Below are 57671 nucleotides of genomic sequence, written 5' to 3'. Positions count from 1 at the left end.
CGCAGCAGGTGAGCATGCCGACAGACGCGTACGGCATCATCTGCCAGCCGTTCCGGATGATGCTCGACCCGGTCGAGGAATTCGGCATCAACGCGCTGAACAAGGCGGTCGAAGCCGCGACGGCGGTGGCGAACAACGTGCGGTCGGCGTCCAACGCCTACCACGCGCAGGACGAGAACTTCGCCGCGGAGCTGAAGAACGTGCAGGTGCCTGACTGATGCCCGAGGGAAATCCGCTCGTCGCGAAGGCGCCGACAGACGGTGACGGCCCTGGCCCGTTGACGGCGGGGAACAGCGAATACGGCTACGCGGCGGGTGTCGGCGTCGCCGAGTCGGCCATGGACGCCTTCAACGGCATCTCGAACGGCGACTGGGTGGGCGGCGGGCTCGGCGTGCTGAGCCTCGCCGGTGAGATCGCCAGCGCGGCGATCGACCCGTTCGGCTACCTGATGTCGTCGGTGGCGTCGTTCCTGATGGAACACATGCAGCCGCTGAAGGACATGCTGGACGCGGTGGCAGGCGATCCGCCGGTGATCCAGTCGTACTCCGAAACCTGGGGCAACGTCGCCAAGAAGCTGGAAGACACCCAGGTCGAGTTCACGAACACGGTCAAGAACGGCACCTCCGGCTGGACCGGCGAAGCGGGCGACCAGTACCGCAAACAGGCCGCGGAACAGGCGGAGGCGATCGGCGCGGCGGCGACCGTCGCGGGCGGGATCAGCACCGTCGTGATGATCTTCGGCGAGATCGTCGCGTTCGTCCGCGAATTCATCCGCCAGCTGATCGCGGACGCGGTCGGCAAGCTCATCGCGTGGGTCATGGAGACGGTGTTCTCCCTCGGCTTCGGCACGCCCGTCGTGGTGGCGCAGGCCGTCACCGCGATCGCGAAGTGGGCCGCGAAGATCGCCGACAAGCTCAAGGAATTGTGCGACGCGATGCGGCGCGTTTCGCCGCTGCTCGGCAAGCTGGCCGACGTCTTCGAGAAGATCATCAAGATCTTCGGCAAGATCGCCGGCAAGGTCACCGGCCTCGACGCGCTCAACCCCAAGAACATCAAGCCGGGTGGCTTCATCCAGCGCGGCGGCCGCGGCGGCGGATCCGGCGGACCCGACGGTGGTGGCACGGGATCCGGGAACGGTGCGGACGGCGACGGCTCCCACGGTTCGGGCGACGGTTCCGACGGCTCGAACGGTTCCGATGGCGACTCCGGCCGCTCGGGCGATTCGGGGTCGAACGGCTCGAACGGTTCCGAGGGATCTCGCCAAGGTGATTCCGGCGGCGACTCCCCGTCGAGCACCACCACCCGCGGTGGCGACGGCGGCGGCTCACCGTCCACAAGGGACAGTGGCGGTTCCCCGTCCCGCTCGGACGGCGGCTCTCCCGGTCGCACAGGCGATGGCGACACACCGTCCACTTCGGACGGTAACCTCGGCAGGGCGCCGGACGGCGGCGGTTCCTCGCCGCGGTCCGATGGCGGATCCCCCGCCCACACCGGCGATGGCGGCTCCCCCAGTGCCGCCCGCGCCGACACACCCGCCCCGCACACCCGCACCGACGGCGGCTCGCCGAGCCCGGCCCGTGCCGACAGCGGCCCGGCGCCGCAGACCCGGACCGACACCGGCGGCTCCCCCAGCCACACCCCCGACAGTGGTTCACCAACCCCGCACACACGCACCGACGGCTCCCCGAGTCACACCCCCGACGGTGGTTCCCCGGCGCCGCACACCCGCACCGACACCAGCGGTTCGCCCACCCACACCCCCGACAGCGGCTCACCAGCCCCGCACACACGCACCGACACCGGCGGCTCCCCGAGTCACACCCCGGACGGTGGCTCACCGAGCCCCACGCGCGCGGACACCGGCGGTACGCCCACCCACACCGGCGACAGCGGCGGCTCGCCCCGGACGCACGGCGGTGACGGCGGTGGTTCGCCCACCCCGCGTTCCGACCCGTCGCCCGGCCACCACGGCGGCAACGACGGCGGCAGCCCCACCCGGCCGACCGACAGCTCCACCACGACCAGTGGGACCGCGCCCACGGCGCCGCGGCTCGGCGACGCCGGCCCGTCACACGTTCCTTCGCAGCGCGGCGGCACCGGTGGCGACGGTTCGCCGGGTATCCCACCGCAGGGTCAGCCGGTGGCCGGCGGCATGCCGCCCCAGGGCGCGCCTGGCGGCGGTACTCCCGGCGGGACCCCGGGTTCACCCGGTGGCAGGCCGCCGGGTGGCGGCTGGACGGGCACGCCCGGTTCGCCGCGCACCCCGGACACGCACGCCCCGCGCACTCCCGACACCCACACCGGCCCCAGCCGCGGTCCCGGCCAGACCGGTCCCGGTGGGCGGCCGAACCAGCCGCATCAGCCGCAACCGGTGGCCCGTGGCAACGACTTCGGCCCCGGCGCACAGCCGCACACCGGCGCGCCGGGCACGCACGGCCCCGGCACCCGGCCCGGCGGCACCGGTCCCGGCAACACCGGACCGGGCGGCCGCGGCCCCGGTGGCCACTCCGGGCCGCCGCATTCGCCGGACGGCCACGGTCCCGACGGGCACGGCCCGCGCCAGGACCCGAACGGTCATCCCGACGGCTCACCGCACGACCGCGGCCCCGACGGCGAACCGGACCGGCCGCTGACGCCGGACGAGGTGAACCAGCGGCATTCCGAAAGCACTCCCGCGGGTAGCTCGTATCACCGCGGCGACGCGGACATGGGCGACCTGCCGCACCGCGTCCAGCCGGACCCGGACGGCCGCTACACGGTCGACGTGCACGTCACCCCGGACGGGCACGCCCGGATCGGCAACCGCACCTACACCCCCGAGGAATTCGCGGACATCCTGCGCCGCAACGGCGATTACGACGGCCGCCCGATCAGGCTGATCGGCTGCGACGCGGGCTCGAACGACTTCGCGCGCCGTCTGTCGCGGGAGCTCGACACCGAGGTCATGGCGCCGAGCAAACCGGCGTGGACCGACTCGAACGGGCGCGTCTTCTCGTCCGACTACGAGATCGGGCCCGACGGCCGCCCCCGGCCCAAGATCCCGCCGAACGGCGAATGGGACGTCCACAGCCCCGACGGCACCGCCCGCCGGGCGAGCGACGACGGCTTCACGCCGGACACCTCGCACGCGGACAAGCAGGACGTGGACGCCGACAGCGCCCGCAGCCGCGGCGACGGCGACGACGACGGCCAGCCGGGCTGGCAGGACAAGCCGGACGAGAACGGCCGGACACCGCGGCAAAAGATCGCCGACGACGACTACCGCAAGGCGAACTACTACGAGTACCCCGGCAAGGACGGCCCGGAGCTGCGCGTCAACCCGCGCCGCAGCGTGAACGACCCCAACTACGACGCGAACCCGCCGCAGGTCGACCTGGTCAACGGCCAGCCGAGGTTCAAGAGTGAGCGCCCGCCCGCCGAATTCCAGGGCTTCGACAAGGACCGCTCGGACAGCTTCCCGCCGAAGCGCGAGGACAAGCCGGAGTCGGGTTCGGATGGTCAAGACGGCGATTCGCGGAGTCCGTCCCAACAGGACACCTCTTCGGACACTCCCGACCAGCGCACACCGGGCGAAGACGTCGACACGCGGAACTGGCGGGAACGCGACTACGACCGGATCGACGAGAAGATCGAGGAACGGCGCCTCAAGCAGGACGAATTCGACAAGAAGACCGAAGGGACCGACGAATGGTCCAAAGCCTTCGGCGCCAAGAACCACGCTTCGGAGGTACTGGGCGAGGAGGCTTCGAACCACGCCATCCGAGACCGCCTGCACCGCGACTTCAGCGCGGCCTTCCCCGACGAACAGTTCGACGTGCGGCCCCATCCGGACGCCCCGGAAGGAAGCCAGCGCTACCAGATCGTCGATTCGAAGGGTGAGGTCCGCGCCGACATCACCCCGCGGCACCCGACCGACGGCAGCAAGCCGGGGCCGGGCAATTTCGACCACATCTGGGAGGTCAAGTACGCCGGCGTCAAGGACTCCCACTACGTCGTCCACGAGGCGAAAGGGCCGGGCGGCAAGCCCAGCACGCGTTACCTCAAGGCCGAAGACCGCGTTGTCCGACAAGGACATCCGGACTACTACGACGACCTCGTGGCCAAGACCAGGAAAACCGATCCGGGCCTGGCCGAAGACCTGGAGCGGGCGAAGCTGGAGAAGCGGCTCGACTACATCGAGATCAGGGCCCAGGTCGACGAGTCGGTCACCCCGCATGTGAACCTCGGATACGATTTCAAGCCGTACGGCGGGATCGGCTATAAGTCGCCGCTGCCCGAGCCACCGCCACCGCCGAACGAGGGATGAGACCCATGACAACCGTGCCGAGGCACTCGGTGGACCGAGACGCGGTCCAGAAGCTCCTCGACGTCCTCGCTCCGCAGATCAGCTTCTACATCGACTATGTCGAGCAGGACCCGGCCGCGTTGAAGAACGTCCTGGGCCGGGCACTGGCGCTCACCCAGTACGAGTCCGTTCTGGACCCGACGGCCGCGGAAGCGCAGACCTGGGAGGATCTCCGGACCGCGGCTCAGGCCGCGACGGCGATCTTCACCGCGGCCGCCGCCGGGGAAGGCGAGATCGAAGCCGTGGTCGCGAAACCCTCGCGGTTCAAGGCCACCGGCCCGGTGTCCTACGCGAACGCGGGTGCTTGGCTTTCCGCCGTCTGGCTCGCGATCGTCAGCAGGGAAGACGACCTCGTCCGACAGCTGTGCGCCATCCCGGAGGAAGTACTCCGGGCCTCGGGTGTCGAGCACGACGCCTATGTCTATCCCTGGGTGCGGACCATCCGGAACTTCCTGACGAACCAGGAGATCACTCCCGAGCTGTTCAACACCGTCATGGACGGTACCGACCCCGACGCCGGGGGAAGCACGCCGCCGCGCGTCATGGCACAGCTCGTCTATCCGCCGGTCGAAATGTTCTACTACCTGCTCCGCCGTGACTCGGACAAGTTCGTCGTCTCCCTGGTACGCGCACTGGAACAGCACCGGAAGTACTGGACGAGCGACGAGGACCTGGCCGACGAGCCCGACGGCTTCATCGCGTTCGCCCCGCTCGCCATCGCGGTGCTGGCCAAGTCCGTCGGAATGTCCGTGGAAGTGGAGTCGGAGTACCTGCCGTCGAACTTCCTGCAGGGCACCCGCCCGTCCGCGTGACGTCGGCGCGGATGAAGAAGGAGGGGACATGAGCCGACCACAGGTGCCGTTGAACCAGCAGCAGCAACAGCAGCTCGTCTGGCAGATCGGCCATGCCCTCGCGACCCCGCTGCCGCCGGGCTGGCAGCAGATGCGCGTCGAGTACCGGGCGGCGGGCAGGCATGTCGAGGTCGACCTGCTCGTCACCGGTCAGGACGGGCTGCCCCGCCCGGCGCAGCCGAGCCCGGAAGCCGTGCAGCTGCTCGGAAATCTTCGTACGGGGATGTACCAGCCCGGCCGAGGGACCTGGCTGAGCGCGATCCTGGTCTATGGCTCGGCGACGGTGCTCGGCACGGACTTCCTGCTGGACGTCGAGCCGCCGTGGCGGCAGGCGCCACCGCCGATCGGCTTCCAGGACGAACTCCGGTTCTTCCCGCGCGCCGAACAGAACATCCCGCCGTGGCTGCGGCAGCGGGCAGGCCTGGAACCCGCCCAGCCCTTGGTGGCGACCCCGCCCGCGGAGACGCCGGAGGCCTTGAAGTCTCCGCGTGTCTACGACGGACTCGACGAGTCGGGCCGTCCGGTGGTGGACCGCGAGCCGCTGTCTCCCGCCGAGCGGGACCGCGTGCTGGAGTACCTCGACGGCGCGCCGGTCGTGCTGGCGTCACGGACCTATGAGGCCGACGCGTTCGAACCCGACCGGGAACCGTTGGTGCCGTTGAACTTCCGCACGGACGGCCGGTGGTACTGGCCGGGCGCGGTCGCCTACTACCTGCGCGAGCACGACGTGGCACCCGATCCCGAACTGCTCACCCACATCCGGGCGCTGCGGTTCACCCTGCCGGAGGTCGGCGAGCCCGAACGCGAACTGGCGGTCGCCGCCATCACCGGCCAACCGTCCACTTAGGACCTGCCGCCTGTCCGTCAAGTGGCGACGCGCGCCGTCCTTGGGATAGGACTCGAGCGTGTTATGAACGGGACTTTCATTGCAAATTTTGCAATGAAAGTCCCGTTCATAACACGTCACCCGTCACACTCGCGTTCAAACGACCGTCCAGCCCGCCTTCTGCAGTGCCTCCGCCACCTCGGCGCAATGCGAAGGGCCGCGAGTCTCCAGCGCGAGGGAGATCTCGACCTCACCGAGCGCGAGACTCCCCGAAACCCGCGAGTGCTCGACGTCCAGGACGTTCGCGCCCAGTTCGCTGACGCGGGAAAGCACCGAAGCGAGCGAGCCCGGCCTGTCCGGCACCAGTAGCCGCAGCTTCAGGTAGCGGCCGCCCGCGGTCATCCCGTGCCGGACGATCTGGAGCAGCAGCACCGGATCGACGTTGCCGCCCGAAAGAATCGCCACGATGGGCGGCTCGAAGGCACCCGGATGCTGCATCAGCGCCGCCACCCCGGCCGCACCCGCCGGTTCGACGACGAGTTTCCGCCTTTCCAGGCAAAGCAGTACCGCCCGCGAAAGCGACTCCTCGGTCACCGTCACGACGTCGTCGACCAGTTCGGCGACATGCGCGTAGCTGATCGGCCCGGGCTGGCCGACGGCGATCCCGTCGGCCATCGTGTGCATCTCACGCAGCCGGACCGGCTCGCCCGCGGCCAGGGACGGCGGATACGCGGCGGCTTCCTCGGCCTGGACACCGACGATCCGCACTCCCGGCCGGAGCGCCTTCACCGCCGAAGCGACCCCGCCGACCAGACCGCCGCCTCCGGTCGAGACCAGCACCGTCCGGACCCCCGGGACCTGGTCGAGGATCTCCAGCCCGACGGTGCCCTGCCCGGCGATGATGTCCGCGTGGTCGAACGGATGGATGAACACCGCCCCGGTGCGCTCGCCGAACGCGATCGCCTCGGCAAGGGTCTCCTCCAGCACCTCGCCGTGCAGATGGACGTCGGCGCCGTAGCCGCGGGTGGCGGCGAGTTTCGGCAGCGGCGCGCGTTGCGGCATGAAGACCGTCGCCTTCGTCCCGAGCAGCGCCGACGCGAGCGCGACCCCTTGCGCGTGATTACCCGCGCTCGCCGCGACCACCCCGCGGGCGCGTTCCCCGGCGGACAGGCCGTGGATCCGGGTGTACGCCCCGCGGATCTTGAACGAACCCGTGCGCTGGAGGTTCTCGCATTTGAGGTGGACCGGGCCGCCATGGAGCTTCCGAAGATCTCTGGCGTGCTCCATGGGAGTCACGCGAGTCACGCCTTCCAGCAGCTTGCGGGCCGCCCGGACCCTCTCGACGCCGACCAGTTCCATGACCGGATGATGCCACCTGGCGGATACGTCACGTGACAAGTTCACTGTCCGGGTACTCTTGACGACGGCGGTGAAGGCGACCAGGGAGCGCGCATGGCACGGGGGAACATCGGCAGGGTCCGGGCGACCCGGTCCGCCGGGATACTGCCTGCCGTGCTGGCACTGACCTCGGCCGCGCTGCTGACCGGCGCCGCCGTCTACACGGTCGATCGCGCCGGTTGCGTGGACCCGGGCCAGTACATCCGGCACGACAACCACATCGAACTCGTCGGCGGCTGCGTCGACGGCTCCGAGCTGCCCGCCGCGCCGCAGGGGACCACGCACGAAGCCGACTCGGAGATCGGCGGCGTCCAGCCCGGCAACTTCCGCCCGTAACCGGGCGATGCCTCCCACCACACCGCGCTGACCAGCGCGAAAAGAGCAAGGGACCTTTGCTGTCACTTAGTTAGCATGGGTACGCTAACGATAGCAAAGGTCCCTTGCTCCCACCCTGGGCTCGGCGGCGGTCAGCCCAGGGCCTTGGCCAGGTCGTCGATCAGGTCACTGCCGTCCTCGATGCCGACGGACAGGCGCAGCAGGTTGTCCGGCACCTGCAGGGTCGACCCCACGGTGCTCGCGTGCGTCATCCGGCCCGGGTGCTCGATGAGCGATTCGATACCGCCCAGCGACTCCGCGAGAATGAACAGCTTCGTCTTCGATGCGACCTCGAGCGCGGCCCGCTCGCCGTCGACGTGGGTGAACGAGATCATCCCGCCGAAGCGCCGCATCTGCTTCGAAGCGACCTCGTGGCCCGGGTGCTCCGGAAGGCCCGGGTAGTAGACGCGCTCGACCTTCGGATGCTTCAGCAGCATCCTGGCGATCAGTTCGGCGTTGTCGCTGTGCCGCTCCATCCGCAGCGCCAGCGTCTTGATCCCGCGCAGGGTCAGCCACGCGTCGAACGGGCCGGGCACCGCACCGGCCGCGTTGCGCAGGTAGAACAGCTGCTCGCGCAGTTCGTCCTCGTTGGTCAGGATCGCGCCACCGACGACGTCGGAGTGCCCGCCGAGGTACTTCGTCGTCGAGTGGAGGACGACGTCCGCGCCCAGCGAAAGCGGGTTCTGCAGGTACGGGGTGGCGAAGGTGTTGTCGACGACCAGACGGGCGCCGGCGCCGTGCGCGACCTCGGCCAGCGCGGCGATGTCGGCGATCCCCAGCATCGGGTTCGTCGGCGACTCGCACCAGATCAGCTTCGTCTCCGGCCGGATCGCGGCGCGGACCTCGGCGATGTTCCCGAGATCGGCGACCGTGTGCTCGACGCCCCACAGGCTGAGCACCTTGTCGATCAGCCGGAACGTGCCGCCGTAGGCGTCGTTGCCGAGCACGAGGTGGTCACCGGGACGCAGCGTCGCCCGCAACAGGACGTCGCTGGCCGCCATCCCCGACGCGTAGGCCAGGCCGTGCCGGGCACCTTCCAGCGCGGCGAGCGCGACCTCCAGCGCGGTGCGGGTGGGGTTCGCGGTACGCGAGTATTCGTAGTCGCCCTCGCGCGTACCGCCGACGCCGTCCTGCGCGTAGGTCGACGTCTGGTAGATCGGCACGATGACCGCGCCGGTCCGGGGATCAGGGGTCTGCCCGGCGTGGATCGCGCGTGTCTCGAAGCCCAGCAGAGAGTAGTCGTCGGCCATACCGTCAAGGGTACGACCACCACCCCGGGATCCCATCGTCTGGGATCGAACTCACCACTGGCCGGGTGGCGGACCCTGCGGCGGCGGCGGATAACCGGCAGGCGGATATCCGGGCGGCGCCTGGGGATACCCGAAGTTCTGCGGCGGCATGAACACCGCGGGCCGCTTCCCGGCCGCGAGCCAGCGGCCGGTCGGCGGGAGCAACGCCAGCACGATGGTCGCGATCGCCGGGACCAGCAACTGGACGATCAGCCCGAAGAACCCGTAGACGATCGAGACTCCTCCGTAGGCATAGACGATGTCCGCCCCGGTCGCTCTCAGGATGATCGAGACGGCCCCGAAGAAGATTGCCGCGCCCGCGCCGATCACGACGAGCATGCGCCCGGCGCTCTTGCGCCGGAGCAGCAGGATTCCACCGATCAACAGGACCACCCCGACGGCGACGTCGAGGATCCCGCCGACGATCAAGTACGACCGCACCCGGTTGATCAACAGGATGATCAACCAGACGAGACCGGACAAGAACCACACGCCACCGAGGATCGCGAGGATCCCGGCGATGATGCCGGTGGCACCGTTCGGCTTCCGCGCCATTCCGGGCGGCGGATAGGCACCGGGTGGCGGATAGCCACCTTGCGGTGGGTACTGCTGATACGTCATCGCTCCCCCTGCCGAGTTCCTCGCCTCATCCTGTCAGCCCCGCTACCAGCCGGGAAGCCGATCCTGCTTCGACGGCTCTTCGTCCTCCCGCCGCTTTCCCTCCAGCCAATCCGAAGTCGGGCGGATCACCGACAGGACCAGAGCGGAGACGGCCATGGCGAAGAGCATGAACGCGACGAAGTCGTTCGTGACCGTCGGCTGCCCGTTCACCTCGGCGAAGAAGTAGGCCTGGGCGTCCCCGTTGGCGAGCAGGGTGGCCACCAGCCCGAGCGCCGCCCCGGCGACCACGAAGGTGCGGCCGAGCGGTTTCCGCAGGAGCAGCAGGACGCCGCCTACGAACAGGGCCACCGCCAGCAGCCCGTTCCAGGCCATCCCCACGAAGTACCGCGGCGCGGTATCGAGAAACGCGAGTTGGACGACGAAGACACCTGCTTCGGACAGATAACGCATGCCGCACAACAGGGCGAGGACGGCCGCGCCGATCGCGGTCGCCGAAGACTGGTTCTGGCTCATGGGACTCCCCCAAGTCGAGCCGGCGGACGACCGCCGGACGCCTCAGGATCTCACCAACCGCGTTGCTGCGGAAACTGGTTCTGTGGCCGGTAGGGCTGGACCGGGGAAGGCCGCCAACGCAGATACTTCACCGTCGGCGGGATGATCGCGAAGATCGCCGTGAACGGCACGACCGCGAAGATGACCACGCGGACGATGGCGGCGAACGACTCGAACTCGAACTGCGTACGGAAGTACACGCCGTAGGTCCCGTTGAACGCCAACGGTTCCATCACGACGGCGGCGATCACCATCAGCGAGCCGAGGAGCAGCAGGACGGTGCCGGCGACCGAGCGGAAGAACGCCGACAGCGCACCGACCAGGAGGAACAGCGCGGCCAGCAGGTACAGCCCCAGCGCGGTCAGCACGAGACCGGGCAGATCGCCGATGCTGAAGCCGGACGGCAGCTTGAGAAAGAAGTAGATCGGGAGGTACCCGGCGGCGACCGCGGCGACGAGCCCGAGCAGAGCGGCGATGATCGCCGTCGCGCCGGTCGGCCTCGCCTGCGGTGCGGGGTATCCGAAACCGGCCGGTCCGGGCTGCTGCGCGGGATCTCCGTACGGACCGGTCACGTCGCCCCCATCAGCCGGGTGTCGGTCAACGGCGCTCACCCTAGCCCGGCGGACCCGGCCGTGGAGGACGAATCGGAAGACATCGACGGAAACAGAACGCCCCCGGCCGACAGGCCGGGGGCGTTCTGCGCGAAACCGTTCAGTGGCCGCTGATCACCACTGCTGCGGCGGCTGACCGGGCTGCTGACCCGGCTGGCCGAAACCGCCACTGGGCGGCCCCTGCTGACCAGGCTGCTGCCCGAAACCACCCTGCTGCTGCGGTTGGCCGAAACCGCCCTGCTGCTGCGGCTGCTGACCGAAACCACCTTGCTGCTGGCCCTGCTGGCCGAAGCCACCGCCGGGCTGTTGCTGCTGCTGACCGAAACCGCCTTGCTGGCCCGGCTGCGGGAACCCGCCCGAATTCGGGCCGGGCTGACCGTAGGGGTTCTGCTGCGGCTGACCGTACTGTCCGGGCTGCCCCGGCTGGCCGAAGCCGCCCTGCGGCGGACCGCCGAAACCGCCCGGCTGGCCGCTCTGGGTGGCACCGAGCGCCGAGCCGCCGCCACCGAGACCGACGAACTGCGCGGTCGGCGGGATCAGGCCCAGCACACCGATGATCAGGATCAGGATGCCGAAGATCAGGTGCGGCAGGCCGATGCCGATGCCGACCTCGTCCGGGACACCGTCGCCCGACGGCGTCGTGGACCCCAGGAGCAGGATGCCGAAAAGCAGCAGAAGCGCACCGCCCGCGGTGACCGCGATCGGCACGATCTTCTTGATCGAGGCCGGAAGCTTGCCCGCCAGTGCGAGACCGGCACCGGCCGCCGTCGCGATGAGCGAGGCGACCAGCAGCAGGATCACGTAGAGCCAGACAGTGCCGGGCGACGCCAGGCCGAACTGGTCGAGAAGCTTGTCGACCGCTTCCTGTCCGAGCCGCGAGGACTGGCTGTCGAGGCCTTCGGAGTAGTCGCTCGCGTCACCGAAGTACACGAAGCTGAAGACCAGCGCGAGAAGACCGAGAAGGCCGACCAGTCCACCGGCGATGAACCCGAACATCGGGTTCCCGCCGCCACCGGCGGGAGCGGGGCTGTAGCCCTGCGGCGGTCCGCCGAAACCGGGCTGCTGGCCGAAACCGCCCTGCGGCTGCCCGCCGAAGCCCTGCTGAGGCTGGCCGAAACCGGGCTGCTGCTGCCCCTGCGACGGGTCGAACCCGCCCGACTGGGGCCCACCGAAGCCCTGCTGCTGACCGAAGCCGCCACCCTGGGCGCCGTAGGCACCGGCGGCCGGGTTGTCGGCCGCGCTCGGCGGCGGGGCGTACGGGATGGCCGGCGGCTGCGAACCCGGCGGCACGAGCTGGGTGGAGTCGGCGCCGGGGGCTTCCCCGCCACCGCTCACCGGCGGCACGACCTGGGTGGCGTTCGCGTCACCGGAACCCTGCTGCACCGGCTGGACGACCTGTGTCGCGTCACCACCGGGCCTGGCGGGCTGCACGACCTGCGTGGGCTCCGGCGTGTCGCCGAACCCGCCTCCCTGGGGCTGCTCATACGAAGGCTGCCCGTACTGCGGTTGCCCGTAGTCGGGCTGCGCGGGCTGGCCGGGCTGCACCACCTGGGTCGGTTCCGGGGAACCGAACGGGTTGTCTTGCTGCGGCTGGGGGCCACTCGGGGGTCCCTGCGGTGGCTGGGCGCCACCCCAAGGCTGATTCGGTGGCTGCGGAGCACTCATTTGGGTCTTGAACCCCCTTGACGAGGACATAAAAGTTCAACTCACCCAATACGCTATCGGATAGCCGGGTGGGCCGCTCGTAACGCCCCGGCCCGGCCATCCGATGAAATGCCTCTTTAGCGTCCCGCGAGAAACGCGAGCAGGTCGTGACGGGTGACGACGCCCGCCGGCTTGCCGTCGACCAGCACCAACGCGCCGTCGGCGCCCGACAGCGCGTTCATCGCCGAACCCACCTGCTCGCCGGCGCCGATGGTCGGCAGCGGCGGCGACATGTGCTGTTCGAGCCTGTCGGCCAGCTGCGCCTTGCCGGTGAAGAGTGCTTCGAGCAGGTCACGTTCGTTGACCGCGCCGACCACCTCGGCCGCCATGACCGGCGGTTCCGCGCTGACCACGGGCATCTGGCTGACGCCGAACTCCGAAAGGATCGCCACCGCTTCGGCGACCGTTTCGTTCGGGTGACTGTGCACCAGGCTCGGCAGCGAGCCGCTCTTCTTCATCAGGACGTCGCCGACGGTCGCGCCGCTGGAATCCGGCGGCAGGAAGCCGTAGGAGGACATCCAGTCGTCGTTGAACACCTTGGTGAGGTAGCCGCGGCCGCCGTCGGGCAGGAGCACGACGACGACGTCGTCCGGTCCGAGGCCTTCGGCGAGCTTGAGCGCGGCGGCGACGGCCATTCCGCACGAGCCGCCGACGAGCAGCCCCTCCTCGAGCGCGAGACGGCGGGTGATGTCGAAGGAATGCGCGTCCGACACCGGGATGATCTGGTCGGCGATGTTCCGGTCGTAGGTGTCCGGCCAGAAGTCCTCACCGACCCCCTCGACCAGGTACGGGCGTCCGGATCCGCCGGAGTACACCGAGCCTTCGGGGTCCGCGCCGATGACCCGGACCCGGCCGTCGCTGACCTCCTTGAGGTACTTGCCAGTACCCGAGATCGTGCCGCCCGTGCCGACTCCGGCGACGAAATGCGTGATCTTGCCCTCGGTCTGGCGCCAGAGTTCCGGGCCGGTCGAGTGATAGTGGCTGGCGGGGTTCTCCGGGTTGGCGTACTGGTTCGGCTTCCAGGCGCCCTCGATCTCGCGCACTAGGCGGTCTGAGACGTTGTAGTAGGAGTCCGGATGCTCCGGCGCGACCGCTGTCGGGCACACCACGACACGGGCGCCGTAGGCCTTGAGCACGTTGCGCTTGTCCTCGCTGACCTTGTCCGGGCAGACGAACACGCACTTGTACCCCTTGCGCTGCGCCACCATGGCCAGCCCGACGCCGGTGTTGCCGGACGTCGGCTCCACGATGGTGCCGCCGGGCTTCAGCTCGCCGGAACGCTCCGCGGCCTCGATCATCCGCAGCGCGATACGGTCCTTGACGCTGCCGCCGGGGTTGACGTACTCGACTTTGGCGAGGATGAGCGGTTGCAGCCCCTCGGCCAGTGCGTTCAGCTTGACCAGCGGGGTGTTGCCCACGAGGTCCACGATGTGCTCGACGTAATCCACAGTGACAGCCTAAACGCCGCTGGTCGGGATGTGCCCACTCAACTCCGGCGGGCTCTGGCCACCGGAGTAGGTGCTGGCCGAAAGAGTGGCGTAGGTCGCGTTCGCCTTTGACCCGCACCTCGCTCCGGTGGAGGATGCCGGGTGAGCAACCGCTTAGCGCGTGTCTGGATCGAGAACAAGGGAGTGTCGTTCCATGCCCGAAGCCGTCATCGTCTCCACCGCCCGATCCCCGATCGGCCGCGCCGGCAAGGGATCGCTGGTGAGCATGCGCCCGGACGATCTCACCGTGCAGATGGTCCGCGCCGCGCTCGACAAGGTCCCCGAACTCGACCCGACGCAGATCGAAGACCTCATGCTGGGCTGTGGTCTCCCCGGCGGCGAACAGGGCTTCAACATGGGCCGCGCGGTCGCCGTCGAACTCGGCTACGACCACCTGCCCGGTTGCACCATCACGCGGTACTGCTCGTCCAGCCTGCAGACCACCCGCATGGCGCTGCACGCGATCAAGGCGGGCGAAGGCGACGTGTTCATCTCCGCCGGCGTCGAGACCGTCTCGCGCTTCGCCAACGGCAGCTCGGACTCCTGGCCGAACACCCACAACCCGCTCTTCGCCGACGCCGAGGCCCGCACCGCGCAGGTGGCCGCCGAAGGCGCCGACAGCTGGACCGACCCGCGGGAGAACGGCGCCCTGCCGGACGTCTACATCGCGATGGGTCAGACCGCCGAGAACCTCGCGCGGCTGAAGAACGTCTCGCGTGAAGAGATGGACGAGTTCGGTGTCCGTTCGCAGAACCTCGCCGAGAAGGCCATCGCGGACGGCTTCTGGGCCAAGGACATCACGCCGGTGACCCTGCCGGACGGCACCGTGGTCTCGAAGGACGACGGCCCGCGCGCCGGAGTCACCCTCGAAGGCGTCTCCGGCCTCAAGCCGGTCTTCCGCCCCGACGGCCGCATCACCGCGGGCAACTGCTGCGCGCTCAACGACGGCGCCGCCGCGGTGATCATCATGTCCGACACCAAGGCTCGCGAGCTGGGCCTGACGCCGCTCGCCCGCGTCGTCTCGACGGGCGTTTCGGGGCTGTCGCCGGAGATCATGGGCTACGGCCCGGTCGAGGCGTCGAAGCGGGCGCTCGCGCGCGCCGGGATGTCGATCGGCGACATCGACCTCGTCGAGATCAACGAGGCGTTCGCGGCACAGGTCATCCCGTCCTACAAGGACCTCGGGATCGACCTCGACAAGCTGAACGTCAACGGTGGCGCGATCGCCGTCGGCCACCCGTTCGGTATGACCGGCGCGCGGATCACCTCGACGCTGATCAACTCGCTGCAGCACCACGACAAGCAGTTCGGCCTCGAGACGATGTGCGTCGGCGGCGGCCAGGGCATGGCGATGGTGCTCGAGCGCCTCTCCTGACTCCCTGACCTGCGAAAAGAGAGCAAGGGACCTTTGCTGTCGTTAGTTAGTGCGCTAACGAACGCCAGCAAAGGTCCCTTGCTCTCTTCCGGGCTCAGTGGGTCATGATCGGCGGCGCCGCGGGGACCTCGCCGTCGGCCGCACCCTCCGGCAACGCGGGCTTGGTCTTCGGCAGGAACGCCGCCGGGACCAGGCACAGCGCCAGCAGGATCATCGACCACAGGAACGTCGTCGAGAACGAGTCCGCGGCCAATCCCGCGGCCGCCTCGTGCGTGGCCGGGTTCATGATCGCGCCCGTCGCGGCGAGCTGCCCCTGAGCGGTCGGCACGCCGAACTTCCCGGCCAGCTGCGCCGCGAGAATGATCGACAGCACGGCCGCGCCGATAGCTCCGGCGGTCTGCTGGAAGATGTTCGTCGCCGTCGACGCCCTCGCCATGTCCTTCGGTTCGAGCGTCTGCAGCGCGGCCGAGGTGATCGGCATCATCGTCGCGCCCATGCCGAGCCCGATCACGAACAGCGCCGAAAGCAGCAGCCAGTACGGCGTCGTCGCGGTGACCTGGGTGAACGAGATCAGCCCGGCGAGCATCAGCACGAGACCGGGCAGCACGATCTTCCTGGCGCCGATCTTGTCCGCCAGCCTGCCCGCGATCGGCATGGTCAGCATGGCGCCGAAACCCTGCGGTGCGAGCAACAGCCCCGCGTTCATCGCCGACTCGCCGCGGGCGAGGACGAAGTACGTGGGCAGCAACAGCATCGCGCCGAAGAACGCGACACAGAAGAACGTCATCGTCACCATCGCGATGGAGAACGACCGGTTCTTGAACAGCTTCAGGTCGACCAGCGGGTTCGAAACCCGGTTCGCCCGGAGCACGAACGCCACCAGCAGCACGATCCCGGCCAGCGCGGGCAGCCAGACCTCCACCGCGCCGACACCGCCTGCCGACGGGATGTTCGAGACACCGAAGATCAGCGCCGCCAGTCCCGGCGACACCATCAGCATGCCGGCGAAGTCGAACCGCTCGCCGGGCTCCGGCCGGTCCTTCGGCAGCAGGCGCCAGGCCAGCAGGATGGTGATCAGGCCGATCGGCACGTTGATGTAGAAGATCCAGCGCCAGCTCACCGCGTCGACCAGCCAGCCGCCGAGGATCGGGCCGCCGATCGGGCCGAGCAGCATCGGCACGCCGAGCACACCCATCACCCTGCCGATCCGGTGCGGCCCCGCGGCCCTGGTCAGGATCGTCATACCGGCGGGCATCAGCATGCCGCCGCCGAAGCCCTGCAGGACCCGGAAGGCGATCAGCGATTCGACGTCCCAGGCCATCCCGGTGAGCATCGAGCCGATCAGGAACAACCCGATCGCCGTCAGGTAGAGCCGTTTGGTGCCGAACCGGTCCGAAGCCCAGCCGGTGATCGGGATGACCGTGGCCAGCGCCAGCATGTAGCCGGTCGCGACCCACTGGATGGTGTCGAACGACGTCTGGAACTCGATGGTCAGCTTCTGCAGCGCGACGTTGACGACCGTCGTGTCGAGAATCGCCATGATCGCGCCGAGGATGACGACGCCGGCGACCTTGAGCACGCCGGCGTCGAGTTTGTCTCCGGCGGGCGCGGCCGGACCTTGCGTTGACATGAAAAACCCGTCCCTGGTGATCAGCGGACGCGACGACCCCCGCCGGTCGCGACTGCGAGATTGATGCCCGGCGCCTGCGCCGAACCTTCCCCATGACGCTTGTGCACTAATACACAAGCGAGAACATGTAGCCGAGGGTAGCCGAACGCGGGTTTTACTTGCCAACTTTTTCCCCGTATGCGGGCCGAAAGGGCAAGCCCGCATACGGTTTGTCACACTGAGTGATCAGCAGACGCTGTCTGTGGGAGCCGGGTTGCCGAGCCCGAAAAGCGGCCGCAGCTTGAGCCCGAGCCAAGTGCCGCCGAGCGCGAACACACCCCACAGCCAGCCGTGCAGACTGCCGACGGAGATACCGCCGAGGTAGGCGCCGATGTTGCAGCCGCCCGCCATCCGAGCACCGACACCCATCAGGATCCCGCCGAGCACCGCGGCGACGGCGGTGCGCCACGGGATCGAACTGTGGATCTTCCAGGCGCCTGCCGCCGCGGCGGCGATCCCCGCGCCGATCATGATGCCGATGTCGGTGAGGCTGTTCTTGTCCTTCCAGATCGGCGCCGCCAGCGAAGCCGCGTTCGCCTTGAGCCGCCAGAACTCCCACGTCTCGGGGTGCAGGCCGAACACCTGCAGGATCTTGGCGCCCCACAGGCTGAACGCGCTCGTGACCCCCCAGATCCCGCCGGAGACCAGGAAGACCGCGCCTGCCAGCACGCCGAGGACGACGGCACCGACGAGGATCGGCCAGGAGCCGCGGAAGATCCGGGCGAACCCGTGCGCGGTCGGCACGACGCCGACCGGCGGCGGGTTGCGGCGCTTCTGCACGAACCGGGTGCCCAGCACGATCGCGACGAGAACGGCGACGGTGATCGCCCACGAACCGAACCAGCCGACGTGGTCGGCGAGCAGGATGCCCTTGAACTCGGGCCAGCCCGAAAGCAGCGGATACGCCCACGTGTAGAGGACCGAGCCGGTGATGAACCCGCCGAGCGTCAGCACGATCGTCGACTGCCCCGAGCCGACCGCGAACAGCGTTCCCGACGCGCACGCGCCACCCAGCTGCATGCCGATGGCGAAGATCGTCGCGCCGACGAACAGCGCGAGCCCCAATCCGCCTGCCGTCGGATTCGGCGTGCTGCCGAACAGACCGGAACCGGTGCCGACGATCAACGCGATCAGCGTCGCGGCCGTGCCGAGCAACAACGTGTGCGCCCGCAGGCCCTGACCGTTTCCGACCGCGATCAGCTGACGCCAGGCCGAGGTGAAACCGAAACGGGAGTGGAAGAGCGCGAGTCCGAGCAGGAGCCCGAGGATGAGCAGGACACCGAACTTCGCCCCGTGTGCCGCCCAGACGTACCAGGTCAGGCCGACGGCGAGCACACCCGCGACCGCCAGCGGCACGGCCTTGACCGGCTCCTCCGGTTGCGGGACCGGGGCGGCGCAGGAGGTCGGGAAGTCGAGGAGCTTCTTCGCACCGGGTTGGGCTTCTGTCGTCGCCACCAGGACTCCAGGTCGATCGGCGGGGTTGGGGACGAGCAACGTTAGGTCGCGTGACCGCCCGGTCGCAGCCCGTCCCACAGTGTGCGACGAACGGACGCGCCCGCAGGCCCGGATGGCGGCGGCGATACCAAAGGTCCCTTGCTCCCCCCGAAGCGCGTGAAGGCCTCCTTCCCTCGACTCAGCCGAGGGAAGGAGGCCTTCACGCGAGACTTCGGGCTACTACGCGGCCGTCTTGATGCAGATCGTGGTCGGCGGCGTCGAGTACACCGCCACTCGCGTGGCATCGGTGCCCTCACAAGACGCCTCGTCCGCGACGCCGGCGATCTTCACCAGTTCCGCGTCCTTGGCGGGATCTGTGCAGGACACCTTCTGGTAGCCGGCGGTCTTCGAGTTGAAGCCCTTGAGGCAGTCGCCCTGCTTCGCGTTGACGATCAGGCACAGCTTGTACGAGATCCGGCCGGACATCGAGATGGTGTCGTAGGCACCTTCAGGGCAGGACTCGTCGCCACCCACGCGCGCGGCGATCTTGACGTTCGCCTCCTGCGCGCCGCAATCGGCCTTCGTCGGCTCGTCGGCTTTCCGCGAGAACTCGGTCACGCTCAAGCAGTCGCCGGCCTGGGCATTGCCCGTACCGGTGAAGTAGTTGACGGCGAAGGCGCCGGCGCTGAGCACCACGACGAGAATCGGGATCGCGAATTTCAGCCAGGCGAGCTTGGACCGCTTGGGCGCCACCGGCTGAACGCCGGGAGGCGGACCGAAAGCGTCGGGCTGTCCCACCGGCATTTGGCCCCCAGGGGCCGGCTGGGAAGTGGTCACCGAGAAACCTCACAGGTGTGAAAGGAATGTGAACCTCGGTATCAAACACGTAGCGTGAGCAACGCCACCAAGCAGGTCCCCGAAAGAGTGAAAAGCCCTGGTCGGGATCGCTATTTGGTGCTCTTCACGCACACCGTCGAAGGCGGTGTCGAGTAGCTCTTGAGGTGCGTCGCTTCCGTGTCGTCACAGGTCGCGACACCGTCGACCACCTTCAGGACCTCCGCGTCCCTCGTGGGATCCGAGCACGGAACCTTCTGATAGGCCACGCTGTCGGCGAGGAAGTTCTCGAGACAGTCGCCCTGTTTGGCGTTGATCATCATGCAGAGCTTGTACGAGGCGAAGGTCTTGTCGACGGTGAGCTGGTCGTACTCGCCCGCAGGGCACGCACCGCCGGCGTCGGTCTTCGCCCCGGCCTTGGCGTTGGCCTCGACCGAGCCGCAGTCCGCCTTGACCGGGTCTTCGTCGACGTCGCCGAACGTGGTGATCGCGTAACAGTCGCCGACCCGGACGTCGTCCGTGCTGGAGAGGTAGCCGAAGATCCACGAAGACGCGCTCAGCACCACGATCGCGACCGGCACCAGGATGCCGACCCAAAACCATTTCGACCGCTTCGGCCTGGGCGGTTCACCACTGTGCTCGGTCATGCGGTCAGCGTATTCGCAGGCACGAAAAAGGGCGCCCCGATCGCTCGGAGCGCCCTTTCGCGGAGAAGATCCGGTCAGTCGTTTTGGAAGTACGACAGCAGTCGCAGGATCTCGAGGTACAGCCAGACCAGGGTGGTCATCAGGCCGAAGGCGGCGAACCACGCCCACTTCGACGGCATGCCTTCGCGGATCATCCGGTCGGCCTGGTCGAAGTCGAGCAGGAAGCTGAACGCCGCGACACCGATCACCACGAGGCTGAAGATGATCGCGATCGGCCCGCCGTCACGCAGCGGGTTGAAGCCGAAGAAGCTCGTGATGAGGTTGATCAGCATCAGGATCGCGACACCGACGACGGCGCCGATGATCCACTTCGTCAGCTTCGGGGTGACCTTGACGGCACCCGTCTTGTAGACGACCAGCATCGCGATGAAGACACCAGCGGTACCGATGATCGCCTGGATCGCGATCCCGGGGTACATCGCTTCGAACAGACCGCTGATCGCGCCGAGGAAGACACCCTCGACGGCCGAGTAAGCCAGCGTGAGCGGGCCGCTCGGCATCTTCTTGAAGATGATGACCAGCGAAATCACGAGGCCGACGATCATCGCGCCGACGAGTACGCCGATCACGCCCATCGGGATGCCCGTGATCTTGCCGGTCGCCGAAACCGGGATCTGGCCGATCGCCCAGATCGCGGTGAGCACACCGGTGATCAACGCGACACCGAGGCTCAGCGCCGTCTTGATGACGACGTCGTCGACGGTCATCGGACGGTCATCGGCACCGGCGGAAGTCTGCGGAGGGCCGTAGCCGGGGACCCCGCCCTGGGGTTGGTTGAAGCCTACGTTGGGTCCGTACTCCGCCGCGCCACGCGGCAGGTTCCGGAACGCCGGGTTGCTACTGGATCGCACCTGATCCTCCTGGATCTACTGGCACCTGCATCGGGTTCAACGACCGCGCGGGCCGCCCGGTTCCCGTCGAAGTAAAGACGACTTTACTCACATTCGGGGCGAGGCCCATCCCCCACACCGTATGCGGCGGAGATCACCGACCGTTCACCGATACCCCACCTGATGACCTCTTGCCAAAACCGCTGATCACAGGCCACCCTCCACGTTGCGTGTTCGGATAATCACCGAAGGCGTGTCGGGGAACCTTATCGATCGTGTGACCTGCATCGACGTAAAGGCGCCGGGGCAGAGCACGGCCAAAGGAGTCAACACACCATGGGGTGGACCACACGCCCGAGCGTGCGTTCGCGCGCCTTGACCAGCCTGATCGCGACGTGCCTTCTCGGCGCACTGTCCGCCACCGTCGCGGCGACACCGGCCTCTGCCGATCCGAAACAGGGGGTCGGCTACGAGGTCACACCCGGCCAGCCGTTCGGTGGCCACGATCAGAAGAGCGACTGGCTCGGTTCCTACGTCGTCAACGGCAAGCACGTGTTCTGTGTGAGCTTCCAGCAGAAGGCGCCGGACACGAACGAGGAGTACAAGCCCGGCGACGAACTGCTGGACAAATGGGGACAGAAGCTGCCCGAGGACATCGCGGCCAACATCTCCTACCTGCTCCTTCGCTACGGCGGAACGCAGGACAACGCCGAAGCCGCCGCGCTCGCGCACCTACTCCATTCCTGGACGGCGAAACCGCGGTCCGACGCCGACACCGACCCGGGAAAGCCTTCGAAGGAGATCGGCTACAAGATCCAGGATCACCTCGACAAGCTGAAGACGCAGCACCCCGACGCCGCCACAGCCGTCGAGAAGCTGACCAAGGACGCCGAGGCCAACCGAGGACCGTGGACCACCGCGATCACACCGCCGAAGGAAGATCAGCACATCGGCACCGCGGGCGAGTGGACGATCAGCGTCAAGAACGCCAAGGGCAAGGGCGTCTCCGGTGTGCCGGTCAAGCTCACTCCGTCGAACGCGACCGTCGACAGTGGCGAGAGCACCAAACCCGCGTCGACTTCGAACGCGAAAGCCGACAAGGTCACCACGGTGAAAACCGGCGAAGACGGCACCGTCACGGTCAAGGTGACGCCGACCGGTGAGCAGCCGAAGCTGGCCAGCTCGCTGTCCGCGCCCGCGGACCGGCCGTACGTGCAGTTCCCGGTCGAGACCGGCGTGCAGAGGGTCGTTTCGACCGGCGGCGAGAAGGAACTGAAGGCGCAGGGCGTCGCTGTCGTCTCGAAGCCGGGCAAGGTGCAGGTGACCAAGGTCGACGCGAAGACCGACAAGGGCGTCGCGGGCGCCGCGCTGCGGATCACCGCCAAGGACAAGACGACCGCCGCCGTCGGCCAGGACGGCAAGCCCCTCAACGGCGCCGACGGCAAGCCCGCCGTCGTCACCACCGAAGGCGAGAACGGCACGGTCACCGTCGAGAACCTGCAGGCCCCGCAGGAGATCTGCGTGGTCGAGGTCAACGCGCCGCCGGGTTACACCAACGCGTTCGATCCGAAGAATCCGCCGTCCGCCTGCGGCGAGGTCAAACCGGGTGAGACGCTGGCGCTCAAGGTCGCCAACACGCCCAACGAGGTACCGCGCGCCATTCCCGCCGGCGACCGGCCGGTGGCGATGATGCAGGGCACCGTCGAGAACTCGGCGTCGACCGCCGGGATCCTCGGCGTCGGCGCGCTCGCGCTGCTCGGTTCGGTGATGGTGGGCGTGGCCGCTCGGCGATCTTCGCGACGCTGAAGAGGATTTCGAGAATGTCAGTACGACGCGGGTTCGCACTGGGAGCCGTCACGGTCCTGTGCGCGGACCTCGTCGCGGCCTTGATCATCTGGCCGCCGACGACCGTGGTGGCGGGGACGGCTCAGCCCGTCTCCGTCACCGTCGCGGGCGGCGCACCGGCCGCGCCCGCGCAGCAGGAGGTCGCGCCTCCGCCGGAGATCGTCCCCACGACGCCGCCACCCACGCCGACGTCACAGCCTCAGCAGGCGCCCGCTTCCGCTCCGCCGCAGGGCCCCGGGACCATCCGGCTGCCTGCCGGCGGTGGCGCGAAGCTGATCCGCAAGGATCTCGGGCCGGGCGCGGAACTTCCGGTGCCGGAGAACCTCGACGAGGTGACCTGGTGGGGCGCCGAGCTGAGTTCGGCGACCGGCGCGAGCGTGTTCGCCGGGCATGTGAACTGGAAGGGCGCGACGGGTCCGTTCGCGGAACTGTGGAACGACCGGATCGGCGGCGACGTCACCGTGGTCGACAAGGCCGGGAAGTCTAGGCAGTACAAGGTTTCCCAGCTGATCACGCTGAAGAAGAACGAACTGCCGCAGCGGGCGGACGAGTTGTTCGGCCAGTCCGGTCCGCATCGGATAGTCCTCGTCACCTGCGGCGGCCGCTGGGTCGGCGGGGAAACCGGCTACGCCGAGAACCGGGTCGTCATCGCCGACCCGGTCTAGTTACCCGTGAGTAACTTCACCGGTGCCGTGGTGGTCAGCGACGTCCTCATGCAGCAGAATGCCGGGTGGACGCGGGCGAGCACGGTGAAGGGTGAAACAGATGGCGACTTTTCTGGTGACCGGGGCGACCGGACTGATCGGGCGCCAGTTCACCCGGCTGCTGCTCACCAGGGAGGACGTCGACAGGGTCGCGCTCGTCGTCCGCCCGTCCTCACAGGACAAACTCGCGAAACTCGTGAACGGCTGGCCGCATCCAGAGCGGGTCACCCTCGTCACCGGTGATCTCAACGAGCCGCTGCTCGGCGTCGGCGAAGAAGACCGAGAGAAGCTTCGCGGTGTCGATCACGTCGTGCACCTCGCCGCCCTCTACGACCTCACCGCCGACGACGAAGCCAGCATCAAGGCCAATGTCGAGGGCACCGCGCAGGTGATCGCGCTCGCCGCCGACCTGAACGCCGGCTGCCTGCACCACGTGTCCTCGGTCGCCGTCGCCGGTGACCACGAGGGCATGTTCACCGAGGAGATGTTCGACGTCGGCCAGCGGCTCGTCACGCCGTACCACCGCACGAAGTTCGAGGCGGAACGGCTCGTGCGCGAACAGCAGGACGTGCCGTGGCGGGTGTACCGGCCCGCGGTCGTGGTCGGGAACTCCGAGACCGGCGAGATGGACAAGATCGACGGGCCGTACTACCTGTTCCCCGCGATCAGCAGGCTGGCCGGGCTGCCCGACGTCCCGATCGTCGGCCCCGACCTCGGCGACACCAACGTCGTCCCGGTCGACTACGTCGCCGAGTCGCTGCTCGCGCTGGTCACCACGAAAGGTCTCGACGGACGCGCGTTCCACCTGGTCAACCCGGAGCCGCAGCCGGTCGTCTCGGTGTACAACGCCTTCGCCAAGGCAGCGGGCGCGCCGACGATCTCCGTGCAGCTCAACGACCGTTTGTCCAAGGGCATCGTCAACCTGGTGAAGCTGAGCGAGCACATCCCCGGCTTCACGATCGCGCGCGACGCCGTGCTGGAGCGGCTCGGCATCCCGCCGGTGCTGCTGGAGACCATGGCTTTCCCGTCGGTGTTCTCGTCGGCGTCGACGCGTAAGGAGCTCATCGGCTCGGGTGTCGAAGTGCCCCGGATCGAGGAGTACGCGCCCACTCTGTGGCGCTACTGGCGCGAGCACCTGGACCCGTTCCGCGCCCGTAAACACGGCCCTCGTGGCGAGCTGGACGGCCGCCGCGTGATCATCACCGGCGCGTCGTCGGGTATCGGCAGGGCGACCGCGATCAAGGTCGCGGCGGCGGGCGGCGTGCCCCTGCTCGTGGCGCGGCGCCAGCACGAACTCGAAGAAGTGCGGGACGAGATCATCGCCGCGGGCGGCACGGCGTCGGTGTACCCGGCCGACCTGACCGACGAGGAATCCGTGCACAAGGCCGTCGACGCCATGCTCGCCGAACACGGCCGGATCGACATGCTCGTGAACAACGCCGGACGTTCGATCCGCCGGTCGATCAAGCTCTCCTACGACCGGTTCCACGATTACGAACGCGCGATGGCGATCAACTACTTCGGCGCGGTGCGGCTGATCCTCGCGGTGTTGCCGCATATGTCCGAGCGGAAATTCGGGCATATCGTCAACGTCTCGTCGATCGGTGTGCAGGGAATCGCGCCGCGCTTTTCGGCGTATGCGGCGTCGAAGGCCGCTTTGGACTATTTCTCCAGGATCGCCGCGACCGAGACCCACGGAGACGGAATCACCTTCACGACCATCCACATGCCACTCGTACGCACCCCGATGATCCGGCCGACGAAGATTTACGACGCGTTTCCCACGAAGTCCCCGGACCAGGCGGCGGACATGGTGATGAAGGCGCTGAAGGAGCGCCCGAAGCACATCGGCACGCCCGCCGGGCAGGCGATCGGGCTCGCCTACACACTCACGCCGGGACTCACGGATGCCGTGGCCTACCAAGGTTTCCGGGTGTTCCCGGACTCCGCGGCCGCGGGCGGCGGTGGCGGACTGAAAATCGGGAAGGGCGAGCAGCACCTGTCCCGTGCGGCGGTCGCACTCGCCCGGCTCAGCCGCGGGTTCCATTGGTGACACTGCGCACACGGGTGGCGGCCGTTCAGGTGAGGGATCGCAGCTGAGAGCCGACACACGTCGGTGAATCACGAAGCCTGACAACGGCGACACCGGGTACGCAGGTACCGTCGTGACCATGGTTCCCGAGCGAGACAACGGCCTGTTGCCCCTGCGGCGCGAGTACACCCAGGCCTGGCACGGCTTCGACCGGAACGAAGTGCGCCAGTATCTGGATCATCTCGAAGCCCAGCTGCATCGCATGATGACCGACCGCGACGCCGCGATCGCCCAGGCGACGTCGGCCTCGCGCGAACTCGAAACCTTGCGCCACGAGGTGGCGAAGCTCAACGCCCGTATCGAGGAGCTGAAGAAGCCGCCGGAGCGGCTCGAAGACCTCGACGAGCGGATGCAACGCACCGTGACGCTCGCTCAGGCGCGCGCGGACGAGATCACGAAGCGGGCCGAGGTCGCCGCCGAAAAGCACTGGGCGTCCTCGAGTGAGGCGTCGAAGAAGCTCCGTGAGCGCTACTCGCGGCTTGTCGCCGAGCTGGACAAGCAGGCGGACGCGCTGCACTCCGAGCATGAAGCCGCGCTCGCGGAGACGCGGGCCGAGGTCCAGCGGCTGACCGTCGAAGCCGCCCAGCGCCGGGAACTGCTGGACAACGAGGCCGAGCGCAAGCGCCGGAAGATCGAGCGCGAATTCGACCAGACGATCGCGGCTCAGCGCGCGGCGCACGAGAAGCACATCACCGACCAGCAGACGGCGAGCAAGAATCAGGCCGAACGCCGGATCGCGGAGGCCACAGCGGAGGCGAAGCGCCGCATCGACGAGGCGACGGCCGAGGCCAAGCGCCGGCTCGACGAGGCCACGACGACGGCCGCCCAGCGCACGACCGCCGCCCAGCGCAAGGTCGAGCGGCTCGCGGAGATCCGCGAGCAGGCCCGCAAGAGCCTGCAGCAGGCCGACGAGGTCCTGAAGGGCAGCGAAGCGATGCTCGCCGCGCTTCCCGAGGAGTCGGTGATCCCGCACGCTTCGAAGCTCGTCGGTGGCGACAGCAAGGCCGAAGAGACGAAGCCGGCGGGCAAGCCCGCCGAACCGCCCGCGTCGAAGGCCGCCGCCCCGGCCAAGCCCGCTGCCGCCAAGCCCGCTTCTTCGGCGCCCGCCGCCGCTGCGCCGAAGAACGGACAGAACGCTCCGAAGGGCAACGGACAAAAGCCGTCGCCCGCCAAAACCGGCTCCTGACCAGCACGAAGTAGCAAGGGACCTTTGCTGTCACTCTCTTCCGGAGAGTGACAGCAAAGGTCCCTTGCTCTCTTTCTGGAGCCGTCAGACGGCAGTGGTGCGTGGCCAGGGATTGGCCGCTTCCAACTGGGCTGCGAGGGCGAGGAGGAGCGCTTCCCCACCGGGTGCCGCGACGAGCTGAACGCCGGCCGGGATCCCCGACGGGTGCACACCGATCGGAACGGACATCGCCGGATAGCCCGCGAGATTCCAAAAACCGGCGAAACCCGCGACGCGCACGGACGGCAGCACGTTGGTGAGCCAGCGGCTTTCATGCCACGTGCGGGCCTTGAGCGGGAGTGTCGCGAGCATGGGCGTGACCAGCACGTCATGCTCGGCGAAGAACTCTTCGGCACGCTCCAGCCAGCGCTCGCGGGTGCTGTCGCGGACCCGCGTCGCCAAGAGGTGACCGAGCCGGACGTGCGTACGCGTCCGGGCTTGGAGCGCGCCGAGGTCGAACCCGGCCGCCTGTTCGGCCGGGCCCGCGACCCAGCGCGCGAAGAGGCCGCCGACGGCTCCGGCGCTGTACCGAGGCGTTCCGGGCGCGACAGTGTGCCCCGCAGCGCGCAACAGCTCTCCGGCCCGTACGACGGCTCGACCGAACGCGCGTGGCAGGGGCGCCCTGGTCAACGGAACGCGAGTCGACAGGGCGATGCGGGACGGCGCCGGGTCGGACAGATCCGCCAGGCCGGGCTGATCGGCGAGGACCGACATCAGCACGGCCGCGTCGGCCACGGTGGTCGTCATCGGGCCGTGCGTGGACAGGCCGAACCAGCCGTTCTCCCCCGGTATGCGGACGACGTCCTTACCCGGTTTGAGACCGACGATCCCGCACATCGCGGACGGCAGCCGGATCGAGCCCAAGCCGTCGGTGCCGTGCGCGATGGGCACCAGCCCGGCGGCCACGGCCGCCGCACTCCCACCAGACGAACCACCCGCGGCGTAGGACGGATTGCGCGGGTTACGCGCTGTCCCGTCCGGACCGTCACTCGACGGCCAAACGCACAGCTCCGGCACCCGGGTCAGGCCGACGATCACCGCACCGGCCGCGCGTAGCCGCCGCGCGATCTCGCCGTCCTCTGTGGACACCGTGGAGGAACCCGCGCGCGATCCCCACGAGGCGTACTCGCCCTCGACCGCCGTGACGTCCTTGACCGCGACCGGCACTCCCGCCAGTGGCAGGTCGGCCAGGTCTGCGCGTTCGGCGACTGCCGCTGCCTCGGCGAGCGCCTCCTCGGTCCGGACCCGGCGGAAGGCGCCGATCACTCCGTCCGCCGCGGCGATCCGGGCCAACGCCTCGCGGGTCACCTGGACCGGGTCGAGTTCCTTGGCACGCACAGCCGCCGCGATTTCCACTGCCGTCTTGACCATCCCCGCACTGTAGAGCGGGCGGCGAAGATCAGCTGCGCGCCGAACAGGCGAACTTCACCGAGTCCGGTTCGAACGCCGGGAAATCGGTGTAGCCGTCGAGTCGGGCTCCGTAGTAGACGTCGTGATGCGCCCGGGCGAGTGGGGCACGGAGCGCGAATCGGGCGGGCAGGTCCGGGTTCGCGATGAACAGCCTCCCGAAGGCGACCACATCGGCCAAACCGGCTTCGATCAAGGACTCACCCTCGCTTGGGGAGGTCGGCTCCTCGGAACGCAGGTTCGCGAGGAGCGTTCCCGGCCACAGCGGCCGCAGGTAGGCCAGTGCCTCGGCCTCCGGAGTGTCGATGATGTGCAGGTACGCGAGCTCGTACCTGCGAAGTTCCGCGAGTAGTCGTGAGTACACCTCCTTCCAATCGTCTTCCACGATGTCGTTCTCCGGATTGCCCGGCGAAATCCGCAGGGCGACCCTGGCCGCGCCGATCTGTGCGGTCACGGCCTCGACCACCTCGAGCGGAAACCTGAGCCGGGCGGCGACAGAACCGCCGTACCGGTCCTGTCGCCGGTTGGTGTTGCCGGCGAGGAACTCTTGAATGAGATAGCCGTTGGCACCATGGAGTTCCACTCCGTCGAACCCTGCCTCGATGGCCCTGCGTGCCGCCGCTGCGAAGTCCTGGACGACACCGCCGATTTCGTCCTCACGGAGCTCGCGGGGCTCGACCGTGTCCACCCAGCCGTCGGCCACGAAGATCCGCCCGGCCTGCCGGACCGCCGAGGGCGCCACCGGTGTCCGGCCCATCACGTCCGGGTGGCTGACCCGGCCCGCGTGCCACAGCTGCGCGAAAATCCGGCCGCCTCTCTCGTGGACCGCTTCCGTCACGGCCCGCCAGGCCGCGACCTGCCGCTCCGTTACCAGGCCTGGGATACCCGGGCCGCTCTTGCCGGTCCGGGTGACCCAGACGCCTTCACTCACGATCAAGCCCGCGCTCGCGCGTTGCGCGTAGTACTCGGCCGTCAGTGGATGTGGCACACCGGTCGTATCGTCGGCACGTCCCCGGGTCATCGGGGCCATCGCGACGCGGTTCGGCAGGTGGATCGCAGTACCGCGGAATTCTTCGAGCAACCTCATGAACGCGAAGCTAAACCCTGACACCGGCGTCACGGTCAACGTCGGTTTCCGCGGCTACTGTGGATTCATGCGGATCGGCGAACTGGCGGAGCGCACCGGGGTGAGCGTGCGGTCCTTGCGGTACTACGAAGCGGAAGGGCTACTGCGCCCCGATCGATGCGTCAACGGCTACCGGGCCTTCACCGAAGACGACGTCGCCCGGGTTCTCCAGATCCAGCTTTTCTATTCAGCGGGGTTGTGCAGTGGCAAGATCGCGGAACTCCTTCCCTGTGTTTCCGGTGACGACACACACTTGGTGCCTTCACCGGAGATGACCGACGAACTCGAGATCGCCAGAACCCGGATCCAGAACCAGATCTCCTTGCTCACCTCCTCTCTGTCTGTTCTGGAGCGTGTCCTGGCCGCGGCCAAGGGGACCGACACCGCCGAGGTACCGGTTCCTTCCCGGCCAGTCCGGCGGCATCGGGGCATCCACGTCTGACCCCGTCCTGGGTGCACTAGGCGTTCGGGTCACGTCCCATCAGCCCGAGCAGCCTGTCCTGCAAGGGCGCGTCGTCGGGCACCTTCACTTCTGGACCGAAGACGACGATGCCGGGCCCGAAGGCCCCAGGCGTCCTCATCTCGTCGGGGATCGCCTCGGCCCCGGGCAACATCCGGGTGACCTCCTCGGGGTCGATCGTGTCGTCCTGACCGGTGGCCCTGGCCAGATCCCAGCCGTGGACCACCATGTCGGCACTGACGACCCGATCGATGTGCTGTGCGGCGGTCATCTTCCCCATCGGGGTCTCGTGCTCCGTGGCCGCGAGCACGGGATCGGCGAGGACTGCTTCGATATCCGCCCTTGCCGCCCGGAACGCTCCGAGCGGGTCTTTCTGGAGCGATGGCGCCGGGCCGAGGTCACGTCCGAAGGGGCGCAGCATCACGCCGTGCATGTCGACGATGTGCCCGACGACATCCCTGGCGTTCCACTCTTCACACGGCGACCGGTTCTCCCACTGGCCGGGTTTCACGGCCGCGACCTTGCGCTCGAAAGCGTCGGCCCGGACGCGATAGCGCTCCGCGATGGCGTTCATCGTGTTCACGCTCCCGCCGGGACGGACAAGGTTTCGGCCAGCTTGTCGAACCCTTCGCCGACGCCTCGCTCCATTCCGGATTCGAGCACGGCGTCCCGGATCCGTTCCGAGCCGTACCGCACCACCTGCGTCAAGGTGGTGACGCCACCTTTTTCGACCAAGGTCAGAGTCGCCAGGGCTTGGCCTTCCGAGGCGTCACAATCGTCGTTCGCCTCCAGGGAGACGAGCTTTTCCGGGCGGTGGATCTCCTGGTAGACGCCCTGCAGGAGCATTTCCGTCCCGTCACCGCGGCGCAGCCGGTAACGCCATCTGCCGCCGACCCGCAGGTCGATCTCACATTCGATGACCGCCCAGTCCCGCGGGCCGAACCAGCGGCGTACCAGCTCCGGTTTGGTCCACGCGTCGAACACCAGCGTCCTCGGCGCGTCGAAGGATCTCGTCATGACGATCTCCAGATCGCCGGATTTCACCACGCTGAGAGTGCGTCCCATCGTGCTGTTCCTTTCCGCTCGTGCGGTGGTCAGTCGGTCTCGTCCCGGTGCTCCGGGTGCCGCAACTCCTCATCGAGGACGAGGTCCAGTTGCGAGAAGGCCTCGTCCCAGTGGCGGCGGTAGCCACCGAGCCATTCGTTCGCGTTCTTCAACGGCTCGGCCACCAGCCGGCAGGGGCGGCGCTGGGCGTCACGGCCTCGCGCCACCAGCCCCGCCCGCTCCAGCACCTTCAGATGTTTGGAGATGGCGGGCTGGCTCATCGCGAACGGCTCGGCCAGCTCCGTCACCGTGGCCTCACCGTGCGCGAGCCGCGCGAGGATCGCGCGGCGGGTGGGGTCGGCAAGCGCCGCGAAAGTGACATCGAGCAGATCCTGTGCCACGGCCGCCCGCCTTTCCGTTCTCACGAGTTCGAGTTCTCACGATCGTTCTTCACGGCATCCTCGCCGCAGTCGCACCTTGGATAACCTTGCGGTTCCATAACCATGTGGTAATCTACGGCGGAGCAGATCGACCTGTCAAGTCCCCCGCCGGGCTGACGAGGGAAAACGCGGAAGAGGAGGGAGGTGGGGCCGCGCCCCTGGCCGCCGCGCAAATGCGCTAAGGGGCACGCGAGCGCGTCCTTACGGGCAACTGGGGTTACCGTCGGTACCGGCATGGACGACGACCGAGACGAGCTGATGAACGCCGGGCGACCGAAGACGACGAAACGATGGGCGACCGTCATCCTGGGAGCTGCCACCGTTCTGCTCACGAGCGTGCAGTGCGGTACAGCGAACGAGCAGCCAGGATCGGCGCAGCCGGCGGGGACGGTTCCCCCGCCGCACAGCAGCACCGTTTCGAGCCCGTCCACCAGCCCGCCCCCTCCCTCGCCGTCACCGAGGACGGAGCAGGCGCCCACATCGGACTGCAAGGCGGTCGCAGCCGGGATGAGCCCCCGGCAGCGGCTGGCTCAGCTGGTGGTGGTCGGCGTGAACGCGGGCGACCCGCAGGCTGTGGTGAAGCTGGTGCGCGATCAGCAGGTCGGTGGCATCTTCCTCGGCGGCAACGAGACGGCCCTGCTGCAGAATCGCGCGTTGGACGAGGTCCAAAAGGTCGCGAAGGTCCCCGTGTCGGTGGCGATCGACGAGGAAGGCGGCCGCGTTCAGCGGATCGACGCCCTCGACGGCAGCATGCCGAGCGCGCGGAAGATGGCCGCGACCATGACACCAGCTCAGGTACGGACAAAGGCCGCGGAACGAGGCCGGCAGATGCGGGCTCGTGGGGTCACCGTCGACTACGCGCCCGATGCCGACATCACCGACCAGCCGGACCGCGACATCGTCGGCGACCGGTCGTTCGGCTCGGACCCCGAGGTCGCTCGCAAGTACGTCCTGGCGTTCGCGCAGGGGCTACGGGACGCCGGGGTGCAGCCGGTGCTCAAGCACTTCCCCGGACACGGGCACGCCACGGGGGACTCCCACAAGGGACTGGTCCGGACGCCGCCGCTCGCTTCGCTGCGGAAGGTCGATCTGGTGCCTTACCGCGACATCGGCCAGTACGGCGAGGTCGGTGTCATGGTCGGACACCTGGACGTGCCCGATCTGACCGGCGGTGCGCCGTCGACCCTGTCGGCGCCGGCGTACCGGCTGCTGCGTAAGGACTACGCGTTCGACGGCCCGGTGATCACGGACGATCTCGGGGCGATGAAGGCGATCACGGCTCAGTACCCACTGCCGACGGCGGTCCTCAAGGCGTTGCAGGCGGGGGCGGATCAGGCGTTGTGGTCCTCCGGCGGCAACGTCGACACGGTTCTGGCCACGCTGGAGCAAGCGCTTGCGTCGGGTGCGCTCCCAGCCACCAGGGTCGATGAGGCGCTGACCAGGGTGCTCACGGCGAAACAGGCCTGCGGCTGACCTCACCAGGCCGCCAAGGCGGCCGCCTGAGGTTGTCCAGCGCGGGCGAACCGGGGCGAAGGCCGTCTGCGAAAAGGTCTGAAAACTCAATGAACACAATGCTGACCAGGTCGGCGCCGGGAGTGACCCTGATCACCGCCCCGCCGCCCGATCAAGGAGGATCGCGTGCCTGGTCCCACGAAGTACTTACGCCGTGTCGCGCTGTTGGCCGTCGCCGCGGCCGGATTGAGCCTGCTCGTCGCACCGGTGGCGTCAGGGGCGCCATCACCGATCGATCGTCCGGTGCCGACCACCGGCTGCGACCGTCCTTCGCCGGTCCCGGCGGGGGTGACGACGCTGCGGACTCTGACGTCCGGTGGCCTGGCTCGCGAGTACACGGTCCACGTTCCCGCGCGGTACCGGTCGTCGCGGCCGTATCCGCTGGTGTTGTCGTTCCACGGGCACAAGCGGACATCGAAGTACCAGGAGGAACTGTCCGGCTTCTCCGCGTATGACGCGATTTCCGTTTACCCGCAGGGACTTCCGGGCACCGACGGCGAGTCGGCCTGGACCGGCGCACCCTATTCGGCGGCCGCCGACGACGTGCTCTTCACCAGCGACCTGCTGGACGCGCTCCAGCGAGACCTGTGCGTCGATTCGCGCCGGATCTACGCGACGGGCAAATCGAACGGCGGCGGGTTCGTCGGCGTCCTCGCCTGCCGGATGCCAGGCCGGATAGCGGCGTTCGCCCCGGTCGCCGGGGCGTTCTACCCACAGGGCGGGAAGTGCGATCCGTCGCGTCCGGCACCGATTCTCGACTTTCACGGCACGGCCGACCTGACGATTCCCTACACCGGGAATCCCGCCAAGGGCCTGCCGACACTGCCGGACTGGCTCGCCGGATGGGCGGACCGAAACGGCTGTTTCCCTCGCCCGGTCCAGTACTCGCCGAAAACCGACGTCACCGTCCAACGGTGGCTCGGCTGCTCCCTCCAGCACTACCGGGTCGAAGGCGCCGGGCACGTCTGGCCGAGCACGGCACCGAACAACGACTCCGCCACCCCGACGGTCATCAACGCGACACCGGTCATCTGGAGCTTCTTCCTCGCTCACCGACTACGTTAAAGAAACGTCTATTTCCTTGCCGGGCAGGCTCGTGCGGCGCTACGGTCTAACTGACCAGATGACCAGATAAGCAAATCTGGTCACAAAGTCAGAGACTGGGAGCGCACGTGGCAGAACGTCCGGACCGCACCGCCGGCCGCGCCGATCGCATCCTCGACGCGGCCGGCGTCCTGCTGACGCGGCTGGGCTATCGCAAGGTGACCATCGAGGACATCGCGAACCAGGCGGGCATCGGGAAAGGCACGATCTACCTGCACTGGCGCGCCAAGGAGAACCTTTTCCAAGCGTTGCTCCTGCGTGAATCCCTCCGAGCCGCCGAAGTGCTTCTCGAGGGGCTGGCCGAGGATCCGGCGGAGGTACTCCCCCATCGGTTCCAGCGGGCGACCTTCCTGCACACCCAACGGAATCCGTTGCTCGGCGCGCTCATCACCGGCAACACCGAACTGCTGGGCCGGTTGAAGAAACATCCCTTGCAGGATCAGGACGCCGTCGTGACCGAGCGGTACCTGAAGACGATGATCGACCGGGGTCTGCTGCGCGACATCCCGAACCTGCTCTATTCCCTGCGAGCCTCGGCGCTGGGGTTCTATCTGATGGACAGCTTCAGCCCTGAGAGCACCGGCCTCACACACGAGGAGAAGGCCGATGCCCTCGCCCACGTCATCCGGTCGGCGTTCGAGCCGCCGGAAAAACCGTCCCCGGCGAACTTGGCCGCCACCGCGGCCGAAGTGACCCAGGCGTTCCAGGATCTGATTTCCACCTATCGCGCCTGGATCTACCGGCAGGACGGAGCCGAGGAGCCCGTCTGATCCGAGCTCCTTCACTCGAGAAGAAGGGGGCACGCCATGACCACACTCGCCGATAACTGGGGAGTCCACGAAAGCCAGTTCTGGCTTCGCGGTGAATTCCCGGCCGATCCGGTGCGTTTCGAACCCGACACGGGCATGTGGAACGTCTACGGCCACGCCGAGGCGCTGAAGACCCTGAGCGATCCGAAGGTCTTCTCCTCCGACACCGCCCGCCTGGTCCCCCAGGAGCTGGCGCCGGACAAGGACCTGTTCATCGACGGCAACCTGCTGCAGATGGACCCGCCGGACCACAAGAAGTTGCGCACACTGGTGAGTCACGCCTTCACACCGAAGGTCGTCGCGGACCTCGAACCGCGGATCGCCGCGTTGACGAACGAACTCCTCGACGTCGTCGACGGCGAGGACTCGATGGAATTGGTGACGAACCTGGCCTATCCACTGCCGGTGATCGTCATCGCCGAACTGCTCGGTATCCCGGCGAGCGACCGCGAGCTGTTCAAGGAATGGGTCGACACGCTGCTGAACAACAGCCAGCAGCGGTCGCTGATCAAGCAGACCGAGGAGGACAAGAAAGCCTCCGCCGAAACGGTCGAGCAGCTGAAGAACCTGGTGAACTACCTGGGCGAGCACGTCGACGACCGGCGGCGGAACCCGCGCGAAGACCTACTGACCAAACTCGTCGAAGCCGAGGTCGACGGCGAAAAGCTCTCGCAGAACGAAGTCGTCAACTTCGCGAACGTCCTGCTGCTCGCCGGGCACATCACCACCACGATGCTGCTCGGGAACACGGTGCTGTGCCTGGATTCCCATCCGGACGAGTACCGGCGCGTCCGCGAGGACCGTGCGCTGCTGCCCGCGGCGATCGAGGAATCACTGCGCTTCCTCAGCCCGTTCGCGCTCGTCGCCCGCGCCACGATGACCGAAGTCGAACTGGGCGGCCGGACGATTCCGGCGGACAGCATGCTCGCCATCTGGGTCGCGGCCGCGAACCGGGATCCGCGCACGTTCACGGATCCGGGAACCTTCGATCCGGCAAGGGCGCACAACCCCCATCTGGCCTTCGGCCGCGGAATCCACTTCTGCATCGGGGCTCCGCTGGCGAGACTGGAAGGCAAGACGGCGCTCAACATCCTCTTGGACCGGTTCCCGGATCTGCGAACCGATCCCGCCGTACCGCCGTCGTTCATCCCCAGCCCGAACATGACCGGGGTGAACGAGCTTCAGCTGCGGCTGAAGCCTTAGCGGTCGGCGAACCGGGAAGCGAGCGGGACCACGACTCGGGGAATCCGCTTGCCCGGCGTGTACCGCAGCTCGGTGATGTTGCCGTTCGGTACGAGGTAGGTGTCGGCGAACGTGCGGAATCCGCGCATGGCCTCGCTGTCCGGGATGGTGATCCCGGTCAGCAACGACCACATGACCGCGCGGATGAAGAGCCCGTGCGTGAAGACGGCGATCGGCCCGGGTTCGCGTTCCCCCAGCCGGGCCAGGAATTCCTGGGTCCGGGTGAACAGCCCGGCGAAGGATTCCGCGCCGTTCACCGCGTGGTGTGGGTCGGCCCGGTCCCAGTACGCCTCGGTGTACGGCCTGCGGATGGCGGTGGTGGTGACCTGTCCATGGAGTTCGCCGAGAAAGGTGAACTCCTGGACAGGCCACTCCTCACGGTCCGCGCCGGGGAACCGCTCGATCGTCGGCTCCGCGGTCTGCCGGGCCCGCAGAAACGGCGACGTCACGATCAACCGTGGCGGTTCGTCAAAGGATTCGGCGACTTCGGCGGCCTGGCGCCTGCCTAGCCCGGTCAGCGCAGAAGCACCCGGCTCACCACCGGGGAGGCCGGCGTTCGACTCGCTTTCCCCGTGCCTGATCAACCACACCCTTGTCACGATCGCCTCCTAGACCCCGTGTGCACCGACGATCGCACCGAGCGGGGCCCGCCGCGACTTCCATGATGCGTAATCATCGCGGAAGTGACGCGGTTCTCAGCGGTCGAACTGCCCCGGCTTCCGTCCCTCGCCCGCGGGGCCGCGGTACGCCTGCGCGATGTCCAGCCAGTGGTCCGCCAGCGCGCCTTCGGCACGGACGTCGAGGTCGTCACGGTGACGGCGCCGCGTCACCAGGAGGCAGAAGTCCTCCGCGCTCCCGGTGATCCGCTGCCGTGAGTCCTCGGGGCCGAACGTCCACAGTTGCCCGGACGGCGAGGTGATCTCGAAGCGGAACTCCTGCTCCGGCGGCGTCAGTCCCCGTGCTTCATAACCGAAGTCCCGCACCCGGACGGCGAAACCGACGAGGTACGCGAGCCGGTCGGTCCGCTCCGGGCGCACTCCGAGCGCGTCCGCGACGTCCTGGCCGTGGGCGAACAGTTCCATCATTCCCGCGCAGGCGAGGATGGCCGGCGGCAGCGGATTGACCAGCCACGGCACGACCTGGTCCGCCGGGACCGCGGCGAGCGCCTTGATGCCGGCGTCGCGTTCGGCGCGCCATCGGCTCAGCAGGACCTCGTTGGGATCGCCGAGGTAGTCGTCGAGGGCCGCGTTGACGGCGGCGTCGAAACCGCGCGCCATCGAGGTCTTCGCGAGTTCGGCGAACTTCTGCGGCTCGGCCGCGGACAGCCCGGCGATCTTGAAAATGAAGGAAAGGTGAGCGATCTGATGCTTGACCGACCACCCGGCCGCGGGCGTGGGCAAAGCCCAGCCCGTGTCGTCCAGATCTGACACCAGGGCGTCGACCTGTTCACCTTCCGTGGTGAGGTCCCTGATCACGTACCGGAAGTCAGTCACCGTGCCGTCCTCTCGCCGTTTCCACCCTTTCCGATGATGCGGACGCGACACGCCGTCGTCTTCTCCTCGTGAGCCCCAGAAAATTCGTGCTTGATTCTGGAGCCGGGTCCAGGTTCTACCCTCGGTACATGCGAACCGAAGCGACGACGGCGCTGACGGCGTTGACCATGTCCCAGGTGACCTCCCGTGCCGGTGTAGGTCCGGACACCGTGCGCTACTACGAGCGCATCGGCCTCCTGCCCGCACCGGCACGGACGTCCGGAGCACATCGGCGCTACGACGAGGACGTCATCGACCGATTGCGGTTCATCCGCGGCACCCAGCGGCTCGGGCTGACGCTGACGGAGATCGGCGACCTGCTGAGCGTGCGCGACACCGGGGTCTGCCCGTGTGAACCGGCCGAAACCATGCTGGAACGCCATCTCGCCGAAATCGAAGCGGAGATGACCCGGCTCGGCGCCCTGCACGCCGAACTCACTTCCATGCTGTCCGGGATGACCGGCGAGAAATGCGCCGATCCCCTGCCCGGCGCGTGGTGCCCGCCTGACCACGGACCCGAGGGAGGAGGTGGATGACCATGCGGAACGACGACTGGTGCGACTGCGACTGCGGCACCGGCTGCTGCTGACCCGTTTCGGCGGGACCGGCCGGGCTTGACGTCACCCGGCCGGCCATCGGAGAGGTCAGTCCTGCGGCAGGAGCACCGTCTTCCCGATCCGGTCCTTGCAGACTTCGGCGGAATAGGCCATCAACCCGCCCGCCTGCGCGTCCCGGAAGAGGCGCTGAATCGGCGAAGTGCGCAGAAAACCCGAGCCACCTCCCGCTTTCAACGCCAGCTGGGCGACGTCGCGGGCGATGTCGTTCGCGAGCACCTTCGCGGTCATGGTGGCGGACAGGAATTCCGGAGAGTTCTGATCCGCCAGCCACGCCATGTTCCGGGCGTACATACGCGCGGCGTCGAGGCGGGTGTGGACGTCCGCCACTTCGAACTGCAGCCATTGCAGTTCGGCGAGCGACTGGCCGGTCATGGGAATGACCCGGCTACGGGAGTGCGTGATCAGCGCTTCTTCCGCCGCGTCGGCTATCCCCAGTGAAAGGAACGCGAGCCCCGCCCCGATGTGGTTCGGGCGCCGCTCGGTCGAGGGCGGACATCGGCGGTCCTCCCGCAGGACCGTGCCTTCGAACGAGACGAGCTGGCTGCGACTCGCCCGTAGCCCCATCGTGTCCCAGATGGGCACGAACGTCATCGTGTCGTCCGGAGCGACGCCGAAGAAGGTGGGCGCGCCGTCGACGAGCGCGTTGACCAGGAAGTGATCGGCGACCTCGCAGCCGGATACGAACCGTTTGGCGCCGGTGAGCCGGAACCCGCCGTCGACGGGCTCGGCGACCTGTTGCGGCATCAGGAACATGTTCCCGCTGCTCGGTTCCGACAGCGCGTTGGCGAAGCGTTTGCCGTCGATGAGTTCCCCGGCATAGAAGCGGCCCGCTTCGGGAGCGGACAGCTGGACCAACCCGACGGCGGCGCCGATGTGCATCACCCAGACGCACGCGGTCGAGGAACACGCGGCGCTGAGGATCCGGACGATCTCGCCGTAAGCCCGGTAACTCAGATCCTCGCCACCGAACTCGGCGGGCAACGTCGCTCTGTCGAGACCGGTCGCGTGCAAGGAACGGAGGTTGGCGATGGGCAACTCGGCCGTGTCGTCGAAGTCGGCCGCCTTCGCGGCGAATCCCTTCGCCAGTTCGGTGACGGTTTCGATCCAGCGGCGTTCGTGGGCGGGCGGGGCGAACGGATGCGCGGACTCGGTCATCTCCGCATCATGCCGCAATCGCGAAGGCCTCCTCGCCACCCCGAGAATGGCGAAGGAGGCCTTTCACGGTCCGACCGTCACACCCCGGTGCAGGCGGCCGTGGCGAATTCGCCGGAAGCGGTCTTGGTCGAAACCACCGCGCCGTCGACGGTGATCTTGCAGCTGACCGAGCCACCGGTTTCACCCGTGGTGACGGTCAGCGTGCCGCCCTTGTACACACCCTTGTTCTCGACGTCCTTGTGCCACGGCAGTGCCGGAACCGTTTCGGTGACGGGGTTGAGCACCTCGCCGTAGATGACCTCGACGTTCGTGGCGTCCCCAGTGATTTCGTAAGACACCTTCGCGGTGCGGTTGAGCTCGTTGTTGACCTCGTCCACGGCCGCGTTGAACACGAAGATCCACACCACGCACACCACCAGCCCGAGCGCGGACAGCGCGATACCGGTGATGGAGAGCCCCTTGTTGGTGGCCTTCCCGTTCTTGACGCGGACGAGTCCGATGATGGAGAAGATCAGGCCGAGGATCACCAGCGGCCAGGCGATGACGCCGATGAACGGGATCGGGGAAAAGACCAGCCCCACCAGGCCGAGGACGAAGCCCGTGACACCGATGCCGTTGCGGGGTGGCAGCGGGGCGGCGGGGGCATGCGGGGCCGGCGTGTAGGGGGTTTGCTGGGTCACGGGTTTTCCTTTCAGAACGAATGAACGAGGCGGCATACAACCAGCGATCGGGAGGTGGCCGCGTCGTCCTCGGCGCTCGAACCGTTACGACGAAAGTCGTAACTCGCGCTCCTGGAAGAACCTGTTCCGCTGATGCGGGCGCCCAGGCGGGTTTGCGTACGCTCTGCGCATGGGAAGGCGTGTGCTCGGTGTGGTGCTCACCGTGGTGGCGGTCGCGGCGTGCGTGATCAGCAGCATCTTCGTCTTCAGTACGCAGGGATACCTTCCGGCGACGAGATCTTTCGACCCGACCTGGTGGTCCGCGCTAGGGTTCTTCACCGGGATCGCCGCGGCGGTCATGCTCTGCTGGCGGCACAGATGGCCGGAACTCGTCCTCGCCATCGCGTTGGTGCCACCACTTTGCTTCCGGTCCGACGCGCTGGCCGCGTTGGTCGCACTCGCCGCCCTGGCCGCGCACCGCCGCGACCGGCTCCTGTGGATCGGGTCCGTACTGGTCTACCTCGCCACGGCGTGGGCGTTGTTCGGCGACGCCAACCGCCATCCCGACGTGACCGTCGCCGGGCAGATCGTCGGCAAGCAGTTCTCCGCCGCGCAGCTGATGGGGACGCTGACGGTCGCCGTCGTGATGACGGCCGTGCCGCTCACCGTCGGAGTCGTCCGCGGAATGCAGGACACGCTCGCGATCCGCGAGGCCAAAGAAGAGGAACTCCGCGCCGAAATGACCCGTCGCGCGGAACGCACGCGCATCGCGCGCGAGATGCACGACGTCCTCGGGCACCGGCTTTCCCTGTTGTCACTGCAGGCAGGCGCGCTCGAAGTCAGCAAAGGCCCCGCGACGGCCGAAGCGGCGAAAACCGTTCGCACGACCGCACGCCAGTCACTCGAAGACCTACGGCAGGTCATCGGTGTCCTGCGCGACGGCCAGGGTTTCAGCGAAAACGGCGAGAGCGGGCCACACCCCGAACCGCCACAGCCGACGTTGGCGGACATCCCCGAACTGGTCGCCAACGCCCGCGGAGCGGGGCTGGGCGTCAACGTGACGATCCTGCTCGACGACCCGGGTGGTGCGCCGGCGTTGCTCGGTACGACCGCGTACCGGATCGTCCAGGAATCGATGACCAACATCCTGAAGCACGCACCTGGTGCCACGGCCGAGGTTTCGGTTCGCGGCGGGCCGGGGAACGGGCTCATCGTCGAAGTCGTGAATCCGCTGCCCGCGACGGTCACCGCGGGAAAGCCGCCGGGCGCGGGCACCGGACTCACCGGCATCGGCGAACGCGTCACCCTGATCGGCGGGAACGTCAGTGCCGGACCGACCGAAGAGCGCACCTTCGCCGTCCGGGCTTGGCTGCCGTGGGGACACCACTAACCTGACCGGGTGAACCAGCGCCCACTACGAGTGCTGCTCGTCGATGACGACCCCCTCGTGCGAACCGGCTTGTCGATGATCCTGTCCAGCACCGACGACATCCGGGTCGTCGCGGAAGCGGGCGACGGGGACGAGGCCGTGCCGAAGGTGACCATGCACGCCCCCGACGTCGTGCTGATGGACATCAGGATGCGGCGGATGAACGGCCTCGCCGCGACGGCCGCCGTCACCGCGCTGGCCAATCCACCGAAAGTCCTCGTCCTGACCACTTACGACCTCGACGAGTACGTCTTCGACGCGCTTGGCGCGGGTGCCAGCGGCTTCCTGCTGAAAGAGGGTTCGCCGCAGGAGATCATCGACGCGGTGCGGGTGGTCGCGGCAGGGGAGGCGATGTTGTCGCCGAGGACTACACGGAAACTCATCGGCCATTTCGTCGCGAACAGGATGAGTCCGCGACGGCACCGCGCACATGCCGGGCTGGCCACACTGACCGAACGGGAACGAGAGATCGTCACCGCCGTCGCGCAAGGCGGGACCAACGCCGAGATCGGCGCGGCACTGCACCTGAGCGAAGCGACGGTGAAGACCCACATCACCCGGATCTTCGCGAAACTCGACGCGACCAACCGGGTCCAGCTGACGATCTTCGCCTACGAAGCCGGGCTTGTCGCTCCCTGACGGGCCGCGTCGAGCAGCCCCGCCGCGACGGTCGCCCAGAGGATCACGGCGCCGCCGAAGCCCGGCACGAGCTGCCAAGCCGCCTTCCATCCCGCGACCGCGAGGATGATCGCGATCACGGCGGCGACGCACAGCGAGGCACTCAACACGAGGAAACGCCGTGATCCGAACAGCTTCGCGAAGGGCAGAAAGTGCAAGCCCACCACGAAAAGCACCCATGCGGGCACGGCCTCGGGAAGTTCGAAGACCGCCGAAAGCACCCTCGCCCCCGCGAAGATCCCCACCAGCATCAGCAACACGGCGATGCCGTACTGCTTACCGAACGGGCTTTCTCCCCTGCCGCCGCCCGGCGGCAGCCCGGCACCCCGCCGCGCTGTCAGAATCAGCCAGCCGGCCAGTCCGAGAACCACGACGACACCTGAACCGACCAGCGGAGTCGATCCACTGGAGACAGAGGAAGCGCCGAAAAACCACCACCCGGCACCGAATCCCACGCCGATCGCGGAACTGATCAGTAAGGTGATCAGCTGCCCTTTGGTGAACTGTCCGTCCGTCACGATACGCGGTTCTCCTCCTCCCCCCGGCGGAACGATACCCGAGCGGGCGACGGCGTCAGGCGAGTCCGGCGAGGATGTCCGCGACCTCCCGTGGCCGGATCAGGAACCCCACGTGACCGCTCTCGACCGAGCGCACGTCGGTCGGGTTGTCCGGGGTGAGTGCGTCCGCCTCCTTGATGAAGCGGTCCTGCAGCGCGATCGGCATCGACCGGTCCTCGGTGAGCCGGATGTAGGTGCGCGGGATCCGGCCCCACGTGGCGGCATCGGCGCGTTCGGTACCCGCGTCGAGGCTCTCGTCCGGCTCGAGAGTGTTGAGGTAGGCGAAGAACTCCTGATCGGTACCGTCTTCGAGCATCGCGGTCTTCAACGCGGCCAGCAGCTCGGGGTCGGCTGTACGCCAGTTCATCCGAAGCGCGCCGAGCGCCGCGGGGTCGGCGACGACGACCCCGCCGACGTCGTTGAGCGCGCTGCTCGCGTACTCGGGCCCCTGCATGTATTCGCCGATGGTCGCGTCGACGCAGCACCACGCGGAGATGTAGACGATCCGGTCGATCAGCTCCGGGACGGCGTTGCCGACCCCGGTGAGCGTGGCACCACCGCGGCTGTGTCCCACCAGGACGACCGGCCCGTGCTCGGCGGCACGGCGCACGATGTCCACTACGTGCTCGACGGCTTCAGCGGGAGTTACGTCAGCCATCTTCGAAGGTGCTGTGGCCAGCGTTTCGAGGTCCTGGGGCGCTTGGTACGCCGCCAGGAAAGCGGCGCCGAAGCCGTGGCCAGGCAGATCGACGGCCAGCGTGCGGTGGCCGAGCAGGGCGAGCTCGCGTTGCAGCGGGCCCCAGGTGAACGAGCCGCTGTTGGAACCGTGCACGAGAACGTAGGTCGGAGTCACGGTTCCATTTTGGCATCGCGACTTTGCCGGGCGATGGGCCAGAGTTCAGTCTGCGCGGGAATCCGCCCCATCAGCGCTTCTGGACGAAATACACCCTGTCGTCGGTCACAGTGCCGACCTGGATCGTCACGTCCCCCGGAGTATCGACGAAGCCGACCCGGAACGTGAGTTCCTTACCCGGCAGGACATCCTGACTCGGTGAACCGCCAAGGCCCGCTTCGGTGTCGAAAACCTGCTCGGCACTGGTGTTGCCCATTGTGGCCTGGACGAGCAGCATCGCGGCGGACCACGGCTTGTCTGAGTGGTTGACGACCGTCACCTGGTAACTCGTCGCCTTGGCCTTCTGGGTCGGAGCCGCATATTCACTCGTGGTGAAGGCCTTCGGATCCGCGACGGTGATGTCCACGGCGGTGCCGCGATGCGTTTCGCCCACCGCGTACGTCTGACCGCTCGCCTTCTTGTCCGTTTCGGGCAGGCCGAACTTCTCGTTCAGTTCCTTCACCGCCGCTCCCTGGGCGATGACCGTGAAGACGACGGCAAGCACACACAGCACGACACCGATGGCCGCGAGGATCTTCTTCGAGCCGAAAAGCGCGATCACGCCGAGGACGAACCCGACACCGGCGACTACGGCGGTGAGGTTGTTGAAGAAGATGATCGGTGAGCCGACGACACCGACGATGCCGAGGATGAGCCCGGTCCAGGCGAGTCCCGCGAACTTCGTGGGCCGCGGAGTCGCAGCGGCCAAAGGAGCGGGTGATGGTGGTTGCGGGGTGTACATGTCAGACATCTCCAAGAGGTCGAGGGCGACCGCTAAGGAGGCCGCGCACCAGCCGAGTGCCTGACAGTTCGAGAAAAAGTGGCGTTGTGTTACCGCAGAAGGTTCCCCGTCATCGCAACGTGACCAAGAGCAACCTGAGTGAGTGACTGTCGTAGTGAGATCGCTGCTCAGTCCGCGATGAACACCTGTCCCGCTCCGTCGAACCGGTAACCGACTCCGCGCACGGTCGCGATGGGCGCCAGCACGGGTTCGAGTTTGCCGCGGATCTTGCGGATATGGACGTCCACCGTTCGCACGTTGCCGCCGCTCAGCCTCCACACTTGCGCCATCAGGGTGCCACGGTCGAAGACGCGGTCCGGATTCCGGCACAGGAACAGCAGGAGATCGAACTCCAGCCTCGTGAACTCCAGCACCTCGCCGCACAGCAGCACTCGCCGTGACTCGGGCTCGATGCGCAGCGGCGGCGCGGGAGCGCTGAGGCGACGGCGGCGTCCGGCGAGTTCGACGACCTTGTCGTCGTGGAAAGTACGCGCCGTCAAAGTCATTCCGACAGTGTCCTCAAAGGACTCAAGCAGGCGCGCGGCGATCGCGGCGGCGTGCTCGGAGTCGGTGCTGACCCGCAAGGCCAAGGTCAGTTCGACGGCCGGTTCCCCGGTCACCACGACCGACTGCGTCATCTCACACCACCCGGACCGGATGCCGCACCACAGCGTCGAAAAGGTAGCCCTGCGTATTGTGCGGAGTGACGTCCGGCTGGGTGACGCCGGTGATGTCCGTGGCCCTCGCCCGCAGCGTGTACGGGCCGGAAACACCTGGACGCCAAGGGATTTCCCAGCGTTGCCATCCGCGATCCGCCGCCGCTCCCACGAACTTCACTTGCCGCCAGCCGTCACCGGTGTTCACTTCGACGCGCCGGATCCGCCCGTTTCCCGACCATGACCGGCCGCGCAGTACCCGCTTGGCGCCGGCAGCGAACTCGGCGTTCCACGGCAATTCGAAGGCACTCTTGACCACCTGCCGGGTCACGACCGTGCCCTCCGCCGGGTAGCCGGAGCCGACCAGCCGGTAGTACTGCGTGTTCCACGGCGAGAACAGCGGCGTTTCGGAAACTTCGATACGTCCCAGCCATTTGATCGACGAGATCCCCACCCACGACGGCACGACGAGCCGCACCGGATGACCGTGGTCCGGCGGCAGCGGCCGCCCGTTCATTTCGTACGCCAGCAAGACATCCTGCAAGGCCTTCGCGACCGGCAGCGGGCGGCGCACCTTTCCCAGGTTGACCCCTGCGGTGACGTAGTCGGCGTCCAGCCCCTCCGGCAGGACGTCCACCGCTTGCCGCGTCAGCCCCGCCTTGGCAAGCACGGTGGCGAGACGGACGCCACGCCAGCGCGCGACCCCGACCGCGCCGAGTTTCCACGCCGTACCGGACACCGGCTGCCCTTGCTGGCTGGTGAAGAAACTCCGGCCGTTGCCCGCGCACTCGATGGCGGACGTGATGGTCTCCGAAGGCAGCCGGAGCAAGTCGGCGTAGGTGAACTCGACCGGACGGTCCGCCGTCGGTGCTCCGCGCAAGCCGGTGCCGAAGAGCTTCAGCCGCCACGAGCGTGCGTCGATCAGCGGGGTCGAGGTGTGGTTACGGACGAAGAACCGCTCGATCGGCGTCAGATAGCCTTGCCCGCTCAACGCCTCCCAGCGCGTCTCCGCGTTGGTGCCGTAGACCTCGAAGAACTCCGGCGGCAAGGGTTTCACGATCGGCGCGGCCGCCGACGCCGTCCCCGACGGCAACGATCCGAACGCCGCCAACGCGAGCCCGCCACCGGCCGTCAGCCGAAACAGCCTGCGCCGCGACAACCCGTCACCTCGCGCCTCCCCCGCCCGCCACTGCGTGAGTCGCGTGCGGTCGTAGGTGGCTTCGTCGGTCAGGCCGATTCCGGTCATGCGGCTCATTGTGAGCAGCGGCCGTCCGCGCGGACCAGCGTGTCCACAGAGCGGAACCAGTTGTGCCCCGGACGGGGATCGAACCCGCACTGTGTCGATTTTAAGTCGACTGCCTCTGCCAGTTGGGCTACCGGGGCACCGACAGCCTAAGCGATGTGACATTCCGGCGATGACTTAACCCTGAACGCCGTGAAGGCCTCCTTCCCTACGCTCAAGGTAGGGAAGGAGGCCTTCACGGCAAGCTACGAAATCAGGACTTCGAGAGCCTGTCGAATTCCTCGCGCGGGTTGTTGATCTGGCCGAGCGAGATGACCTCGCGCCGGAACAGGCCGCCGAGCATCCAGTCGAACAGGATGCGGATCTTGCGGTTCCACGTCGGCATCGCCTTGAGGTGGTACGCGCGGTGGAAGAGCCAGGCCGGGAAGCCCTTGATCTTCAGGTTCAGCGCGTCGGCGACACCCTTGTGCAGGCCGAGGCTGGCCACCGCACCGAGGTTCTTGTGGTAGTAGTCCTTCGGCTTGCCGCCGCGGATCACCTTGATGATGTTCTTCGCCAGCAGACGCGCCTGGCGAACGGCGTGCTGCGCGTTCGGGGGGCAGGTCGCGGTCGGGTCCTGCTCGGTGCGCGAAAGGTCCGGCACGGCGGCGTTGTCACCGGCGGTCCAGACGTCGGGGTGCCCGACGACCTGCATCGCGGCGGTGGCCTCGACGCGGCCGCGCTTGTCCAGCGGCAGGTCCGAGCTGGCGAGCACCGGGTTCGCCTTCACACCGGCGGTCCAGATGATCGTGTCGGTGTCGAATTCGGTGCCGTCCGAGAGCACGACGTGGCCGTTCTCGAACGACTTCGCCGCTGTCGACAAATAGACTTCGATGCCGCGCTTCTCGAGCTGCTCGACGGTGTACACACCGAGCGTCTCGCGCACCTCGGGGAGGATCCGCCCGGCGGCCTCGACGAGCACCCAGCGGATGTCCTCGACCTTGAGGTTCGGGTAGTAGTTCTCCACCGCGAAGCGGGTCATGTCCTCGAGCTCGGCGAGCGCCTCGATACCGGCGAAGCCGCCGCCGACGACGGTGAACGTCAGCAGTCGCTTGCGCTGCTCTGGGTCGAGCGTGCTGGCGGCCTCGTCGAGCTTCGTCATGACGTGGTTGCGCAGGTAGATCGCCTCACCGATGGTCTTGAAGGCGATACCTTCCTCGACCAGGCCAGGGATCGGCAGGATGCGCGCGACGGCGCCGAGCGCGACCACGAGGACGTCGTAGTTCAGCTGCTCGACGTGCCCGTCGGCGGCTTCGACCGTGACGGCCTTGCGCTCGTGCTCGATCTTCGTCACGCGCGCGGTGAGCACGTGGCAGCGCTTGAGCACGCGCCGCAGCGGCACGACCACGTGCCGCGGTTCGATCGCACCGGCCGCCGCCTCGGGCAGGAAGGGGGCATAGGTCATGTGCGGCTGCGGGTCAACGACCGTCACGGACGCTTCGTTGGCCCGGAGCATCTTCTGGAGCCCGTACGCCGTGTAGAGCCCGACGTATCCACCACCAAGGACGAGGATCCGCGTCGGTTCCGACTTAACACCAGCCATATTTCTATAGTCGCACCCATCTGCTGAGATCGCTCGCAGACCCCATCCGGCTGTGACCAGCGTCGCCACGGCTTCCGCACCGATTCAGTTCAGGCCGGCCACCGAGGTCGCGGCGGTCAGCACGTCGCACACCATGTCAAGCGTCAGGCGGCCGGTCTGGACATTGCGCTGCGACACGTGGTAACAGCCGAAAAGGCGCAGGTCGCCGAGGCTCACCTCGGCGCCGTGCCCGAATTTCGGGCGTGGCGCGGGCACCGGCCAGCCCGCCTCCGCGAGGACCGGCAGCAGCGCCTGCCAGCCGAACGCGCCGAGGACCACGACGGCTTTCAGCGTCGGCCTCAGCAACGCGAGCTCGGCGGCGAGCCACGATCGGCAGGTGTCCCGTTCCTCAGGTGTCGGCTTGTTGGCGGGCGGCGCGCAGCGGACGGGGGCGACCATCCTGGTCCCGCGCAGTTCGAGGCCGTCACCCAGGTGGGTCGATGTGGGCTGCGAAGCGACCCCGACCCGGTGAAGCGCCTTGAAGAGAACGTCACCGGAGGGGTCGCCGGTGAACATGCGGCCGGTCCGGTTCGCGCCATGGGCTGACGGGGCGAGCCCGACGATCGCCAATGACGCGTCCGGCGGGCCGAATCCGGGCACCGGACGCGCCCAATAGGTCTCGCCGGCGAAGGCCGCACGCTTGACCACGGCGATCTCCTCGCGCCACGCGACCAACCGGGGGCAAGCGCGGCAGCCGACGACCTCGGCGTCGAGCTCCGCGATCGAGTGGAACCTCATAGCGCCTCCTTCAAGGCGTCGCGGCAGAGGCGGTCGGCGAGGCGGGTCGTCTCGGGCTGCCGGAACGCCGGGGACAGCCGCAGCACCTGGCGGCACGCGTTGTCCAGCGAGATCTTGTGGCCGACGGAGACGTAGAGGGGCTTCACGCCGTCCTGGGTACGCAGGACGGAGCCGACGACGTCGCCGTCGTCCAGCAGCGGCGTCCGGGCGCCGCGCTCCCGGCCCGGCTCGTCGTGTTCGCCGATGAACCGGGTCTTGCCGACCCCGATGGCAGGCAAACCGCTCACGACGCCGACATGACACGCCAGTCCGAATCGGCGTGGATGAGCCAGCCCGTGTCCGTCGCAGACCAGGAGATCGGGGGTGTGTTCGAGCGCGCGGAGGGCGTCGAGCAGTGGCGGCAGCTCCCGGAAGGCGAAAAGGCCCGGTTCGTACGGGAACGAAACCTTGGAAACGACGGTTCGCTTTTCCACGACGCGGAATCCGGAGGTTTCGAGAGTGACCGCGGCGGCCGCGATGAGGTCGCTCTCCTCGTCGTAGGCGACGTCCAGACCGGTGACCGTGAGGATCTCTTGTGGACAGCGATCCTCGAGTTCGACCAGGCCACGCAGGGTCTCCTGGATTTCGATCGCTTCGGCGACGGTGTTCGGGCGATCATGCGCCGTGACGATGTCCACCCGTACAGACTGCCAGTAAGTTGGGACCATGCCGGACACCAATCCCGATGAGAAGGCCACCGACGAGAAGGACACCCCGTCGGTGGAAACCAAGGTCGAGCCGATCGACGACCTGGTCACCACGAAGCACACGCTGACGCTCAAACGCCGGAAGCTCGCGTACACGGCCCAGACCGGGCGGATCGTGCTGCGGAAAGAGGTCATCACCGACGGCAAGTCCGAAGGCCACAAGGCCAAGGCCGAGGTGTTCCTGACCGCGTACACCCTCGACGACGCGGAGCCCGGCACTCGCCCGGTCACGTTCGCGTTCAACGGCGGGCCCGGTTCGGCGAGCGTCTGGCTGCACATGGGCCTGCTCGGCCCGCGGCGTGTGCTGTCCGGCGACGTCGACGACCCGGTCGCGCCGCCATACGGCCTGACCGACAACCAGGAAACCCTGCTCGCGCACAGCGACCTGGTGTTCATCGACCCGGTGTCGACCGGCTACTCGCGCGCGGTGGACGGTGAGAAGGCCAAGGAGTACCACGGGTACACCGCCGACATCGAGTCCATCGGAGAGATCATCCGGCTGTGGGTCTCGCGCAAACAGCGCTGGCTTTCGCCGAAGTTCCTGGCGGGCGAGTCGTACGGGACGCTCCGCGCGGCCGGTTTGGCGGCGCATCTGCAGGAACGCCACGGGATGTACCTCAACGGACTGCTCCTGATCTCCTCCGTGCTCGACCTGGGCACCCTGCGGTTCACCGAGGGCAACGACCTGCCGTACACGCTTTACGTGCCGACGTACGCGGCGATCGCGCACTACCACGGTCTCCACGGCGAACGCCCGCTCGACGACGTCCTCGCGGACGCCGAGGACTTCGCCGCCAAGGAACTCCCCTGGGCCCTCGCGCGCGGCGCGCGTCTGTCCACACAGGATCGCGCCGAAGCGGTGGCGACGCTCGCGTCACTCACAGGCCTCAGCGAGTCCTATGTGGACCGCGTCAACCTGCGGATCGAACATGTCCGGTTCTTCACGGAACTGCTGCGGGACAAGGGTCTCACCGTCGGCCGGATGGACGGCCGGTTCACCACCTGGGAACCCGACGGCGGTCGCGAGCACATGAGCGACGACCCGTCGATCTCACGGATCATCGGCGCCTACGCGAGTGGCCTCAACCACTACGTGCGGGCCGAACTGGGTTACGAGAACGATCTTCCGTACGAGGTCTTGTCGACGGACGTCTTCAAGGCCTGGTCGTACTCCGACTTCGAGGGTCGTTCCGTGTCCTCTGTGGACTCTCTCGCCTCGGCGATGCGGGCGAATCCGCATTTGCGGGTTCATGTCGCTTTCGGTCATTATGACGGCGCTACGCCTTACTTCGCTTCGGAGCACGTGTTGGCGCGCTTGCAGATTCCCGAGGAGCTGCGGGAGAACATCGACACGGCGTACTACCCGGCCGGGCACATGATGTACGTGCACGAGGAGTCCCGGGTGCAGCAGTCGAAGGACTTGGCGAAGTTCGTGAAGGCCGCTTCCGGGAAGTAGGAACGTCGCGCTCACGCCTGGCAAGTGCTATGAAAGGTCCTTTCCTTGCAAATTTTGCAAGGAAAGGACCTTTCATAGCACTCAGGTACCAAGTTCTGTCGGACCCACCCACGACCATGTTGACATGTACCTATCCAAAGCTCCGATTACGGACTCGTACCTACGTCAACACAGCAGGCATGGCGTCATCCGTGTGGCGTCCTTGGAGAAGCTAGGGGTCACGCAAAGCACGGCGTACCGAAGATGCCAGCCTGGCGGAAGGTGGACTCACCTCCTGCCAGGCGTCGTCCTTCTCTCGAAGGAACAACCGACCGCCCGACAACGAGTCGAAGCCTCGTTGATGCTCACCGGCGGCCGCGGGGTCGTCACTGGCTTCGAGGCCGCGCGCAGATACGGGCTACGGCAAGCCGGGCCTCACGGAACCGTCCACGTGCTCATTCCCCAACAGCGCAAAGTGCGAAGCGTCAAATTCGCGATCTTTGAGAGAACGATCGTCATGCCGGACCATCGCATAGTCGAAGGGGTCCCTCTGGCCGCTCCGGCTCGAGCGGTCTTGGACGGCGTACGGCGTATCCGCGACCTCGACCCAGTACGTGCCTTGCTGATCGAAACGGTCGAGACAGGCCTGTGCACGGTCGATGAACTGAGCGCCGAACTCGAATCCGGCAGCAGGCGGGGAACCGCACTTCCCCGCGCCGTGCTCAGAGAGCTCTCAGCCGAGGTCAAGTCGGTACCCGAGGCCGCCGCACTGGCGATCTGGAAGCAGGCGGGGCTCCCTCCAGCCCAACGGAACGTGAGGATCCTCGACGCTTTCGGAAACTACGTCGGCAAGCCCGATTCATGGTGCGATGAACTCGCCATGGCATGGGAAATCGATTCGTATGCCTTCCACTTCGGAAGGGATGCCTACCGTAAGACCCTCCACCGCAACAATCGGTACGCGGCTGCCGGGATCATCGTCGTGCAGACATTGCCCTCCCGGATTCGCGACGAACCGGACAAGGTCATCGCCGAACTCAGGGCCGCAGCCGAGGCGGCATCACGACGTCCGAGACCGGCTGTCTCCGTGGTCCGCACCGATCGGGCCGCCTGACCGTCCGACCCGTAACGCTATGAAAGGTCCTTTCCTTGCAAATTTTGCAAGGAAAGGACCTTTCATAGCACTCGGCGGAACCGAGGGATCAGCCCCGCAGGTACTGCGAGCCTCGCGTAACGGCCGACCAGGCGTCAACGGCACCGTGGCCGTAGAAGCCGTTGAACGAAGCGTCACCGACGCAGGTCGCGGTGAACGTGGCGTCGCGGCCTTCCTTGAGGTAGTCGACTGTCCGCGGCACGGGGCAGGCGATGTCCGACGCCGTGCCTTCGAGCACCCGCTGCACCGCGTCCGGGTCCATCCCGAAGTCGCGCGAACCCTTGCCGTACTGCGAAACGATGAGCGCGGCGACACCGGTCGCGTGCGGCGACGCCATCGACGTCCCCTGCAGCCACTGGTAGTAGCCGACACGGCCGTCGGCGGTGGTCGCCTTCTGGATGCCCGCGGTGACACCGTCGGGCGTGATGTTCCCGGCCGCGTCGATGTTGCCTTCAGCGACGCCGACGTTGCGCGGGTACGTCGAGAGGATCTCGTTCTCGAGCGTGCGGAACCACGGGGTGCCGTAGCCGTCACGGAAGTAGCCGCCGGGTGCGGAGACCGAGATCTGCTCGACGCCGTAGTTCGAGTAGTCCGCCTTCGCCTGCGACGGGCCGAAGGACGAGACGCCGATCGTGTGCGGGCCCTCGACGGGCAGCGAGAGGCAGCTCGCGTTGTCGATCTGCCGCGGGTGCGTGCTGTTCGACGGGTAGTCCGGGCTGGAGGCGTCCGGCTGCGGGGCGCCGAGGTCGGTGTGCTGGTTGCCCAGCGAGACGACCTGGGTGACGCCCTTGCGGTGCGCGTAGTTCAACGCGCGGGTCGTGGCCTCGATGATGGTGCGCTGTTCCGCCTGCTCCGCGGCCGAGTCCGCCGGGTTGGCGGAGCAGTTGTAGAGCCACGGGTCCGTGTAGAAGCTCATGTTGACGACGTCCACACCGGCGTCGCCGGCGTAGGTGATCGCGTCCACGGTCGGCTGCAGGAAGAAGAAGCCCGAGTCCTGTCCGGCGCGGAGGTTCACCAGCGTGACGTTCGGCGCGACGCCCGAGACGCCGAAACCGTTCACGGCGGCGCCGATGGTGCCGGCGACGTGCGTGCCGTGTCCGTTGTCGTCGACGTCGGTGGGGTCGACGCAGCCGCGGTACTCGCACGGTCCGTCGACGGGCTCACCGTTCACGTCCGCGACGATGTCCTTGGTGAAGTTCCGCGACGACGCCCGGTCGAAGTTCGGGGCGATGTCCGGGTGACTCGCGTCGACACCGGTGTCGATGATGCCGACCTTCACCCGCTTGTCGCCCGGCTGCACGGTGCGCGAAAGGTCCGAACGGACGGACTTGAGACCCCAGAGCTGACTGTCGAGCGGATCGAGCCCGGCGGACTGGGCCGAAGCAGCCTTCGGCGCCGAAGCAGCCCCGCGGCTCTCCTTCTCGACGACGTTCGGCTTGACCTTCGCCTTGCCGCTCTTCGGAGCGGAGCCGATCGGCTTCGCTTTGGCCGCACCGAACACCGAACGGTCGGCGGAGACCCGCTCGGCGAAACCGTTGGCGGGCGCGGTCGCGGTGATCAGGCCGACCGCGGCGTTGCTGGTCACGACCGTGCCTCCGGCGGCACGGATCGCGCGCTCCACCGAAGCGACACTCTGTCCCGCTCGGGCCAGCACGGAGAATTCCGTCGGCGCACCGGAAAGCTGTGGCTGCGCGGACGCCACCGGCGCCGCGACGATGGCGCCGAACAGCGGTACCGCCAAGGCGATGACGAGAGATCTCGATCTTTTCACTTCATGCCTCCTGAAGAAAACGATTCGTGCAAACTACGTCACTGACCGTCGGCCTTCAACGAAGTCCCTACTAAAGTCCGGGCACGACGGTTTTTTCCTCCGCGAAATGACAGGCCGACAAATGTCCACCGGTCCGGTTGATCAATTCGGGTTCCTGGTCGGCGCAAATGTCCTGCGCCTTCCAGCACCGGGTGCGGAACCGACAGCCCGACGGCGGATCCAGCGGGCTCGGCACGTCGCCTTCCAGGCGGATCACCTGCCGCTGCCCACGCAACGCCGGGTCGGCGACCGGCACCGCCGACAGCAGCGCCTGTGTGTAGGGATGCGAGGGATGCTCGTAGATCTCCTCTTCGGTGCCCATTTCCACGATCTTGCCGAGATACATCACCGCCACCCGCGTGGAAAGGTGACGGACAACGGACAGGTCGTGTGCGATGAACACATAGGAAAGGCCGAATTCCTTCTGCAGTTCACCGAGCAGGTTCATCACCTGTGCCTGGATGGAGACGTCCAGTGCGGAAACCGGTTCGTCACAGATGATGACCTTCGGCCGCAACGCCAGGGCCCGCGCGATCCCGATGCGCTGCCGCTGCCCGCCGGAGAACTGGTGCGGATAGCGGTTGATGTGCTCGGGGTTCAGCCCGACGACGTCGAGCAGGTCCCGCACCTTCGCCGCCCGTGAGCCCTTCGGCGCCACTTCGGTGTGGATCTCGAAGGGCTCACCGACGATGTCACCGACCGTCATCCTCGGGTTCAGTGAGGTGTAGGGATCCTGCAGCACGATCTGGATCTCGCGACGCATTTTCCTGAGTTCGGCGCCCCGCAACGCGAAGAGGTCACGGCCTTCGAAGGTCGCGACCCCGCCCGTCGGTTCCTCCAAGCGCATCAGCACCTGGGCCAATGTGGACTTCCCGCAGCCGGATTCCCCGACCACACCCAGGGTTTCGCCAGGCATGAGGTCGAACGAGACCCCGTCGACAGCCTTCACGTGACCTATCGTGCGTTTGAAGAGGATCCCCGCTCGTACCGGGAAGTACTTCACCAGGTTCTCGACCCGCAAAATGGGCTCAGACACGCTCACTCACCACCTCTTCGGCGAAGTGGCAGGCGCTGACCCTGCCGAATCCGAGACTGTGCAGCGTGGGCCGTTCGGACTCGCACCGGTCCACCGCCCGGGGGCAACGCGGATGGAACGGACAGCCCGGCGGGACGTGCAGCAGGCTCGGCGGCAGGCCCGTGATGGTCTTCAGCGTCTGACCTTTGAGGTCCAGCCGCGGCAGGGAGGCCATCAGCGCCTCGGTGTAAGGATGCCCCGGCGAGCGGAACAACTCGGCGACGTCGGCCTGCTCGACGATCCGGCCCGCGTACATCACCGCGATCCGGTCGGCGACCTCGGCGACCACCGCCAGGTCGTGGGTGATGAGGATCAGCCCCATCCGCCGTTCGGCCTGGATCTCCGCCAGCAGGTCCATGATCTGGGCCTGCACGGTGACGTCCAGCGCGGTCGTCGGCTCGTCCGCGATCAGCAGATCCGGATCGAGCGCGAGCGACATGGCGATCATCGCGCGCTGCCGCATCCCGCCGGAGAACTGGTGCGGGTACTCGCGGATCCGGCGCGCGGCGGCCGGGATGCGCACGATGTCGAGCAGTTCGATCGCCCGCTTCCGTGCGTCCTTTTTGGACATCCCGAGCCGGACGCGCAACTGCTCCTCGATCTGGAATCCGACGGTGAACACCGGGTTCAGCGCGGAAAGCGCGTCCTGGAAGATCATCGCGATCCCCGCGCCCCGCACCTCACGCCGCCGTTCTTCGGTGGCGGTGAGCAGATCCTCGCCGCGGTACCGGACGGCGCCACCGGTGACGACGGCGGGCGGACTGTCGAGGATTCCCATCACCGTCTGCGCGGTCACGCTCTTGCCCGAACCGGATTCGCCCAGCACGGCAAGGGTTTCCCCGGCGTGCACGGCGTAGTCGACGCCGTTGAGCACGGTCGCGACGCCGTCCGAGGTCCGGAACTCGACGTGGAGATCTTCCACTTCCAGCAGCAATTCGTTGTCCACGACCATTCACCGGGCCTTCGGGTCGAGTGCGTCGCGGATACCGTCACCGAGCATGACGAACGCGAGCACGGTGACGGTCACGAATCCGGCGGGGAACAACAACATATGCGGGATGACCCGGAAATAGTCCCGCGCGTCGCTGATCATCACGCCCCACGAGACGACCGGCGGCCGCACGCCGACACCGAGGTAGGCCAAGGTAGCCTCCGCCCCGATGAAGGCACCGAGCGCGATGGTCCCGTAGACCAGCACCGGCGCGACCGTGTTGGGCAGCAGATGCCGGAACACGATACGCGGCGTGCTCGCGCCGAGACCGCGTGCGGCCTTGACGTAGTCGAGTTGCTTGGCCACCAGCGTCGCCGAACGCATGATGCGCATCGCCACCGGCCAGCTCAGCGCCGCGATCGAGAACACCACCTGCACGATGATGGTGACCGCGCCGGGATTCGTGCCGGGTGCGTTGAACGTCGTGAGGATGACGATCGCGCCGAGCACGAACGGCAACGCCGCGAAGATGTCGCCGACCCGGGAGAACAGGCTGTCGACGAGACGGCCGTAATACCCGGCGACGATCCCGACCATCGAACCGATCAGGATCGTCAGCACCGTCGCGAAGACACCGACCAGCAACGACGCCCGCGCGCCGTGAATGGTCCGCGCGTAGACGTCGTAACCCTGGTTGTCGTAGCCGAACCAGGCGTCCGCGGACGGGCCTTCGTTGGCGTGCGTCAGATCGCTGAACCCGGCCGGACGCGAACTGAACAGGTCCGGCGCGATGGCGATCAGCACGATCAGCAGGATGATGACGGAAGAGATGATGAAGGACGGTTTGCGGCGCAGCATCCGCCAGGCGTCACCGCCGAGGCTGCGCGGCTTGTACGCCAGCGCGGAGTCGTCGGCGACACCTGCGGCGGCGACGTCCACAGAGGACACGCCACCGGCCACGTTGGGGTCAGTCATAACGGATCCTCGGGTCGAGAACGGCATAGAGCAGGTCGACGGTGAGACTCACCAGCAGGTAGACCATCACCAGCAGGACGACGACGCCAGTGACGGTGGCGCCCTCCCGGTTCTGGATACCGCGGAAGATGAGCCCGCCGATGCCGTTGATGTTGAACACGCCTTCGGTGACGATGGCCCCGCCCATGAGCGCGCCGATGTCGGTGCCGATGAAGGTCAGTACCGGGATCACCGAGTTGCGAAGCAGGTGAACACCGACGACGCGGCTGCGCGGCTGTCCTTTCGCGACGGCCGTGCGGACGTAGTCGGCGTGCCGGTTCTCGGCGATACTCGTCCGGGTCAGCCGGGCGATGTAGGCCATCGAGAGACTGCCCAGCGCTATCCCGGGCACGATGAGCTCGCCGACCGTCGCGTCCTCGGACACGCTCGCCTCGATGAGGCCCAGTTCCGAACCCAGGATGATCTGCAGCACGATCGCGGTGACGAACACCGGGATCGAGATCAGGAACGTGGTCGACATCAGCACGAGGTTGTCGAGGAAACCCTTGCCGCGCAGCCCGGTCAGGATGCCGGCGGCGAGTCCGATGATCGCCTCGATGGCCACCGCGATGAGCGCGAGCCGGACGGTGACCGGGTAAGCGTTCGAGATCAGCTCACCGACCGAGACGCCGTTGAAGGTCTCACCCCAGTCACCGGTGAACAGGTTGCCGAGGTATTTGAAGTATTGGACGAAGATCGAATCATCGAGGTTGAACTTCGCGGTCATCATCTCGACGTAGGCGGGCGGGCAGGCGACCTGACCGCATTTACCCGCGAACGGGTCACCGGGCACCGCCCACACGAGGGCGTAGATGAGGAACGTGGTGCCGAAGAAGACCGGAATCAGTTGAAGTAGGCGACGGAGGATGTACTGGGACATGGGCGTGCCGTCCTGGAGATCGCGTGGTGGGAGCTGTGGGACCGGCGGGGGGGGGGGTGGGGGGGGGGGGGGGGTGGCCACACCCCCCCGCACACCCCCCCCCCCATCCCCCCCGGGGGGTGCTGGGCGCGGCCCCCCACCTCGGCGCGGA

The 57671-nt window shown here is 67.7% G+C and carries 54 protein-coding genes and 1 tRNA gene (1 of these 55 running past the window's edge); 20 read left to right on the top strand and 35 right to left on the bottom strand.

The features are described 5' to 3' along the window. The 4 genes in view from ACZ5ZX_RS21235 to ACZ5ZX_RS21220 are tightly spaced (at most 28 nt apart) and all read left to right on the top strand, a layout consistent with a single transcriptional unit that may run on beyond the window. Positions 1–218, top strand: the 3' portion of a protein-coding gene (locus tag ACZ5ZX_RS21235; RefSeq protein ID WP_061986152.1) for a type VII secretion target. 97 nt of this gene lie to the left of the window's left edge; 218 of the gene's 315 nt are visible here — the last part of the coding sequence; its start codon lies beyond the left edge, outside the window; the stop codon is at positions 216–218. Beyond that, positions 218–4306 (top strand): hypothetical protein, encoded by a 4089-nt coding sequence (locus ACZ5ZX_RS21230; RefSeq protein WP_465503717.1) that lies wholly within the window; start codon positions 218–220, stop codon positions 4304–4306. The genes ACZ5ZX_RS21235 and ACZ5ZX_RS21230 overlap by 1 nt, the downstream gene beginning before the upstream one ends. 5 nt (positions 4307–4311) lie before the next feature. Beyond that, positions 4312–5157, top strand: coding sequence for an immunity 49 family protein (locus ACZ5ZX_RS21225; RefSeq protein WP_465503716.1), 846 nt, complete (start codon positions 4312–4314; stop codon positions 5155–5157). A 28-nt stretch (positions 5158–5185) separates the two neighbouring features. Beyond that, on the top strand, positions 5186–6043 hold the full coding sequence (locus ACZ5ZX_RS21220) for a ferredoxin (protein WP_465503715.1): 858 nt from the start codon (positions 5186–5188) through the stop codon (positions 6041–6043). Between the two features lie 135 nt (positions 6044–6178). Here the strand turns inward: ACZ5ZX_RS21220 and ilvA are convergent, their stop codons facing one another. Then, positions 6179–7381, bottom strand: coding sequence for a threonine ammonia-lyase (gene ilvA, locus ACZ5ZX_RS21215; protein WP_465503714.1), 1203 nt, complete (start codon positions 7379–7381; stop codon positions 6179–6181). A gap of 93 nt (positions 7382–7474) precedes the next feature. Between ilvA and ACZ5ZX_RS21210 the strand changes: the two genes are divergently transcribed. After that, positions 7475–7756, top strand: a complete 282-nt coding sequence (locus tag ACZ5ZX_RS21210; protein ID WP_465503713.1) for a hypothetical protein — start codon at positions 7475–7477, stop codon at positions 7754–7756. Between the two features lie 131 nt (positions 7757–7887). On the opposite strand, the gene ACZ5ZX_RS21205 is transcribed toward ACZ5ZX_RS21210, so the two are convergent. From ACZ5ZX_RS21205 to ACZ5ZX_RS21180, 6 genes are all read right to left on the bottom strand, one after another. Continuing rightward, positions 7888–9045 (bottom strand): cystathionine gamma-synthase, encoded by a 1158-nt coding sequence (locus ACZ5ZX_RS21205; protein WP_465503712.1) that lies wholly within the window; start codon positions 9043–9045, stop codon positions 7888–7890. A gap of 51 nt (positions 9046–9096) precedes the next feature. Beyond that, on the bottom strand, positions 9097–9705 hold the full coding sequence (locus ACZ5ZX_RS21200) for a hypothetical protein (protein WP_465503711.1): 609 nt from the start codon (positions 9703–9705) through the stop codon (positions 9097–9099). A 42-nt stretch (positions 9706–9747) separates the two neighbouring features. After that, a complete protein-coding gene (locus ACZ5ZX_RS21195; RefSeq protein WP_465503710.1) occupies positions 9748–10218 on the bottom strand; it encodes a hypothetical protein in 471 nt (156 codons plus the stop codon). A 50-nt stretch (positions 10219–10268) separates the two neighbouring features. Beyond that, positions 10269–10829, bottom strand: coding sequence for a hypothetical protein (locus tag ACZ5ZX_RS21190; protein WP_465503709.1), 561 nt, complete (start codon positions 10827–10829; stop codon positions 10269–10271). Between the two features lie 153 nt (positions 10830–10982). After that, on the bottom strand, positions 10983–12416 hold the full coding sequence (locus ACZ5ZX_RS21185) for a hypothetical protein (RefSeq protein WP_465503932.1): 1434 nt from the start codon (positions 12414–12416) through the stop codon (positions 10983–10985). A 233-nt stretch (positions 12417–12649) separates the two neighbouring features. Next, positions 12650–14020 carry a cystathionine beta-synthase gene (locus tag ACZ5ZX_RS21180; RefSeq protein WP_465503708.1) on the bottom strand — a complete coding sequence of 457 codons (1371 nt, stop codon included), beginning with the start codon at positions 14018–14020 and terminating at the stop codon, positions 12650–12652. 193 nt (positions 14021–14213) lie between these two features. Here ACZ5ZX_RS21180 and ACZ5ZX_RS21175 point away from each other — a divergent pair, with 193 nt between their 5' ends. Then, positions 14214–15434, top strand: a complete 1221-nt coding sequence (locus ACZ5ZX_RS21175; RefSeq protein ID WP_465503707.1) for an acetyl-CoA C-acetyltransferase — start codon at positions 14214–14216, stop codon at positions 15432–15434. Between the two features lie 94 nt (positions 15435–15528). Here ACZ5ZX_RS21175 and ACZ5ZX_RS21170 read toward each other — a convergent pair whose 3' ends face one another. The 5 genes from ACZ5ZX_RS21170 to ACZ5ZX_RS21150 all read right to left on the bottom strand — a co-directional run bounded on the left by ACZ5ZX_RS21170 (position 15529) and on the right by ACZ5ZX_RS21150 (position 20929). Continuing rightward, positions 15529–17064: a DHA2 family efflux MFS transporter permease subunit gene (locus tag ACZ5ZX_RS21170; RefSeq protein ID WP_465503706.1), complete on the bottom strand. Its 1536-nt coding sequence runs from the start codon at positions 17062–17064 to the stop codon at positions 15529–15531. Between the two features lie 225 nt (positions 17065–17289). Beyond that, positions 17290–18558 carry a YeeE/YedE family protein gene (locus tag ACZ5ZX_RS21165; RefSeq protein ID WP_465503705.1) on the bottom strand — a complete coding sequence of 423 codons (1269 nt, stop codon included), beginning with the start codon at positions 18556–18558 and terminating at the stop codon, positions 17290–17292. A 219-nt stretch (positions 18559–18777) separates the two neighbouring features. Further along, positions 18778–19341 (bottom strand): LppU/SCO3897 family protein, encoded by a 564-nt coding sequence (locus ACZ5ZX_RS21160; protein ID WP_465503704.1) that lies wholly within the window; start codon positions 19339–19341, stop codon positions 18778–18780. A 143-nt stretch (positions 19342–19484) separates the two neighbouring features. After that, positions 19485–20018 (bottom strand): LppU/SCO3897 family protein, encoded by a 534-nt coding sequence (locus tag ACZ5ZX_RS21155; protein WP_465503703.1) that lies wholly within the window; start codon positions 20016–20018, stop codon positions 19485–19487. 74 nt (positions 20019–20092) lie between these two features. Beyond that, positions 20093–20929 carry a Bax inhibitor-1/YccA family protein gene (locus ACZ5ZX_RS21150; RefSeq protein WP_465503702.1) on the bottom strand — a complete coding sequence of 279 codons (837 nt, stop codon included), beginning with the start codon at positions 20927–20929 and terminating at the stop codon, positions 20093–20095. Between the two features lie 315 nt (positions 20930–21244). On the opposite strand from ACZ5ZX_RS21150, the gene ACZ5ZX_RS21145 reads away from it, so the two are divergent. From ACZ5ZX_RS21145 to ACZ5ZX_RS21130, 4 genes are all read left to right on the top strand, one after another. After that, positions 21245–22714, top strand: coding sequence for a SpaA isopeptide-forming pilin-related protein (locus tag ACZ5ZX_RS21145; RefSeq protein WP_465503701.1), 1470 nt, complete (start codon positions 21245–21247; stop codon positions 22712–22714). A gap of 14 nt (positions 22715–22728) precedes the next feature. Then, positions 22729–23418 (top strand): class F sortase, encoded by a 690-nt coding sequence (locus tag ACZ5ZX_RS21140; protein ID WP_465503700.1) that lies wholly within the window; start codon positions 22729–22731, stop codon positions 23416–23418. Between the two features lie 100 nt (positions 23419–23518). Then, a complete protein-coding gene (locus tag ACZ5ZX_RS21135) occupies positions 23519–25510 on the top strand; it encodes an SDR family oxidoreductase (protein WP_465503699.1) in 1992 nt (663 codons plus the stop codon). 118 nt (positions 25511–25628) lie between these two features. Next, complete coding sequence (locus tag ACZ5ZX_RS21130; protein ID WP_465503698.1) at positions 25629–26735, top strand: cell division protein DivIVA; 1107 nt, start codon at positions 25629–25631, stop codon at positions 26733–26735. Positions 26736–26819: 84 nt separating this feature from the next. On the opposite strand, the gene ACZ5ZX_RS21125 is transcribed toward ACZ5ZX_RS21130, so the two are convergent. Both ACZ5ZX_RS21125 and ACZ5ZX_RS21120 read right to left on the bottom strand, forming a co-directional pair. Further along, complete coding sequence (locus ACZ5ZX_RS21125) at positions 26820–28145, bottom strand: amidase (RefSeq protein ID WP_465503697.1); 1326 nt, start codon at positions 28143–28145, stop codon at positions 26820–26822. Positions 28146–28173: 28 nt separating this feature from the next. Next, positions 28174–29268, bottom strand: a complete 1095-nt coding sequence (locus ACZ5ZX_RS21120) for an alkene reductase (RefSeq protein ID WP_465503696.1) — start codon at positions 29266–29268, stop codon at positions 28174–28176. Between ACZ5ZX_RS21120 and ACZ5ZX_RS21115 the strand changes: the two genes are divergently transcribed. Then, positions 29267–29749: a MerR family transcriptional regulator gene (locus tag ACZ5ZX_RS21115; protein ID WP_465503695.1), complete on the top strand. Its 483-nt coding sequence runs from the start codon at positions 29267–29269 to the stop codon at positions 29747–29749. The two genes, ACZ5ZX_RS21120 and ACZ5ZX_RS21115, sit on opposite strands and share 2 nt — an antisense overlap. 16 nt (positions 29750–29765) lie before the next feature. Here the strand turns inward: ACZ5ZX_RS21115 and ACZ5ZX_RS21110 are convergent, their stop codons facing one another. From ACZ5ZX_RS21110 to ACZ5ZX_RS21100, 3 genes are read right to left on the bottom strand one after another with little or no spacing between them, the layout of a single operon-like run. Next, positions 29766–30341, bottom strand: a complete 576-nt coding sequence (locus ACZ5ZX_RS21110) for a TIGR03086 family metal-binding protein (protein WP_465503694.1) — start codon at positions 30339–30341, stop codon at positions 29766–29768. 5 nt (positions 30342–30346) lie between these two features. Continuing rightward, complete coding sequence (locus ACZ5ZX_RS21105) at positions 30347–30832, bottom strand: SRPBCC family protein (RefSeq protein WP_465503693.1); 486 nt, start codon at positions 30830–30832, stop codon at positions 30347–30349. Positions 30833–30861: 29 nt separating this feature from the next. After that, positions 30862–31212, bottom strand: a complete 351-nt coding sequence (locus ACZ5ZX_RS21100; RefSeq protein WP_465503692.1) for an ArsR/SmtB family transcription factor — start codon at positions 31210–31212, stop codon at positions 30862–30864. A 273-nt stretch (positions 31213–31485) separates the two neighbouring features. On the opposite strand from ACZ5ZX_RS21100, the gene ACZ5ZX_RS21095 reads away from it, so the two are divergent. From ACZ5ZX_RS21095 to ACZ5ZX_RS21080, 4 genes are all read left to right on the top strand, one after another. Further along, a complete protein-coding gene (locus ACZ5ZX_RS21095; RefSeq protein ID WP_465503691.1) occupies positions 31486–32724 on the top strand; it encodes a glycoside hydrolase family 3 N-terminal domain-containing protein in 1239 nt (412 codons plus the stop codon). A gap of 165 nt (positions 32725–32889) precedes the next feature. Further along, positions 32890–33828, top strand: a complete 939-nt coding sequence (locus tag ACZ5ZX_RS21090) for a CE1 family esterase (RefSeq protein WP_465503690.1) — start codon at positions 32890–32892, stop codon at positions 33826–33828. Positions 33829–33935: 107 nt separating this feature from the next. Further along, positions 33936–34637 (top strand): TetR/AcrR family transcriptional regulator, encoded by a 702-nt coding sequence (locus tag ACZ5ZX_RS21085; protein WP_465503689.1) that lies wholly within the window; start codon positions 33936–33938, stop codon positions 34635–34637. A 36-nt stretch (positions 34638–34673) separates the two neighbouring features. Further along, on the top strand, positions 34674–35879 hold the full coding sequence (locus ACZ5ZX_RS21080; RefSeq protein WP_465503688.1) for a cytochrome P450: 1206 nt from the start codon (positions 34674–34676) through the stop codon (positions 35877–35879). Here ACZ5ZX_RS21080 and ACZ5ZX_RS21075 read toward each other — a convergent pair. Both ACZ5ZX_RS21075 and ACZ5ZX_RS21070 read right to left on the bottom strand, forming a co-directional pair. Next, the gene (locus ACZ5ZX_RS21075; protein WP_465503687.1) at positions 35876–36517 is read right to left on the bottom strand and encodes a histidine phosphatase family protein; all 642 of its coding nucleotides are present in this window, start codon (positions 36515–36517) and stop codon (positions 35876–35878) included. The genes ACZ5ZX_RS21080 and ACZ5ZX_RS21075 overlap by 4 nt on opposite strands. A 96-nt stretch (positions 36518–36613) precedes the next feature. After that, positions 36614–37411, bottom strand: coding sequence for a TIGR03084 family metal-binding protein (locus tag ACZ5ZX_RS21070; protein WP_465503686.1), 798 nt, complete (start codon positions 37409–37411; stop codon positions 36614–36616). A 128-nt stretch (positions 37412–37539) separates the two neighbouring features. Between ACZ5ZX_RS21070 and ACZ5ZX_RS21065 the strand changes: the two genes are divergently transcribed. Beyond that, positions 37540–37986, top strand: coding sequence for a heavy metal-responsive transcriptional regulator (locus tag ACZ5ZX_RS21065; protein ID WP_465503685.1), 447 nt, complete (start codon positions 37540–37542; stop codon positions 37984–37986). A 108-nt stretch (positions 37987–38094) separates the two neighbouring features. Here ACZ5ZX_RS21065 and ACZ5ZX_RS21060 read toward each other — a convergent pair whose 3' ends face one another. Continuing rightward, positions 38095–39222, bottom strand: coding sequence for an acyl-CoA dehydrogenase family protein (locus tag ACZ5ZX_RS21060; protein ID WP_465503684.1), 1128 nt, complete (start codon positions 39220–39222; stop codon positions 38095–38097). Positions 39223–39299: 77 nt separating this feature from the next. Next, the gene (locus tag ACZ5ZX_RS21055; protein WP_465503683.1) at positions 39300–39902 is read right to left on the bottom strand and encodes a DUF4190 domain-containing protein; all 603 of its coding nucleotides are present in this window, start codon (positions 39900–39902) and stop codon (positions 39300–39302) included. Positions 39903–40071: 169 nt separating this feature from the next. Here ACZ5ZX_RS21055 and ACZ5ZX_RS21050 point away from each other — a divergent pair, with 169 nt between their 5' ends. After that, a complete protein-coding gene (locus ACZ5ZX_RS21050) occupies positions 40072–41271 on the top strand; it encodes a sensor histidine kinase (protein WP_465503682.1) in 1200 nt (399 codons plus the stop codon). Between the two features lie 30 nt (positions 41272–41301). After that, on the top strand, positions 41302–41949 hold the full coding sequence (locus tag ACZ5ZX_RS21045) for a response regulator (protein ID WP_465503931.1): 648 nt from the start codon (positions 41302–41304) through the stop codon (positions 41947–41949). On the opposite strand, the gene ACZ5ZX_RS21040 is transcribed toward ACZ5ZX_RS21045, so the two are convergent. From ACZ5ZX_RS21040 to nfi, 9 genes are all read right to left on the bottom strand, one after another. Continuing rightward, positions 41922–42506, bottom strand: a complete 585-nt coding sequence (locus tag ACZ5ZX_RS21040) for a DUF7010 family protein (protein ID WP_465503681.1) — start codon at positions 42504–42506, stop codon at positions 41922–41924. The genes ACZ5ZX_RS21045 and ACZ5ZX_RS21040 overlap by 28 nt on opposite strands. A gap of 55 nt (positions 42507–42561) precedes the next feature. Next, a complete protein-coding gene (locus tag ACZ5ZX_RS21035; protein WP_465503680.1) occupies positions 42562–43398 on the bottom strand; it encodes an alpha/beta fold hydrolase in 837 nt (278 codons plus the stop codon). 70 nt (positions 43399–43468) lie between these two features. Then, positions 43469–44188 (bottom strand): hypothetical protein, encoded by a 720-nt coding sequence (locus ACZ5ZX_RS21030; RefSeq protein WP_465503679.1) that lies wholly within the window; start codon positions 44186–44188, stop codon positions 43469–43471. 158 nt (positions 44189–44346) lie between these two features. Further along, positions 44347–44856 (bottom strand): winged helix-turn-helix domain-containing protein, encoded by a 510-nt coding sequence (locus tag ACZ5ZX_RS21025; RefSeq protein WP_465503678.1) that lies wholly within the window; start codon positions 44854–44856, stop codon positions 44347–44349. 1 nt (position 44857) lies between these two features. After that, entirely contained in the window at positions 44858–46120 is a 1263-nt protein-coding gene (locus tag ACZ5ZX_RS21020) for a sulfite oxidase (RefSeq protein ID WP_465503677.1), read from the bottom strand. Positions 46121–46183: 63 nt separating this feature from the next. Further along, positions 46184–46257: transfer RNA gene (locus tag ACZ5ZX_RS21015), tRNA-Leu, on the bottom strand. Between the two features lie 113 nt (positions 46258–46370). Continuing rightward, entirely contained in the window at positions 46371–47699 is a 1329-nt protein-coding gene (locus ACZ5ZX_RS21010; RefSeq protein WP_007028829.1) for an NAD(P)/FAD-dependent oxidoreductase, read from the bottom strand. Between the two features lie 84 nt (positions 47700–47783). Continuing rightward, on the bottom strand, positions 47784–48476 hold the full coding sequence (locus ACZ5ZX_RS21005; protein WP_465503676.1) for a uracil-DNA glycosylase: 693 nt from the start codon (positions 48474–48476) through the stop codon (positions 47784–47786). Further along, complete coding sequence (nfi, locus tag ACZ5ZX_RS21000) at positions 48473–49153, bottom strand: deoxyribonuclease V (RefSeq protein WP_465503675.1); 681 nt, start codon at positions 49151–49153, stop codon at positions 48473–48475. Before nfi ends, ACZ5ZX_RS21005 begins: the two co-directional genes overlap by 4 nt. Positions 49154–49181: 28 nt before the next feature. Here nfi and ACZ5ZX_RS20995 point away from each other — a divergent pair, with 28 nt between their 5' ends. Beyond that, positions 49182–50678, top strand: a complete 1497-nt coding sequence (locus ACZ5ZX_RS20995) for a S10 family peptidase (protein ID WP_465503674.1) — start codon at positions 49182–49184, stop codon at positions 50676–50678. Between the two features lie 598 nt (positions 50679–51276). After that, on the top strand, positions 51277–51771 hold the full coding sequence (locus ACZ5ZX_RS20990; protein WP_465503673.1) for a hypothetical protein: 495 nt from the start codon (positions 51277–51279) through the stop codon (positions 51769–51771). A gap of 88 nt (positions 51772–51859) precedes the next feature. On the opposite strand, the gene ACZ5ZX_RS20985 is transcribed toward ACZ5ZX_RS20990, so the two are convergent. From ACZ5ZX_RS20985 to ACZ5ZX_RS20965, 5 genes are all read right to left on the bottom strand, one after another. Further along, positions 51860–53581 carry a S8 family serine peptidase gene (locus tag ACZ5ZX_RS20985; protein WP_465503672.1) on the bottom strand — a complete coding sequence of 574 codons (1722 nt, stop codon included), beginning with the start codon at positions 53579–53581 and terminating at the stop codon, positions 51860–51862. Positions 53582–53651: 70 nt separating this feature from the next. Beyond that, the gene (locus ACZ5ZX_RS20980; protein ID WP_465503671.1) at positions 53652–54656 is read right to left on the bottom strand and encodes an ABC transporter ATP-binding protein; all 1005 of its coding nucleotides are present in this window, start codon (positions 54654–54656) and stop codon (positions 53652–53654) included. Continuing rightward, on the bottom strand, positions 54649–55647 hold the full coding sequence (locus tag ACZ5ZX_RS20975; protein ID WP_465503670.1) for an ABC transporter ATP-binding protein: 999 nt from the start codon (positions 55645–55647) through the stop codon (positions 54649–54651). The genes ACZ5ZX_RS20980 and ACZ5ZX_RS20975 overlap by 8 nt, the downstream gene beginning before the upstream one ends. After that, complete coding sequence (locus ACZ5ZX_RS20970; RefSeq protein ID WP_465503669.1) at positions 55648–56601, bottom strand: ABC transporter permease; 954 nt, start codon at positions 56599–56601, stop codon at positions 55648–55650. It lies immediately after the preceding gene. Next, complete coding sequence (locus tag ACZ5ZX_RS20965) at positions 56594–57520, bottom strand: ABC transporter permease (protein WP_465503668.1); 927 nt, start codon at positions 57518–57520, stop codon at positions 56594–56596. Before ACZ5ZX_RS20965 ends, ACZ5ZX_RS20970 begins: the two co-directional genes overlap by 8 nt. Positions 57521–57671 lie beyond the last annotated feature (151 nt).

It is taken from the genome of Amycolatopsis sp. NPDC033938, assembly GCF_055575975.1.
This window is presented reverse-complemented; position numbering and strand designations above follow the sequence as displayed.

Bases quoted from the DNA above. Each gene is read 5' to 3' on its own strand.
- ACZ5ZX_RS21080 (WP_465503688.1), top strand. From the start codon at position 34,674: ATGACCACACTCGCCGATAACTGGGGAGTCCACGAAAGCCAGTTCTGG.
- ACZ5ZX_RS21030 (WP_465503679.1), bottom strand. From the start codon at position 44,188: ATGTCTGACATGTACACCCCGCAACCACCATCACCCGCTCCTTTGGCC.
- ACZ5ZX_RS21125 (WP_465503697.1), bottom strand. From the start codon at position 28,145: ATGGTCAAGACGGCAGTGGAAATCGCGGCGGCTGTGCGTGCCAAGGAA.
- ACZ5ZX_RS20975 (WP_465503670.1), bottom strand. From the start codon at position 55,647: ATGGTCGTGGACAACGAATTGCTGCTGGAAGTGGAAGATCTCCACGTC.
- ACZ5ZX_RS21205 (WP_465503712.1), bottom strand. From the start codon at position 9,045: ATGGCCGACGACTACTCTCTGCTGGGCTTCGAGACACGCGCGATCCAC.
- ACZ5ZX_RS20970 (WP_465503669.1), bottom strand. From the start codon at position 56,601: ATGACTGACCCCAACGTGGCCGGTGGCGTGTCCTCTGTGGACGTCGCC.
- ACZ5ZX_RS21225 (WP_465503716.1), top strand. From the start codon at position 4,312: ATGACAACCGTGCCGAGGCACTCGGTGGACCGAGACGCGGTCCAGAAG.
- ACZ5ZX_RS21200 (WP_465503711.1), bottom strand. From the start codon at position 9,705: ATGACGTATCAGCAGTACCCACCGCAAGGTGGCTATCCGCCACCCGGT.
- ACZ5ZX_RS21155 (WP_465503703.1), bottom strand. From the start codon at position 20,018: ATGACCGAGCACAGTGGTGAACCGCCCAGGCCGAAGCGGTCGAAATGG.
- ACZ5ZX_RS21010 (WP_007028829.1), bottom strand. From the start codon at position 47,699: ATGGCTGGTGTTAAGTCGGAACCGACGCGGATCCTCGTCCTTGGTGGT.
- ACZ5ZX_RS21145 (WP_465503701.1), top strand. From the start codon at position 21,245: ATGGGGTGGACCACACGCCCGAGCGTGCGTTCGCGCGCCTTGACCAGC.
- ACZ5ZX_RS21105 (WP_465503693.1), bottom strand. From the start codon at position 30,832: ATGGGACGCACTCTCAGCGTGGTGAAATCCGGCGATCTGGAGATCGTC.
- ACZ5ZX_RS21195 (WP_465503710.1), bottom strand. From the start codon at position 10,218: ATGAGCCAGAACCAGTCTTCGGCGACCGCGATCGGCGCGGCCGTCCTC.
- ACZ5ZX_RS21135 (WP_465503699.1), top strand. From the start codon at position 23,519: ATGGCGACTTTTCTGGTGACCGGGGCGACCGGACTGATCGGGCGCCAG.
- ACZ5ZX_RS21095 (WP_465503691.1), top strand. From the start codon at position 31,486: ATGGACGACGACCGAGACGAGCTGATGAACGCCGGGCGACCGAAGACG.
- ACZ5ZX_RS21210 (WP_465503713.1), top strand. From the start codon at position 7,475: ATGGCACGGGGGAACATCGGCAGGGTCCGGGCGACCCGGTCCGCCGGG.
- ilvA (WP_465503714.1), bottom strand. From the start codon at position 7,381: ATGGAACTGGTCGGCGTCGAGAGGGTCCGGGCGGCCCGCAAGCTGCTG.
- ACZ5ZX_RS21115 (WP_465503695.1), top strand. From the start codon at position 29,267: ATGAACGCGAAGCTAAACCCTGACACCGGCGTCACGGTCAACGTCGGT.
- ACZ5ZX_RS21065 (WP_465503685.1), top strand. From the start codon at position 37,540: ATGCGAACCGAAGCGACGACGGCGCTGACGGCGTTGACCATGTCCCAG.
- ACZ5ZX_RS20965 (WP_465503668.1), bottom strand. From the start codon at position 57,520: ATGTCCCAGTACATCCTCCGTCGCCTACTTCAACTGATTCCGGTCTTC.
- ACZ5ZX_RS21140 (WP_465503700.1), top strand. From the start codon at position 22,729: ATGTCAGTACGACGCGGGTTCGCACTGGGAGCCGTCACGGTCCTGTGC.
- ACZ5ZX_RS21060 (WP_465503684.1), bottom strand. From the start codon at position 39,222: ATGACCGAGTCCGCGCATCCGTTCGCCCCGCCCGCCCACGAACGCCGC.
- ACZ5ZX_RS21130 (WP_465503698.1), top strand. From the start codon at position 25,629: ATGGTTCCCGAGCGAGACAACGGCCTGTTGCCCCTGCGGCGCGAGTAC.
- ACZ5ZX_RS21050 (WP_465503682.1), top strand. From the start codon at position 40,072: ATGGGAAGGCGTGTGCTCGGTGTGGTGCTCACCGTGGTGGCGGTCGCG.
- ACZ5ZX_RS21230 (WP_465503717.1), top strand. From the start codon at position 218: ATGCCCGAGGGAAATCCGCTCGTCGCGAAGGCGCCGACAGACGGTGAC.
- ACZ5ZX_RS20995 (WP_465503674.1), top strand. From the start codon at position 49,182: ATGCCGGACACCAATCCCGATGAGAAGGCCACCGACGAGAAGGACACC.
- ACZ5ZX_RS21025 (WP_465503678.1), bottom strand. From the start codon at position 44,856: ATGACGCAGTCGGTCGTGGTGACCGGGGAACCGGCCGTCGAACTGACC.
- ACZ5ZX_RS21120 (WP_465503696.1), bottom strand. From the start codon at position 29,268: ATGAGGTTGCTCGAAGAATTCCGCGGTACTGCGATCCACCTGCCGAAC.
- ACZ5ZX_RS21220 (WP_465503715.1), top strand. From the start codon at position 5,186: ATGAGCCGACCACAGGTGCCGTTGAACCAGCAGCAGCAACAGCAGCTC.
- ACZ5ZX_RS21110 (WP_465503694.1), bottom strand. From the start codon at position 30,341: ATGAACGCCATCGCGGAGCGCTATCGCGTCCGGGCCGACGCTTTCGAG.
- ACZ5ZX_RS21005 (WP_465503676.1), bottom strand. From the start codon at position 48,476: ATGAGGTTCCACTCGATCGCGGAGCTCGACGCCGAGGTCGTCGGCTGC.
- ACZ5ZX_RS21160 (WP_465503704.1), bottom strand. From the start codon at position 19,341: ATGCCGGTGGGACAGCCCGACGCTTTCGGTCCGCCTCCCGGCGTTCAG.
- ACZ5ZX_RS21175 (WP_465503707.1), top strand. From the start codon at position 14,214: ATGCCCGAAGCCGTCATCGTCTCCACCGCCCGATCCCCGATCGGCCGC.
- ACZ5ZX_RS21170 (WP_465503706.1), bottom strand. From the start codon at position 17,064: ATGTCAACGCAAGGTCCGGCCGCGCCCGCCGGAGACAAACTCGACGCC.
- ACZ5ZX_RS21020 (WP_465503677.1), bottom strand. From the start codon at position 46,120: ATGACCGGAATCGGCCTGACCGACGAAGCCACCTACGACCGCACGCGA.